General features: G+C 48.9%; 41 protein-coding genes and 1 riboswitch. Of the genes, 10 read left to right on the top strand and 31 right to left on the bottom strand.

Going from position 1 to position 41,173, the window contains the following annotated elements:
* Window positions 1-70: 70 nt before the first annotated feature.
* The 3 genes from V7Z69_RS05310 to V7Z69_RS05300 all read right to left on the bottom strand — a co-directional run bounded on the left by V7Z69_RS05310 (window position 71) and on the right by V7Z69_RS05300 (window position 4,409).
* On the bottom strand, window positions 71-631 hold the full coding sequence (locus tag V7Z69_RS05310; RefSeq protein WP_014162573.1) for a macro domain-containing protein: 561 nt from the start codon (window positions 629-631) through the stop codon (window positions 71-73).
* Window positions 632-773: 142 nt separating this feature from the next.
* Window positions 774-2,216: a proline--tRNA ligase gene (gene proS, locus V7Z69_RS05305; protein ID WP_014162572.1), complete on the bottom strand. Its 1,443-nt coding sequence runs from the start codon at window positions 2,214-2,216 to the stop codon at window positions 774-776.
* A gap of 132 nt (window positions 2,217-2,348) precedes the next feature.
* Window positions 2,349-4,409, bottom strand: coding sequence for a patatin-like phospholipase family protein (locus V7Z69_RS05300; RefSeq protein WP_334138961.1), 2,061 nt, complete (start codon window positions 4,407-4,409; stop codon window positions 2,349-2,351).
* A gap of 172 nt (window positions 4,410-4,581) precedes the next feature.
* On the opposite strand from V7Z69_RS05300, the gene cuyB reads away from it, so the two are divergent.
* Window positions 4,582-5,277, top strand: coding sequence for a cysteate racemase (gene cuyB / locus V7Z69_RS05295; protein ID WP_014162570.1), 696 nt, complete (start codon window positions 4,582-4,584; stop codon window positions 5,275-5,277).
* On the opposite strand, the gene V7Z69_RS05290 is transcribed toward cuyB, so the two are convergent.
* The 5 genes from V7Z69_RS05290 to V7Z69_RS05270 form a co-directional block, all read right to left on the bottom strand.
* Window positions 5,271-6,668 (bottom strand): chloride channel protein, encoded by a 1,398-nt coding sequence (locus V7Z69_RS05290; protein ID WP_041445717.1) that lies wholly within the window; start codon window positions 6,666-6,668, stop codon window positions 5,271-5,273. The two genes, cuyB and V7Z69_RS05290, sit on opposite strands and share 7 nt — an antisense overlap.
* 67 nt (window positions 6,669-6,735) lie before the next feature.
* Entirely contained in the window at window positions 6,736-7,071 is a 336-nt protein-coding gene (locus V7Z69_RS05285; RefSeq protein WP_014162568.1) for a hypothetical protein, read from the bottom strand.
* A gap of 51 nt (window positions 7,072-7,122) precedes the next feature.
* Window positions 7,123-7,572: a RuvC family protein gene (locus tag V7Z69_RS05280; protein WP_014162567.1), complete on the bottom strand. Its 450-nt coding sequence runs from the start codon at window positions 7,570-7,572 to the stop codon at window positions 7,123-7,125.
* Complete coding sequence (locus V7Z69_RS05275) at window positions 7,569-8,465, bottom strand: lysophospholipid acyltransferase family protein (protein WP_014162566.1); 897 nt, start codon at window positions 8,463-8,465, stop codon at window positions 7,569-7,571. The genes V7Z69_RS05280 and V7Z69_RS05275 overlap by 4 nt, the downstream gene beginning before the upstream one ends.
* 38 nt (window positions 8,466-8,503) lie before the next feature.
* Entirely contained in the window at window positions 8,504-9,784 is a 1,281-nt protein-coding gene (locus V7Z69_RS05270) for an L-cysteine desulfidase family protein (protein ID WP_014162565.1), read from the bottom strand.
* A gap of 151 nt (window positions 9,785-9,935) precedes the next feature.
* Between V7Z69_RS05270 and V7Z69_RS05265 the strand changes: the two genes are divergently transcribed.
* Both V7Z69_RS05265 and V7Z69_RS05260 read left to right on the top strand, forming a co-directional pair.
* Window positions 9,936-10,472 (top strand): ECF transporter S component, encoded by a 537-nt coding sequence (locus tag V7Z69_RS05265; protein WP_014162564.1) that lies wholly within the window; start codon window positions 9,936-9,938, stop codon window positions 10,470-10,472.
* Between the two features lies 1 nt (window position 10,473).
* Window positions 10,474-11,064, top strand: a complete 591-nt coding sequence (locus V7Z69_RS05260; protein WP_244406359.1) for a class I SAM-dependent methyltransferase — start codon at window positions 10,474-10,476, stop codon at window positions 11,062-11,064.
* Between the two features lie 65 nt (window positions 11,065-11,129).
* Here V7Z69_RS05260 and V7Z69_RS05255 read toward each other — a convergent pair whose 3' ends face one another.
* The 11 genes from V7Z69_RS05255 to V7Z69_RS05205 all read right to left on the bottom strand — a co-directional run bounded on the left by V7Z69_RS05255 (window position 11,130) and on the right by V7Z69_RS05205 (window position 21,321).
* Window positions 11,130-12,254 carry a sodium ion-translocating decarboxylase subunit beta gene (locus V7Z69_RS05255; RefSeq protein WP_014162562.1) on the bottom strand — a complete coding sequence of 375 codons (1,125 nt, stop codon included), beginning with the start codon at window positions 12,252-12,254 and terminating at the stop codon, window positions 11,130-11,132.
* A gap of 24 nt (window positions 12,255-12,278) precedes the next feature.
* On the bottom strand, window positions 12,279-12,686 hold the full coding sequence (locus V7Z69_RS05250; protein ID WP_014162561.1) for a biotin/lipoyl-containing protein: 408 nt from the start codon (window positions 12,684-12,686) through the stop codon (window positions 12,279-12,281).
* A 61-nt stretch (window positions 12,687-12,747) separates the two neighbouring features.
* Complete coding sequence (locus V7Z69_RS05245) at window positions 12,748-13,158, bottom strand: OadG family transporter subunit (RefSeq protein ID WP_014162560.1); 411 nt, start codon at window positions 13,156-13,158, stop codon at window positions 12,748-12,750.
* Window positions 13,159-13,170: 12 nt separating this feature from the next.
* Window positions 13,171-14,730 carry an acyl-CoA carboxylase subunit beta gene (locus V7Z69_RS05240; RefSeq protein WP_334138956.1) on the bottom strand — a complete coding sequence of 520 codons (1,560 nt, stop codon included), beginning with the start codon at window positions 14,728-14,730 and terminating at the stop codon, window positions 13,171-13,173.
* Between the two features lie 39 nt (window positions 14,731-14,769).
* The gene (gene mce / locus V7Z69_RS05235; protein ID WP_014162558.1) at window positions 14,770-15,174 is read right to left on the bottom strand and encodes a methylmalonyl-CoA epimerase; all 405 of its coding nucleotides are present in this window, start codon (window positions 15,172-15,174) and stop codon (window positions 14,770-14,772) included.
* A 138-nt stretch (window positions 15,175-15,312) separates the two neighbouring features.
* Window positions 15,313-15,723 (bottom strand): cobalamin B12-binding domain-containing protein, encoded by a 411-nt coding sequence (locus V7Z69_RS05230; RefSeq protein ID WP_014162557.1) that lies wholly within the window; start codon window positions 15,721-15,723, stop codon window positions 15,313-15,315.
* Window positions 15,724-15,757: 34 nt separating this feature from the next.
* Window positions 15,758-17,440: an acyl-CoA mutase large subunit family protein gene (locus tag V7Z69_RS05225; RefSeq protein WP_334138955.1), complete on the bottom strand. Its 1,683-nt coding sequence runs from the start codon at window positions 17,438-17,440 to the stop codon at window positions 15,758-15,760.
* Between the two features lie 157 nt (window positions 17,441-17,597).
* The gene (locus V7Z69_RS05220) at window positions 17,598-18,755 is read right to left on the bottom strand and encodes an aspartate-alanine antiporter-like transporter (RefSeq protein WP_334138954.1); all 1,158 of its coding nucleotides are present in this window, start codon (window positions 18,753-18,755) and stop codon (window positions 17,598-17,600) included.
* An 18-nt stretch (window positions 18,756-18,773) separates the two neighbouring features.
* A complete protein-coding gene (locus V7Z69_RS05215; protein ID WP_334138952.1) occupies window positions 18,774-19,337 on the bottom strand; it encodes a Fe-S-containing hydro-lyase in 564 nt (187 codons plus the stop codon).
* Between the two features lie 13 nt (window positions 19,338-19,350).
* Complete coding sequence (locus V7Z69_RS05210; protein ID WP_334138951.1) at window positions 19,351-20,205, bottom strand: fumarate hydratase; 855 nt, start codon at window positions 20,203-20,205, stop codon at window positions 19,351-19,353.
* Between the two features lie 33 nt (window positions 20,206-20,238).
* Window positions 20,239-21,321, bottom strand: a complete 1,083-nt coding sequence (locus tag V7Z69_RS05205; RefSeq protein ID WP_334138949.1) for a threonine synthase — start codon at window positions 21,319-21,321, stop codon at window positions 20,239-20,241.
* Window positions 21,322-21,451: 130 nt separating this feature from the next.
* A riboswitch (TPP riboswitch) is annotated at window positions 21,452-21,559 on the top strand.
* A 92-nt stretch (window positions 21,560-21,651) separates the two neighbouring features.
* Between V7Z69_RS05205 and thiT the strand changes: the two genes are divergently transcribed.
* The gene (gene thiT, locus V7Z69_RS05200; protein WP_014162551.1) at window positions 21,652-22,152 is read left to right on the top strand and encodes an energy-coupled thiamine transporter ThiT; all 501 of its coding nucleotides are present in this window, start codon (window positions 21,652-21,654) and stop codon (window positions 22,150-22,152) included.
* Window positions 22,153-22,223: 71 nt separating this feature from the next.
* Here the strand turns inward: thiT and pssA are convergent, their stop codons facing one another.
* The 4 genes from pssA to V7Z69_RS05180 form a co-directional block, all read right to left on the bottom strand.
* Window positions 22,224-22,955, bottom strand: coding sequence for a CDP-diacylglycerol--serine O-phosphatidyltransferase (gene pssA / locus V7Z69_RS05195; protein WP_334138946.1), 732 nt, complete (start codon window positions 22,953-22,955; stop codon window positions 22,224-22,226).
* Window positions 22,939-23,571, bottom strand: coding sequence for a phosphatidylserine decarboxylase (locus V7Z69_RS05190; protein WP_334138944.1), 633 nt, complete (start codon window positions 23,569-23,571; stop codon window positions 22,939-22,941). Before V7Z69_RS05190 ends, pssA begins: the two co-directional genes overlap by 17 nt.
* Window positions 23,572-23,577: 6 nt before the next feature.
* The gene (gene gyrA / locus V7Z69_RS05185; protein WP_334138942.1) at window positions 23,578-26,025 is read right to left on the bottom strand and encodes a DNA gyrase subunit A; all 2,448 of its coding nucleotides are present in this window, start codon (window positions 26,023-26,025) and stop codon (window positions 23,578-23,580) included.
* Window positions 26,026-26,120: 95 nt separating this feature from the next.
* Entirely contained in the window at window positions 26,121-26,636 is a 516-nt protein-coding gene (locus tag V7Z69_RS05180; protein WP_014162547.1) for a nitroreductase family protein, read from the bottom strand.
* A gap of 122 nt (window positions 26,637-26,758) precedes the next feature.
* Between V7Z69_RS05180 and V7Z69_RS05175 the strand changes: the two genes are divergently transcribed.
* Entirely contained in the window at window positions 26,759-27,271 is a 513-nt protein-coding gene (locus V7Z69_RS05175) for a type 1 glutamine amidotransferase domain-containing protein (protein WP_014162546.1), read from the top strand.
* On the opposite strand, the gene V7Z69_RS05170 is transcribed toward V7Z69_RS05175, so the two are convergent.
* Entirely contained in the window at window positions 27,232-28,035 is an 804-nt protein-coding gene (locus V7Z69_RS05170) for an ATP-binding protein (protein WP_052299861.1), read from the bottom strand. The two genes, V7Z69_RS05175 and V7Z69_RS05170, sit on opposite strands and share 40 nt — an antisense overlap.
* A gap of 181 nt (window positions 28,036-28,216) precedes the next feature.
* Here V7Z69_RS05170 and V7Z69_RS05165 point away from each other — a divergent pair, with 181 nt between their 5' ends.
* Entirely contained in the window at window positions 28,217-29,983 is a 1,767-nt protein-coding gene (locus tag V7Z69_RS05165) for a hypothetical protein (RefSeq protein ID WP_014162544.1), read from the top strand.
* On the opposite strand, the gene V7Z69_RS05160 is transcribed toward V7Z69_RS05165, so the two are convergent.
* Together V7Z69_RS05160 and V7Z69_RS05155 are read right to left on the bottom strand one after the other, a co-directional pair.
* Window positions 29,980-30,891, bottom strand: a complete 912-nt coding sequence (locus tag V7Z69_RS05160) for a DMT family transporter (RefSeq protein ID WP_014162543.1) — start codon at window positions 30,889-30,891, stop codon at window positions 29,980-29,982. The genes V7Z69_RS05165 and V7Z69_RS05160 overlap by 4 nt on opposite strands.
* A 1-nt stretch (window position 30,892) precedes the next feature.
* Complete coding sequence (locus V7Z69_RS05155) at window positions 30,893-31,579, bottom strand: ribose-5-phosphate isomerase A (RefSeq protein ID WP_014162542.1); 687 nt, start codon at window positions 31,577-31,579, stop codon at window positions 30,893-30,895.
* 180 nt (window positions 31,580-31,759) lie between these two features.
* Between V7Z69_RS05155 and V7Z69_RS05150 the strand changes: the two genes are divergently transcribed.
* Window positions 31,760-33,271 carry an alpha,alpha-trehalose-phosphate synthase (UDP-forming) gene (locus tag V7Z69_RS05150; RefSeq protein ID WP_334138937.1) on the top strand — a complete coding sequence of 504 codons (1,512 nt, stop codon included), beginning with the start codon at window positions 31,760-31,762 and terminating at the stop codon, window positions 33,269-33,271.
* Here V7Z69_RS05150 and V7Z69_RS05145 read toward each other — a convergent pair.
* Complete coding sequence (locus tag V7Z69_RS05145) at window positions 33,268-33,669, bottom strand: secondary thiamine-phosphate synthase enzyme YjbQ (RefSeq protein WP_014162540.1); 402 nt, start codon at window positions 33,667-33,669, stop codon at window positions 33,268-33,270. The genes V7Z69_RS05150 and V7Z69_RS05145 overlap by 4 nt on opposite strands.
* A gap of 101 nt (window positions 33,670-33,770) precedes the next feature.
* Here V7Z69_RS05145 and V7Z69_RS05140 point away from each other — a divergent pair, with 101 nt between their 5' ends.
* Entirely contained in the window at window positions 33,771-34,517 is a 747-nt protein-coding gene (locus V7Z69_RS05140; protein ID WP_014162539.1) for a Mut7-C RNAse domain-containing protein, read from the top strand.
* Between the two features lie 7 nt (window positions 34,518-34,524).
* Here the strand turns inward: V7Z69_RS05140 and V7Z69_RS05135 are convergent, their stop codons facing one another.
* Window positions 34,525-35,709, bottom strand: a complete 1,185-nt coding sequence (locus tag V7Z69_RS05135; protein WP_014162538.1) for an aminotransferase class I/II-fold pyridoxal phosphate-dependent enzyme — start codon at window positions 35,707-35,709, stop codon at window positions 34,525-34,527.
* Between the two features lie 425 nt (window positions 35,710-36,134).
* On the opposite strand from V7Z69_RS05135, the gene V7Z69_RS05130 reads away from it, so the two are divergent.
* Window positions 36,135-37,370, top strand: a complete 1,236-nt coding sequence (locus V7Z69_RS05130) for a phenylacetate--CoA ligase family protein (protein ID WP_014162537.1) — start codon at window positions 36,135-36,137, stop codon at window positions 37,368-37,370.
* A 7-nt stretch (window positions 37,371-37,377) separates the two neighbouring features.
* Here the strand turns inward: V7Z69_RS05130 and V7Z69_RS05125 are convergent, their stop codons facing one another.
* From V7Z69_RS05125 to V7Z69_RS05115, 3 genes are all read right to left on the bottom strand, one after another.
* Entirely contained in the window at window positions 37,378-38,298 is a 921-nt protein-coding gene (locus V7Z69_RS05125) for a DMT family transporter (protein WP_334138933.1), read from the bottom strand.
* Window positions 38,299-38,368: 70 nt separating this feature from the next.
* Entirely contained in the window at window positions 38,369-40,138 is a 1,770-nt protein-coding gene (locus V7Z69_RS05120; RefSeq protein ID WP_334138931.1) for a choline/carnitine O-acyltransferase, read from the bottom strand.
* A 25-nt stretch (window positions 40,139-40,163) separates the two neighbouring features.
* Complete coding sequence (locus tag V7Z69_RS05115) at window positions 40,164-40,556, bottom strand: hypothetical protein (protein WP_014162534.1); 393 nt, start codon at window positions 40,554-40,556, stop codon at window positions 40,164-40,166.
* Between the two features lie 401 nt (window positions 40,557-40,957).
* Between V7Z69_RS05115 and V7Z69_RS05110 the strand changes: the two genes are divergently transcribed.
* Window positions 40,958-41,173, top strand: a 216-nt coding sequence (locus tag V7Z69_RS05110; protein WP_334138929.1) for a PAS domain-containing protein, incomplete at its 3' end; no start/stop codon positions are given.

Here is a 41,173-nt window from a genome sequence, read left to right as displayed (position 1 = left end):
ACTCCCACCATCTCCTTCAACTAATTAAACGGAAGCAATTTGTGGCCCCTTACAGGAATTTAAAATTTCTTTATTCTCCTTCCATTCCTTGGACTACGTGAACCTTTTCAAGAGCCCTCGCGAACGCCATGTAGGTTTCCTCTCCAAAAAGGTAAAAGGCTATCTCCCTGAGGTTGGTGTCCTTTTCTTCCTCAAGATACAGCACTACTTCCTCCAGCATCGCCTTGGCACACTTATCGACGGGGAATCCCCCAATACCGGTGCCAAAGGCAGGAAACGCAACCCTCTCTATGCCGAGTTCGTCGCACTTATATAAGCTGTTCTGCGTAGCTTCCCTTATTATGGCCTCGCTCGTCTTGAGGTCCTGTCCCATCACAGCAGCATGGATTATGTAGTCCACATCCAAGTCGCCAGCCTCTGTCACTATGGCTTCTCCAACCTTAATGGGGCCCCGCTCCACTGCCTCCTTTTCTATGGACTCTCCTCCTCTCCTCTTTATAGCTCCTGCTACACCAGCTCCCATCCACAAGTGGTTGTTGGCTGCATTGACTATGGCATCACCGTCATATTGAGTTATGTCTCCCTTTACAAGCCTTATTACCGTCTTTCCGACCTTTCGCTCGGAAACCATATTCTCTCCTCCCGTGTCGTTGCGAAATTGTGCAATCCCTGAAAACCACTACACATTATTATTATAAAATAAAGTGGCCCTAAGAGCGATAGCAGGGCCACTTTATCGCATTATCAGCCTTTTTTCAGAATCTTACTCCACACTAATACGCTTTAGCGAAAATGGCTAACCTCGCTCCTTCCTTGCCGGTGTAGAAGCATTTGCCTCTTGCATGCTCTTCATCCAAGGGGAAGCAGCGAACTGTGGCCATGGTCTCCTCTTTTATAGCCCGTTCATCTTCCTTGCTTCCAGCAAAGTAGGCCTTTATAAATCCACCCTTTTCTGCAAGGACCTTCTTGAACTCATCAAAGGATTCCACAAAGTGGGTATTAGATTCTCTGAAGTCCTTGGCTCTCTTGTAAAGGTTGGCTTGGATGGCCTCCAAGGTTTCTTTGACCACCTCGGGAGCCCTATCCCAGGACACATCGAATCTCTCACCAGTGTCCCTCCTCACCAACCTAACCGACTCCTTGCTGTACTCTTTTTCGCCTAGTTCAATCCTCAAAGGCACTCCACGCTGTAGATGGTAAAAGAACCTGTCCGCTGGCCTCATGTGATAGTTGGTGTCGACTTTTACGCTTCTCTTTCCTAATATATCGTTCAATGTGGCAGCCAATTCCTGTGCTTTAGGCTCATAAAGTTCCGTAACTTTGGCCTCTTCAGCGCCTAAGGGCAGAATGACGGCCTTCACGGGAGCCACGTTAGGCGGCACAATCAAGCCATCGTTGTCAGAGTGGGTCATTATTATGGCCCCTATAAGCCTGGTAGATACTCCCCAACTGGTTGTCCAAGCATACTCCAAGGTCCCTTCTTTGCTCTGGAAGGTTATATCGAAGGCCTTGGCAAAATTTTGACCGAGAAAATGGCTAGTCCCCGCTTGAAGGGCTTTCTTGTCGGTCATCATGGCTTCGCACGTATAGGTATTGTCTGCTCCGGGAAAACGTTCACCCTCCGACTTCTCCCCAGTTATCACTGGCAGGGCCAATACCTCCTCCATTATCTTGCGGTACACCCCAAGCATCTTGAGGGTTTCCTCCATGGCCTCCTCTTTAGTGGCATGAGCGGTGTGTCCTTCCTGCCACAAGAACTCCGAGGTTCTGAGAAAAAGTCTTGACCGCTTCTCCCACCTCATTACGTTGCACCACTGATTTATGAGGATTGGAAGGTCCCTCCAAGACTGAACCCATTTGCTGTACATGTGTCCTATTACCGTTTCCGACGTTGGCCTTACCACCAAAGGTTCTTCAAGTTCCTCGCCTCCAGCATGGGTAACCACCGCGCACTCAGGAGCGAACCCCTCCACGTGATCTGCTTCTTTCTCCAAGAAAGAATTGGGTATAAGAAGGGGAAAGTAAGCGTTGACGTGCCCCGTGTCCTTGAATGCTTCATCAAAATGCTTCTGTATCATCTCCCAAAGGGAATACCCATTGGGCCTTATGACCATGCAACCTCTGACAGGAGCGTAGTCCGCCAACTCCGCGGCCTTTATGACGTCAAGGTACCATTGCGAGTAATCTTCTTCCCTCGGTGTAATATTTTTTGCCATCTTTAATCCTCCCCATCCTACTCACTTAAGAGTTTCTTGGATTCCAAAATCACAAAATTCCTCTTAACAAACTAACATGCAGATTATTTTAGTAAATATACAGTCGTTGTAAAGGAAACCTTCCAACTTGCCTCATGGATACACCAGTTCACCATAATCTCTGGGGCTACCCAAGGAGTATCCGAAACTCCAATCCCCTTCGTCATCGTACACGACGAATATCTTACCATCCAAAATCTTACCGGGCAGGGTTACAGCCAGGCCAGTCTCCCAAACCTCTCTTGCGTCTTCCCAATCCTCCGGGTAAACTCTTCCACCCGTTGCAAAAAGATCCACATAAACTCTTCCCCACCAGCTCTCCGTTAGAGCCTTACGATAGGTAAGGCCAGCCCAAGCAGCGTTTTCTCCCTTCAGCGGGTGGTAGGCTCTGGAGTACAACTCATTTTTGGCTCCCAGATATGCTGAGAACCAAGGACGTCCCTGGTCACCCAGGATCGCCCCTCCCCTGAAAATCACCTTGGAAGATTGCCCCAGAGGTAATATGGAACGTACCTCAAGCCTTCCAAGAAGCATAGAATTGTCCTCTAACCAACCAGCAACGTTAATCTCCGTTCCTTTTTCCGGGTCTATGGGATCATCCCTGTTGTCCCACGCTATGCCTATCGAAGGGCCATGGAAGCTGTGATTTTCGCCCTCGTAGCGAGCCTCACCCATTTTATAACCCAGATACCACCTAAGCTCTCCTGTCTTGATGTACTCGCCGACTGTTAAGCCATATTTTTTCCACTCATATGCACCTAACCCCTCTGGTTGGTACTCTTCCTTCAAAGCAAACAAATCCAACCCAAACCTCATGGATTCATCGTCAATTATTCCAAGGTACCCTACCTGGGCTCCCCAGTTTTCTCCAATACCTGTTTTGACGTATAGGACATCTCCTTCATAAACTACATCTCTCATAAATAGGTCCCCATAAAGCTGTCGGTTGGGGGACAAATTGGAAGCGTAACCTGACAGCACAAATTGGTACGGAGGTTCCTTTTCCACCTTTATTATCACTTTGGCCGTGGAAGAAGTCTTTCTCTGAACAACATAAGACGCCTCCTTTATTCCCTCACTCTCTCTGAGGGACCTGCACACTTCCTGAAGCCTACTTACGTCCAGAGGCTTTCCTATGCAATCCTCGCAGGACTCCAATATTTCCTTCGCTACCTCGCCTCCCATGCCCTCTATGGCTATACTCTCCACTACGGGCTTTTCTGGACGCATTCTCCCTGTCTTGGCAACACCTCCACCTCTAAACAGGGCAAGCACCTCTGGCATCTTATCAGCGGCTGCTATGTAGCCTCTTTCGATTATCTCATCCCAGCCTCTGGTGGATAATATGGAAACCTTGGAAACATCAGGAGTTATGAGGACATCAGCATATCTTGCATCTTCCTCTACGGTTCTTCTGGTCATTACGGTTATGGACTGATCTATAACGTCCATAACCGTACGGATCTCTTCCTTGCTTTTACCCTTTCCCGTCACGTCCACCGCGACTATTGGATGGTTAGGAAATATCTTTTTTGCTATCCTTACTGGTAAATTTGCAGCAAGTCCTCCATCCACCAGCATCCGTCCGTCCATCTCCCAAGGTTCGAAAAGTCCTGGAATGGACATGGATGCTCTCATGGCTGAGGCAAGGTCTCCTTGCCTTATGACTACGGCCTCACCGGACACCAAATCTGTAGCAACTGCGGCAAAGGGTACAGGTAAGTTATCGAAATTGTTCACAGGACATACACTGGTCCACCTTGCAAAACGTTCGATCAAACGTTTTCCTCGCATGGCCCCCTTGGGGCCCTCTACTCTCCAAGACTTATCCATGTCTATCCTCAGAAGGGTCTGCTGTTCCGCTAGGGCCCTTTCCCCAATGGCCATTTTTGAGGGAGCCGTCCTATCATATAAAAGTTCAGTCAAATCTATATCGCCTATGATTTTCTCGAGTTGTGGGGCGTCATATCCGCAGGAAGCAAGGGCCCCCACCAGGGATCCCATACTGGTACCAACGATCCCCACAACTGGAACGTTCCTTTCTTCCAGGGCCTTTATAACCCCTATGTGAGCCAGGCCTCTGATTCCACCTCCCGAAAGAACCAAGACCACACCCCCGTCTGCTGCAGCTGTTACCCCATTAAAAAAACACATAAAAAAGGCAACCCACACGGACAAAAAAAACAAAGCCCCTTTTTTTGGCATTCTCAACTATATGCACCCTTTCTTCGTTTATTCCAAAACCCGTTCTTTTATAATATATTATTAGGTATTCATTCAACAAAAATAATCAGTCCCACGAAATAACTTAGGAGGAGACTAAAGAATGAGTTCTTACAACAATAAAATCCTTGGGGTTTTAGGTGGCATGGGGCCTGCTGCGACAGCCGAGTTCTTGAGACTTCTTGCCACAATGGCTCCAGCCCAAAGGGATCAAGACCATCCCAAGATATATCTTTTATCCAACCCTCAGATACCTGACAGGACTCAAGCCATACTGGGAGCCGGTGAGGATCCCTTCGGCCTAATCAAGGAAGGACTCGAGACTCTAGCCAAGTGGGGAGCCCACATTCTGGCAGTCCCCTGCAACACAGCCCACTTTTTCATAGACAAGATGGGTGACTTACTACCTGCGCCTTTAGTTCACATTGTGACCTCCACCCTAGACGAAGCACTAAATAAAGACGAAAGGGGCGCTTGGCTTTTGGCAACAGAAGGAACCATCAAGACAGGACTCTACGATGCCCACGCAAGCCAAAAGGGCTTTCAACTGTATAAACCAAACCCCAACGTACAGAGAACAATAACCTCTGCCATAACAGCCGTGAAAGAAGGCCGCCCAGACAAAGCAAAGAAGGCACTAAGAAACGCCGTTGAAGAGCTTTGGAGTGAACAGGACCTACCTGTCATAGCAGCGTGCACTGAGCTTCCCATTGCATACGAGGCTGCCTCCCTTCCCAAAGAAAGGATGATCTCAAGCCTGGAGGCTTTGGCTAGGGCATGTATTAAGGAACTTTACTGAACTTCATCGTCTTTTCTCTGGTCACGCAGATGGAAAGTTTTGCGGTTCCAATAGAGTTTGAGCTGTTCTCGGAGGTAGGGGATCAGAGTTTCCCTGGTGATCACTTCGTGGCTTACTTTCTCAACAGGCTCATTTCCATTGCACCTGAAGACGGGAGACTTGGGACGAGCCAGTATTTGACTGGGATAGACGCTCCTATGTCCACTTATGACGAACGCCACTATGCATGAGGCCGCAGCATATGCCGTAACGCTCGACCCGAAAAGCTCCACAGCCATTATGGTCGCAGCAATAGGAGTGTTAGCCGCACCAGCAAGAACCGCCACGAAACCTATGCAAGCAAAGAGCATGGGGTCCAGACCAAAGATCTTGGCAAAGGTCACCCCAGACGTGGCACCCACGAAGAATGTGGGAGTCAGTATTCCACCGCTTCCACCTACTGATAATGTGATGCTCGTAAAAATAGGTTTGAGGAAAAAGGCAAGAAGGGGCACATCTTTCCCCGATAATGCCTGCTCTATGGTCTCAGTTCCCAAACCGAAATATCTCGTTCCAAAGAGCAATCCGAGCACCAGGAGTAAACAACCTCCATAAAAGGCTTTCTTGTAGGGCCCTATTGAGGTTTTGCCCGAAAGTCCTTCAACAGCTTTGATTATTTCTATATGAAGCAAAGCCACAAGGCCGAAGAAGACCCCTGATGCTATGGCCAAAACAAATCCGCTTTCAGAAAACGTTGCGTGAAGCTCTACAGGAAACTTGAAGTACTCTACGCCCAAAAGGGACGCCGTCTGGAAGGCCACCATTCCGCTGATGAAGGACGGCAAAAGGACGTCGTACAAAACCTGCCCGATGAAGAGTACCTCAAGGCCAAATATGGCCCCAGCTATGGGAGTACCAAAGATGGAAGCAAAACCTGCAGATATACCACATACCACTAGCTTCTTACGGTCAATGTCGTTAAACCTGAACAAACTAGCCATGGAAGAGGTAATACCAGCTCCTATCTGGGCACATGGCCCCTCTTTGCCTGCGGATCCCCCCACCGAGAGGGTTATAACCGTAGCCAAAAGCTTTACGGGAACCACAACAATGGGTATTCTGCCTGAACGCATGTGAATTGCCTCTATGACCTTCTCGGTCCCATGACCAGCAGCATCTGGTGCAAAGGTTTTAACGAGATATGTACTCACCACCAACCCTGCCGGCAAAAGGACAAAGCTCCAAGGGGAATACTTCAGGACGAAATCTATACTCTCATGCAGAATCAGCAAGAACAAAGAAGCCGCCGCTCCAACTACCACACCAGCTAATATAGCCAAAAATATCCACTTGAAAAGAGAATAAAAAAGTATTCCAATCTCGGCGGTTATAGACAACAGCGACTTTCGCATAAAGTTCACTTTCCCCTCCCTTGAATTTAGGATTAAAGTTTACACCAACTGTGGTTATTTATTGGTACTACTGTAAAGCTTGATCTATGGCCTTCTTTATGGTGTCCCAGTCGGGAACACCTCTAAAAATGACCTTGCGGTTCAACACCCACGTCACTTCCGTGGATTTGATACCCAGAAGTAAAACGTCCTTCAAAGCTACGATGTTCCTCGGATCGACCAGATCCAATTCCAATCTGTCCTTATAATTCTCCTTGATCTTAACCAAGAGCTCCCCCACCTGATGGCGAACACCTGCCATGGGAAAGGACTTCATCTCCTCTTCTCCATACTCTAACTCGACACACCCCACACCAAAACCTGGTTGCTCCATGTAAACCTTCAATCTAGGAAGTTTTTTCATATTTCCACCTCTTGTATAATGTATAATCTTTTTCTCTTCTGTGCAAGGTTTCTAACGGTTCCTGCTTTCTTCAACCCATCGCTCCAAGAGAACTAACGCTGAAAGATCGTCCAAGTCCCGTGGAGGGACTCTAAGAGACCTGGGAATCAATCTCATAATCCCCCTGGGTGGATGGAGTCTCCAATACAGGTTCCTGGCCTTTAGGGTGGAGAAAGCTTCATCAACTAATACGTATTGAACTCCTTTTGCTTCCAGAACCTTGCGAAAAAGGCCACTTCCCGTTCCCTTTCCCAAAAGGACCATCTCTGGCCTCTCCAATGTGAAGGGCTTATCACCTTCAGTAGCCCAACTTTCCAAAAGAGCTCCTTCTTCCCTAAGGACGGCATCTATAAAATCCTCCATCCTGTCTGTAGGGGTTATGCCGCATAAAAGAAGCTCTCCTTTTGAGGTACCAAAAGCCCAACCGAACTTTCCTCGGCCAGGGTCCATGGCCAGTATCATCGTTTTCTCTCCCTGGTGGAGGCCCACCGGTCATAGAGCCACATCCACTGTCCGGGAAACCTCAAGATCCACTGGCTTATGACGTCATTGCACATCGCAGCGGACTCCTCCAAGGAATCCTCAAACTTTGATCCTTTAGGCTGCAATGGCTCCAAAAAGTACAGGTCATGCCTTATGCCGTCTTCTCTTCTTATTATGAAAAGAGGTACAATCAAGGCTCCGAGCTTGTCCGCCATCTTCAATGGTCCGTATGGTGTGCTCGCATCAACGCCCAAAAATGGCACCACCACACCTTTGTCCCTGAAGTCCTGATCCAGCAAGACTCCCAAAAGCTCCCCTCTTTTAAGACAGGCTAGGGCGCTTTTCAGATCAAACCCCTTACCTATGGTCTTTACTCCGCAGCTTGCCCTAAGGTCCTCTATTAAATTGGTTATCCTTTCATCCCTCTGCTCCGCTCCTATTGCGTTCATTGGATAACCAGAAAGCCCCAAATAAGCAGCTGCAAACTCCCAATTGCCTATATGGGCTGTAAGCAAAATCACTCCTTTGCCTTGCGAAAAGGCGCTTTTGAGGTTTTCCTCTCCATGAACAGTGACATATTCAAAAAGGCCCTCCCTCAACTTGGGAAGAAGCACAAACTCCGAGAAGCCCCTTCCAAGGTTTACATAGGAGTCCCTTACTATCTTTCGTGCCTTGGTCACTCCTACCCCTAACACTTCCACACATCGTTTCTCCGCTTCGTCAACTTTCTTTTTGGAAAGTGCCCAAACACATAGCCCCAAAAACCCCCCAAGACGCACTGCAACCTTATGAGGCAAAATACTGGTCAAGTGCATAAAAAATTTAATAGCACCCCATATGAAGTTGTTTCGTCTGTCCTTGTTCTCTGCCATATTGTGCTTGTCCTTTCCCGAAAAAGTTTTCTTAAAACCTACAGTCCATTAAGCTCTGAAAGTCTTTTAAGCATAACCAAGTCAGTGGTGACCATGCCTTCCCTGCTCAACAAGCCTATGGACCTGGCGGTTTCCACAAAATCCTCAGATATTAACCCCTGGGCAACAGGAAAGCTTCTGTCCTTTAGGGCCAGCAAAGCACTGGTGTAGGCTTCCCCTGCCGCTGTAGATACCTTGAGCGCACATGCTTCTTTCGCTCCATCGCATATCATGCCAAGCAAAGAAGCCGCCAAGAAACCTACTGCCTGCTGGGCCTGCTGATAAGTTCCACCACAAAGCCTCACAATGGCTGCAGCCGCCCCTGACCCGGCTGCTACGGCACAACCACATATGGGCGTCAGGCGGCCAGTGTGAGCTTTTATGGCACTGGTAACCATGTGGCTAAGGGCCAAAGCTTCTGCGAGGGACCTTTTGTCCTTCTTTAGCCTTTTCGCCACTATGGTAGGCGGTAGAATGGCTGTTATTCCGTGGTTTCCACTCCCCGCACTACTCATCACCGGGTATGATCCTCCTGCCATTCTAACATCCGCTGCAGCACCGCAAACAGCCTTAATCCCCATCAGGATATCCTCTCTTGAAAAATCTTGCATGTTGATCGTATACCCCACACCTATACCCCACGGCTCCTTCAGGCCTGCCTCAGCTACTTTCAAATTCATCTCCGCTCCCGAGACCAAAAACTCCTCGTCTTCTTGGGTTATCTGATCTGCAAGTTTCCACAGCTCCTTCATGCCCATGTTCATCAGCTCGTCTACATGTCTGGGTCTAGTCTGAGATGTCGAATCCACCTCCAGCAACCTTCTTGTTATGTTCCCGTCCTTCCTTACCTCAACGACCCTGTCATGCTTTCCTGAAACAACACACGACGCACTGTGGCCACCACCATAAACATCTGCCTCCACGTAGACGGATGGCACGTCCTGCACCACTTCCTGCGTCACCCCTCCGCTTTGGAGCATCCTCAAAGCTTTTTGTTGGGTTTCTTCTCCGATCCCCTCTAAAACCATCAGGCCTTTATCGGGATTACCTCCTAATGCCCCTAAAGCCGCTGCCAAGAGGTTACCTCTTTTGCTCTTAAGGCCAGGTATCCCCACACTTAGTCCGTTTTTGAAGATGTTGGCAGAAAGCTTAAGATGTATACGCTCCACATCTGATGCAAGTTCTTTAGCCGCTACAGAGGCAGCTAGGGCCACAGCCCCAGGCTCAGTACATCCCAGGGCAGGTTTCACTTCCTCTCTGATAAACGTAGATATGTTCATCTAACATTCCCCCCAGGCTTATTGACTCACCAACACCTCATTATATTAACCTCTAGGACATATTTACGGTAGGCTGATTTATCCTTTTGTCTTGACTATTCCCTTCATGAGTGTTACTAATTAACAAAAAAGTATGAAAGGAGCACCTACAATGGCTACCCGCAAGCTGACTGGCTGTTCCCTTTTTGTAGCGTTGGGGATTTTGTTGCCCATGCTCTTCCACCTGTTCGGTCTTGGGAAAATATTCCTGCCCATGCACATCCCGGTTTTCTTGGCTGGATTGCTTCTGGGCTCCCGTGAGGGATTGCTAGTTGGAACACTCACTCCATTGCTATCCTCCTTGCTCACAGGAATGCCTCCCATGGTGCCCCCAATAGCACAACTTATGATTTTTGAACTTGGGACATACGGATACGTCTCCGGCAAAACCAGAGAAAAGGGCATGAACATATACATCTCCATGGTGCTAGCCATGACGGCAGGCAGAACTGTTACTGGGATCGTAGGTTGGGGGCTTTTGCCCCTCTTCGGACTACCTAGATTCCCGCTTTTGTTCCCCTTCACTACCTCTTTAGTGGCTGGATTGCCTGGCGTTATAATGCAAATTTTAGTTTTGCCGCCTTTGACCTTCGCTCTGGAACGCGCAACCATCTACATCCAAGGAAGGGAGCACGAAAAAGTTGGATAATGTGGTTAGTTACTTTGATGCTATAGCCCCAAGCTGGGACAAGAAAATACAAGTTGACTACAGGTTGATTAAAAACATCCTACAGGAAGTCCAAAGCCCCACAGGCCCTTTCAAATCCATCCTGGACATCGGTTGTGGTACAGGAACTTTATTTCCCCTGCTCTTGGAGCGCCTGCAAGAGAATGGTACCCTCTGGGGCCTGGATCCATCAGCCAAGATGCTTGAAGTGGCTTCTGCCAAGTTCAATGATCCCAGGATAAAGCTAATTAAGGCCTTCAGCGAAAACATACCTATTGAAGACGAAAGCATTGACTTGATAACTGTATTTTCCTGTTTTCCCCACTTGGAAGACAAACGAGCATGCTTAAAAGAGTGGTTTCGGGTCCTTGTCCCAAAAGGGATGGCCTTCGTGTTTCACTCTCAGAGCAGAGAAAAAATCAATTCAATTCATAAAGCTCTTCCATCTCCAATAAACAATCACCTTCTGGACTGTGCTGAGACCGTAGCCCAGTGGGCTTCTGAAGAAATGTTTTCCGTATTGAAGACCCAAGACGACGACACCATGTATCTTTTGATTCTTCAAAAACCCTGAATAAAATAAAGCAGGCGATGGGATATTCCTCGCCTGCTTTATTTTCTTAATCGCAAGGACGCTATCTAGTTGCTCAAGAGCGTGAGCATAGCACCTGCTGCAACTGCCGTTCCTATAACTCCTGCCACATTTGGGCCCATGGCGTGCATCAGCAGGAAGTTCGAAGGATTTTCCTGAGCGCTTACGCGCTGAACGACCCTTGCCGCCATGGGAACAGCAGAAACCCCTGCAGCACCTATCATCGGGTTGATCTTGCCTCCAGAAAGGATCTTCATAAGCTGGCCGAAGAGAACACCTCCGGCAGTTGAGAAGATGAAGGCCACAAGCCCAAGGAATATGATCTTTATAGTGCCTATGGTAAGGAACGAGTCAGCCTGCATTGTAGCACCCACCGTAAGTCCCAGGAATATAGTCGTTGCGTTCAGTATCTCGTTCTGGGCTGCATGGCTGAGCCTTTCTGTTACCCCGCACTCTCTAAGCAAGTTACCGAACATGAGAACACCTATCAGGGGTACCGAAGCTGGAAGGATAAGCCCTGCAGCGATGGTACAAATAATTGGGAAAAGGACTCTCTCCCTCTTGCTCACTGGGCGAAGGCTGTCCATCCTTATAGCCCTGTCCTTCTTAGTAGTAAGAAGCTTTATTACAGGAGGCTGAATTAGAGGAACCAACGACATGTAGCTGTAAGCTGCAACTGCCACAGCTCCTAGAATCTGGGGGGCCAGCTTCATCGTAAGGTATATGGAGGTCGGACCATCAGCACCGCCTATGATGGCTATAGATGCTGCCTCCTGCACGGTAAATCCGAGCATCAAAGCTCCGAAAAGAGCTATGAAAACTCCCAACTGGGCAGCAGCCCCCAGCAAAAAGGTTATGGGATTCGCCAAGAGGGGCGAAAAGTCCGTCAATGCACCAATACCCATGAATATTATGACCGGGTATATTTCGTGCTCTGTACCAAAGAAGACGTATCTCAAAAATCCGCCTTCATCCATTATTCCCGATAACGGCAAATTGACGAGCAGACAGCCGGTAGCAATAGGGACCAGAAGAAGGGGCTCAAATCCCTTTGCTATGGCAAGGTAAAGCAGCACGAAAGCCACTATCAGCATTATTATGTTACCTAAGGTCAACCCTGCAAATCCTGACTGGGTCAGGATAGTCGACAAGGCCTTAAAATACAGTTCCATGGCCTCTCACCCTTTCAAGCTGGACTAGCCCAAAACTACGAGCACGTCACCGGTATTGACTGAATCGCCGTCTTTTACTCGCACCTCTTTGACAGTGCCGGATACTGGCGCCTGGATTTCGTTTTCCATTTTCATGGCTTCCAAAATAAGGAGAACATCCCCGCTGTTCACCTGAGCCCCAACGCTCACTGCCACCTTTAGGACTTTACCGGGCATGGGAGCCTCAACAACCTCACCGCCTGCTGGTGCGGATGCTGGAGCGGCCGCAGGCGCCGGAGCTGGCGTTGGCGCGGGAGCTGGAGCTGGTGCTGGCGCAGCAGGTTTGCTCGCCGCAGGAGCGGCAGCAGGCGCTGGCGCAGCTGCTGCTTGAAGTTCCTCCACTTCCACCTCGTAACTTGTACCATTAACCGTGATCCTGTATTTGCGTGCCATTGTTTCTCCTCCTTATCGACTTTTAAAAAATTTTCTAGTAATTACTTCTGTCAATTTTGGGTTATTCCAGGCCTTCGGAAAGTTCCATCCTTGCTGCAAGCTTCCAAGCCTTGGCAGCTTTCATGCGCCCCGTACTAACGGGAGCGGCCCTGCGTATGGAGGTAACCACGCCGCCACATGAGGCCGCTATAGCCGCTGCTATCACGGCCGCTATCTCTTCATCCTTGGCGGCAACCTGGGCTACCTTTGGGGCCACCGGAGCAGAAGGAGCAGAGGTGGCCGTCTTTACAGCCCCTCCTCCCTTGCCAGCGGGCTGTTCTTTCTTGTTCCCTGCCGCTATGAACCTAACTGCATATATGACCAGGGTCAATCCCATGAGTACAAGAAAGACCACTGAGAACGCAATCATAGCCAGGGCAACTGCACCGCTTGTTCCTTGAGAAAATCTCTCAGCAAAAGTTGTCATCCCCATATTGAAACCTCCCTAATGAGGCATTACGCCGTGCTTCCTACGAGGTCTCAGAGCCCGCTTGCCTTCCGTCTGGACGAGTGCATTGTAAATCTCCAACCTCGTCTCCTCAGGCAGAATCACGCGATCCACGAAACCTCTCTTGGCAGCCTGATATGGCGTGGCGAAAGCAGCCCTGTATTCCTCTATCTTCTTGGCCCTCTCGGCCTGAGGATCTTCAGCAGATTCTATCTCTTTGCGGAAGATGATGTTGGCTGCGCCCTCTGCACCCATAACTGCTATCTCGGCCTGGGGCCATGCCAATACCACGTCCGCCCCAAGGTCCTTGCTGCACATGCCAAGGTAGGCGCCACCGTACGCCTTTCTCAGAACCAGGGTAATAAGAGGCACCGTGGCCTCACTGTAAGCATAAAGGAGCTTTGCACCGTGTCTTATGATTCCACCAAGCTCCTGGGCCTTTCCTGGGAGATATCCAGGCACGTCAACAAAGGTTACGATAGGAATGTTAAAGGCATCGCAGTAGCGGATGAACCTGCTGGCCTTATCGGAGGCATCTATATCCAAGCATCCAGCCATCACTGCGGCCTGGTTTGCGATGATGCCTATCACATAGCCGCCTACACGAGCAAAGCCAGTTACGATGTTCCTTGCCCACATGGGCTGAACTTCGAAAAACTCACCGTTGTCAACGATCTTCTCTATGACGTCCTGCACCTTGTATCCCTTGTTGGGGTTGGTGGGAACTATGTCACGAAGGGCCATTTCGGTCCTATCTACAGGGTCATCGGTCTCAACGAATGGAGGCTCTTCCATGTTGTTGCTGGGAAGGTAGGAAAGAAGTTTGCGTATCTGCGCGAAGCACTCTTCCTCATTGGCAGCGAAGAAATGGGCGTTACCAGAAATCTGGTTGTGGGCTCTGGCTCCACCTATCTGCTCGCTCGTTACGTCCTCGCCGGTAACAGCCTTGATAACGGCGGGGCCAGTTATGTGCATTATCCCTATCTTGTCCACCATGAATATGAAGTCTGTCAGAGCCGGGCTGTATACCGCACCACCGGCCGCCGGTCCCAGTATGGCTGAAAGCTGAGGAACGACACCGCTGGCAAGGGTGTTACGGAAGAAAATGTTGCCGTAACCTGACAAGCTATCCACAGCCTCCTGTATGCGTGCACCGCCAGAATCATTCAAGCCTATTACTGGAGCACCATTGGTCACCGCAAGGTCCATAACCTTGCATATCTTTTTGGCGTGCATTTCTCCCAAAGAACCACCCATGACGGTGAAGTCCTGGCTGAAAACGTAAACCAAGCGGCCATCGATGGTTCCGTACCCTGTGACAACACCATCGCCGGGATAGACCTTCTTTTCCATCCCGAAGTTTGTGCACCTGTGCTCCACGAACTCATCGATCTCCACGAAGCTTCCTGGATCCAGCAGCTTGTCGATCCTCTCGCGAGCCGTAAGCTTGCCCTTTTGATGCTGCTTTTCGATAGCCTTGGCACCACCACCACTTCGGGCTTCTTCCCTGCGTCTCAGAAGTTCTTCACACAACTCTCCGATGTTACGCTCACTCATTTTGCTTCCCCCTTAACTTTATGCCGATAATTCCTTGCCTCAGTTTCTTTCACTGAGTTCAAGGAGAACGCCGCCAGTCGACTTGGGGTGAACAAAGGCTATACGAGCCCCTCCAGCCCCGTACCTAGGCTTTTCGTCTATGAGGCGTACGCCTTTCTGCTTCAGTTCTTCCAGCGCCTCCTCAAGATTTTCCACTCTTATGGCTATATGATGGATACCCTCGCCCTTTTTCTCTATGAACTTGGCTACGGGGCTATCCTCGTCAGTGGCCTCCAAGAGCTCAACTTCCGTGTCCTTTATGGGCAAGAAAGCCGTTTTTACCTTTTGCTCCTGCACTTCCTCTACACCTTCACACTTGATGCCCAAGGTAGCTTCCCAAAACTTCAAAGCCTCCTCGATGCTCTTTACCGCTATGCCGATATGGTCCACCACAACAGGTTTCATACTGCTTAACCTCCTTAAAATGCAGGTCATACATCTTACCTTAATGCATGACCTGCGTTCAAAATTCTGATGGAAATTTTAAAAGGTTCTATGGCACCAGTTGACAAACTCAACAACTGTTTACGTGTTTTCTGATATTTATTTTTTCCGCTTCTCGGCGACCGCCTTTTCCAGCCACTCTATGCAAGTCTTGGTTGGAGTTCCAGGTCCGAAAATAGCTCCAACCCCCATCTCAAGAAGAGCGGGAACATCGTCTTCGGGTATAACTCCTCCGCCAAAGACTATTATGTCTTCTGCATTTTTTTCTTTAAGGAGCTTTATTATTTCCCTGAAGTAGTGCTCATGAGCACCGCTCAAGATGCTGACCCCTATGGCGTCTGCGTCCTCCTGAATGGCCGTTTCCACTATACTTTCTGGAGTTTGCCTGAGGCCTGTGTATATTACCTCCATGCCCGCATCCCGAAGTGCCCGGGCCACAACTTTGGCTCCCCTGTCATGGCCATCGAGACCAGGCTTTGCGACTACCACTCTGATTTTTCGTTCCGACATCACCGTCGCACCTCCCGTATCACTTCTTGTAATCCTACAGAACTATATTTTCCTGATACTCGCCAAACTCCTCGCGGAGAACGCCACAGATCTCACCCTCGGTGGCGTAAACCTTTACAGCCTCAATGATAGCGGGCATGAGGTTTCGGCTTTCATCGCGGGCAGTCTCCCTGACCACTTCAAGAGCACGCCTTACGGCCTCTCCGTCTCTTCTGCTCTTCATTTCCTGCAGGGCCTTTACCTGGTTCTCTCCAACCTTGGGGTCTACTTTCAAAAGTTCTCTCTTTTCGCCCTGTTCGTCCACGGTAAAGCGGTTGACTCCAACGACTACAGCCTCTCCGCTTTCAACGGCCTTCTGGTAGTTGTAGGCTGCATCCTGGATCTGCTGCTGGACGTAACCATTTTCTATGGCCCTCAGCATGCCACCCATTTCGTCGATCTTGTTTATGTACTCCAGCGCCTGTCTTTCTATCTCGTTGGTCAGGCTCTCTATGGCATAGCTCCCCGCCAACGGATCCACCGTGTTGGCTACGCCAGACTCGTAGGCGATTATCTGCTGGGTTCTCAAGGCTATACTTACGCTCTTTTCAGTGGGTAGGGCCAACGCCTCGTCGAAACTGTTGGTATGCAAGGACTGAGTTCCTCCCAAGACTGCAGCCAAGGCCTGAATGGCCACGCGCACTATGTTGTTCTCTGGCTGCTGAGCTGTCAGCGTGCTGCCAGCAGTCTGGGTGTGGAAACGGAGCATAAGGGCCTTTGGATCGGTTACTCCAAACCTTTCCTTCATTAGTTTGGCCCAAAGCCTTCTAGCTGCCCTGAACTTGGCTATTTCCTCGATGAAGTCGTTGTGAGCGTTGAAGAAGAACGAAAGCCTTCTACCGAATACGTTGGGGTCAAGCCCCTTGGATACGGCAGCCTCAACATATGCAAGACCGTCAGCCAACGTAAAGGCCACTTCCTGAACGGCAGTCGCACCGGCCTCTCTTATGTGATAGCCAGAAATAGATATGGTGTTCCATTTGGGAACGTGGGTGCTGCAGAATTCGAATATGTCGGTTATCAACCTCATGGAAGGTTTAGGTGGGAAAATGTAAGTACCCCTAGCAATGTACTCTTTCAAAATGTCGTTCTGGATGGTACCAGAAAGCTTATCTGCCGATACTCCCTGCTTCTCTCCAACAGCTATGTACATGGAAAGAAGCACTGATGCCGGAGCATTGATGGTCATGGACGTGGAAACCTTGTCCAGAGGGATCCCGTCGAAGAGCACTTCCATGTCAGCCAAGCTGTCTATGGCGACCCCAACCTTACCTACCTCACCCTGGGCCATGGGATGATCCGAGTCATACCCTATCTGGGTAGGCAGGTCGAAAGCTACGGAAAGACCCGTCTGGCCCTGCTCCAGAAGATATCTGTAACGGGCATTGGATTCTGCAGCGGTAGCAAAACCAGCGTACTGGCGCATCGTCCAGAATCTGCCGCGGTACATGGTGGGCTGCACACCCCTGGTATAAGGATACTCACCAGGGAATCCAAGATCCTCAACATAGCTTCGGCCCTCCAAGTGAGCTGGCGTGTATAGCCTCTCCAGGGGAAGGCCTCCTCCGGTCTTGAACTCTTCCTTTCGCTCAGAGAACTTCTGAAGGCTCTTTTGAACCTTCTCGTCGTACTTTTTGGTACCTTCCTTGATCTTTTCAAGTTCTTCCTTATCAAACACTTCAGGACGCCCCTTTCCTTCTTAAGCGTTCTGTCTCCTTCATACATATAGTGAAGGGATATTCAATCTCGAAACATTATTTATCATAAGGCCAAATAATGCAAGCATTTTCTTAGAATTGCAAGACAAAAGACTACAAATTATACAATCGACAATCTCAGTTCACTGTCTTAACAATCATAGTGGTGAAAATTACCATACAAAACAACGCGACTGGGTAAGCTGCACCATAGCCTGCAGCGCAGTCTTCACTATCTGTAGCGCTAATAGCTGCTCCCAAACCTGGAGTGCTTGTCATTGCGCCACATATAGCTCCGGCTAAAATAATCCAATTAATCTTCCACAATTTCCGCCCCAAAAGATAACCGATCAATATAGAAAGAAGCGCCGTTATCGTGCTTATACCCACTAGCATAAAGCCTCTTTCCAAAAAAATCTCTATTATTGCAGGTCCAGCCATCAATCCAGCGGAAGTCAAAAAAAATGCGAGGGACATATCCCTCAATATGGCCAAAATTTTTCTATCCATGCGCATATCCAAAGGACCTATCCTCTGAAAAGCTCCAAAGATCAGAGATACGAGTAAAGCGCCACCTGTGGTGCCCAAGCTCACCTTTCCTATCCACGGAACAGGAATAAAAATGCTTCCAACGAACATCCCCACCACGATACATATCAAGAAAGATGCGATACTGAACACATTCGAATATACTTTCGAACAGTCATTGGCTCTTTTGTCATTCAACGAATTTACCATTTTTTCCAGATCTGCTCTCTCTTTTTCGATATCAATCTTCAACAAAATAGGCGCCAATTGCACAAACAGCACAACAGCTAGTACCCCAAATGGATATGCTATAGTGTAGCCTGCTACCACTCCTGGATTTCCTGCAGACGATTCCAGTGCCGCCCCAAGATCTGGAGAACTAGTTAAAGCTCCGACATATGTGCCCGCTGCAACGTATGGGTCAACAAAACCTCCAGCAAAATGGGTAAAAACCCATGTGCTGGCTGCTCCAACACCGGTCACTGCCACAGAAAGGGCTGCAAACTTCAACCCATAGCTTTTCATAAAGACGATTACATCCTTTGCTGCCAATAGCCCTACGCTCACAACAAAAATTATCAAATTCCAATAAAAAAATGTTTTCCCCACTTGTAATCCCAAAGCTCCGAATATCAAACCAGAGAAAAGGCATCCAGAAAGTCCCAAGGAAACCTTACCCACAGCAACTTTACCTAACAAAACCCCTATGGCGGTCGTCACAACCAGGACAAATATTTCGTTGCTTAAAAGATTCGCAAACACGTGCATTTTTGTATCCCTCGTTTTTTATTCTTTACTACACGCCCACCTAACTGGTTCCGTTTCGTACAGGTCATTCCCGTAGGCATCAATTACAACGATCGCAGGAAAATTCCTGACAGTAAACTTCATCACCGCCTCAGGGCCCAAATCCTCGTAGGCTACCTTCTCCACGCGAACGACGCTCTTGGCCAACAGCGCTGCCGCCCCTCCGACAGCTCCAAAATAAACGGCCTTATACTTTTTCATGGCTTTTTTAACCTCTGGGGACCTTCTGCCCTTCCCTATCATCCCCTTGAGTCCCAACTTAAGCAGCATAGGAGTGTAAGGATCCATCCTGCCGCTGGTGGTCGGCCCCGCAGATCCCACAACCCATCCTGGAGGGGCAGGAGCAGGACCAACGTAATAGATGACCTGACCCTTAAGGTCGAAAGGCAAGGGCTCTTTGTCCTCTATGGCCTTGATCATGCGCTTATGAGCTGCATCCCGCGCCGTATAAATGTCTCCGCTGATAAGGACCCGGTCGCCGGATTTGAGGCGCATCACGAGCTCATCGTCCATTGGCGTTTTAATCTCTATGGTCTCTATCACGAAAATCTCCCCCCTAAATGGTCACTTCTGCGTGTCTGCAGGCATGGCAGCAAATATTTACCGCAACAGGAATTCCAGCAATATGTCCCGGAACAAACTCTATGTGAACCGCAAGACAAGAGGTCGTTCCTCCCAGTCCACCAGGTCCTATGCCTAGATCGTTTATCTCTTTCAATATCTCTTCTTCAAGTCGAGAATAGCGGGGATCTTCATTACGTGATCCTACTGGCCTGGCTGTGGCTCTCTTGGCTATCAATGCCGCCTGCTCCATGGTACCTCCTATCCCTACTCCTATAACGGTTGGTGGACAGGGATTAGGCCCAGCCTCCATTACCGTTTGGACCACGAACTTTTTCACCCCTTCAACGCCTGCAGCGGGAGTGAGCATCTTGAGGGCACTCATGTTCTCACTACCGAACCCCTTCGGCATGGCAAGAATTTTCACTCTGTCTCCTTTCACTATCCTGGTATGTATGACTGCTGGGGTATTGGTGCCGGTGTTCTTCCTGTCAAAGAGGGGGTCGGATACCACAGACTTTCTGAAATAACCCTCCTCGTACGCTCCCTTAACTCCCTTATTAACGGCCTCCTCCAAGGCACCTCCTACAAAGTGAACGTCTTGCCCCACATCCAAAAAGACCACTGCCATCCCCGTGTCTTGACACATGGCTATCCCTTTGTCCCTTGCTATGTCGTGGTTTTTCAGAATTTGGTCCAATATGTCCTTGCCCAAAGGAGACCTCTCATGTTTGTCCTTCATGTCCATAAGGGCATTGTATACATCTTGGCCAATAGACGTATTGGCCTTCAAAAAAAGAGATTTGACCGCCTCCTCTATCATACCCACATGTATCTCCCTGACGTTCACAGGCTCACTCTCCTTCCTGATTATCCAAACCTCTTATACTGGAGGTTTTTTCATGCCAGAACCGGTAAGAGGAATAACTACCAAGTCACTGGGGTTTATAAGGCCCATCTCCCTCAGGATGCCCTCTGCCGCTGGTGCTACAGCCGAGGTAGGCTCCACCAATAATCCTTCTTCCTTGGCTAACCTAACCTGTTCAGCTGCTATCTTTTCTTCAGAGACCACCACTACCCTTCCGCCAGTAGTACGCACAGCGCTAAGCATCTCGTTAAGCCTAGGCGGGTCTGAGACGGCTATACCCTCCGCAATAGTCTTGCCTATTCTCTTCCTCTGTCTGGTGAAGGCATTGTAAAGAGGACTACACTGCTCTGCTTGCACAGCAAATATCTTAGGCATTCTTTTCGTTAAGCATCTTTTCATAAGCTCCCTGAAACCTTTATAGAGCCCCAAGAGCATGGTTCCATTGCCAGCTGGAGACAAAACTGCATCGGGCGCCACCCCTCCAAGCTGCTCCCAGATTTCAAAGGCCAGTGTCTTGGTTCCTTCTAAGAAAAGGGGGTTCCATACATGGCTGGCGTAAAACATCTTTTCGGCCATCTCCAACCCCTTCTTTGCCGCTTCAGACCTTCCTCCAGGCACCTCTACAACACAAGCTCCAAAGGCAGCAATCTGCTTCTTCTTCACCTCAGACGTTCCTTTAGGAACCACCACATGAGCCTTTATACCGGCCCTGGAAGCGTATGCTGCAACTGAGGCTCCTGCGTTGCCAGAGGAATCTATGACTAAACTATCGCAACCAGCTTCGACGGCATCCGCCACTACCATGACCGCCCCTCTATCCTTGAAAGAGCCCGTGGGGCACAGAAAATCCAGCTTCAAGAACAAATTCTCTCTCCCCAAGGCAGGAATCAAGGGGGTCCCACCCTCGCCCATGGAAAGATCTTCATTCACTAGGGGCAGCGCTGATGAGTAGCGGAATATACCCCTCTTTGAGGAATCCATATCCAGGGTCTGCCAATCAGTAGTCGAAGAAAGAGGCTTACCACACAAACATCTCGGAGGTCTTAAATGAGGTTCATAACTTTTGCCGCACTCGGGGCAATATATCCTAAGTCCCATATTTTAAACCACCATCTCTGAAGTAGATTTTCTATATAAAGGCTACGGGGATAAATATACCACAGCAAATCACTATACACCTCAGCTTAACTTAGCCATTTGACATTATTTATTTTTAGGATTATAAATTGCTTTGCAATGGGGGAGCCTGCCATATGCGGGCTGAGAGGAGATGTATTCTCGACCCCTTGAACCTGATCCGGGTCATGCCGGCGTAGGAAATTGCATCGCTTTTCACCGACCTTATCTTCCTAACCCCTTCAAGCATGATTTGGATGGTTCCCCCCTAGACAAGGCCATAAGGCCCTTATGAGAAAGGAGGGATTCCCCGTGAAAGACGAAAGGATAAAGCTCATAATAGAGGGAGCCCTTGCCGCTTCCTTCGCCCTGGCCCTTTCGTATCTGAGGCTGTGGCACATGCCCCAAGGAGGCTCAGTGACTTTGGAAAACGTGCCCATACTCCTTTTTGCACTGCGCAGGGGGCTGAAGGCTGGAGTGGGCGCTGGAGCCATCGCAGGAATACTACAGCTGATCCTGAGTGGCTACGTGGTACATCCAGTGCAAGCCCTCTTGGATTACCCCTTGGCCTTCGGCGCATTAGGGGCTGCAGCCCTCATCAAAAAACCTCTCTGGGGAGGGCTGGCCTTAGGATCAGGGTTACGGTTTTTGTGTCATCTCCTTTCTGGAGTAGTCTTCTTCGGAAGCTACGCCCCGGAGGGAACCAACGTCTGGGTTTATTCCGCAGTATACAACGGAAGCTACATGATCCCAAACTTGGTACTGGCCGTAATTTTAACCTACCTGATATGGCCACGGCTCAAAAATCTGTAAAGAGAAAGGGGGAGGCAAATCTTGCCTCCCCCTTTCTTGCCATCACCTTCGTAGAGAACTAAAACTCCCATTCAATCATTATTCTTTCTCGTATAAGCCTCATCTTCCTGGCAACTCAGCCACTTACTCCAATCTATGCCAACGAAACCGCTTGCGATATAAATACCTATACCAGCTAGCGGGGCCTTTTCCCTCAGCACAAATATAAGAGAAAAAGCTAAAACCCAAAGAAAAGCGGCCTTTTGTTTATTCAGAAAACCTTTCTTTATCCCTTTCAAGTTGCCAAAGGGCACAGAGGATATCATAAGCAGGCCAGTGCCCACAGCTATAAGCGCCATAACAGCAGGATGCACTTCAACACCCGCAAAGACAAAGGAAGCCAGAAAATGTCCTCCAGCAGGTATTGGGAGTCCCTTGAACGGCCCTGGGGCATGCTCCACATTGAAGCGAGCAAGCCTCAAAGCCCCACAGAGAGCGAAAAAAGCAACCGCAAGGGCGCCCATCGCTCCGCCGAAGCCTCTCAAATAATAGGCATATATCAACATAGCAGGTGCAACACCGAAGCTTACCACATCCGCCAAGCTGTCCAGCTCGCCACCAAAGGCGCTGCTACCACCCATTAGTCTTGCGACCTTACCATCCATGAAATCAAAAACCACGGCCATGTATATGAGAATCACCGAGGGAACATAATGGCCGTGCAAGGTCAAAACCAAGGACAACATGCCGCACAGCATGTTGCCGCTGGTTATCATGTTCGGTACCAACTTCCTGAAGGGTATCTTCTCACGCCTCTTCCTCAAAGCTATCCTCTCCTATTATCGATATTCCTGCTTTGACTTTATCTCCGACTTTGACCACCGGGTTGACGCCATCGGGCAGGTAAAGGTCCACTTTAGAACCTAATTTTATCATACCTATCCTGTCACCACGCTTAAGTCTTTCGCCCATATTTACCGTTGAACTTATTCGTCTGGCCAAAAAGCCCGCGATTTGAACCACCATGGCCCTGCCTCGCTTAGTATCAAGGCCCACGTAAAATCTTTCGTTCAGCTCAGAGGCCTTGGGCTCAAAGGCCATCCATTTCTTGCCGGGAGCGTATTCCAGAAAGGCAACATCTCCATCGTAAGGACACCGGTTCACGTGGACATCAAGAGGAGACATGAAGATACCCACCTTGCACGCTTCCCCCGTGAAGGGGTGATAAGCCCTTTCGATCTCCACAACCTTACCATCGGCTGGGCTGACCCAAGCGCCCTCAATGTTGGGAGCTTCTCTTTCAGGGTCCCTGTAAAACCAGAGCAAAAAAAGACCTACAACACCGAAAAGTGCAGCCAAATATATGTTTAAAAACGAAAAACCAAGACAGAGGGCCAGCGCAACAAGGATGCTGGCCCTGCCCTCTGAAGCAATCTTCATGGCGAACTATTCTCCTTCATCTTCGTTGCCGTGTATCACGCTGACATCCGCTACCTCGTCGCCCTCTTCGAGCTTTACGACCCTGTAGCCTGTAGCCACCCTGCTCAAGATGGAGATATCTTTTGCGTCCAGCCTTATAACTCTTCCCATGCTCGTCATGAGCATAACCTCGTCCTCGGGAGCAAGGCTCCACGAGCCCACCAAAAGGCCGGTCTTATCAGATATGGACATTGCCTTTACCCCACCGCTTCCTCTATGGTGGCAGGTAAACTCACTGTACTCGGTCCTCTTGCCTACTCCTTTTGCACTGACCAGGAAGGTCTGCTTGCCCTCCTTTATAACATCGCAACCCACTACTATGTCACCGGAAGCCAGACGTATTCCTCTTACTCCCTTAGCCTGTCTCCCCATGGGACGGAACTCATCTTCCTTCACCCTCAATGCTTTCCCATGAGCTGTCACGAAGAGCAATTCATCCTCTCCTGATGTAAACCGCACGCGGGCTATCTTATCCCCTTCTCCAAGGGAAAGCACTATCCTTCCTGCTCTTGTGAGGTTCACTAGTTCCTCTGCGGGCAAACGTTTGGCTGTCCCCTTTTCCGTTATGAAAAATACATACTTTGCCCCCTTGAGCTTACTGTCCGCAACGGCGACTATGCTTTCGTTTGCATCAAGGTTTATGTAATTGCTCACCAGCCTTCCTTTGCCAACTTTCGGCTCTGGGAGGACATGCCCTTTTATGGCGTAGACCCTGCCCCGGGAGGCGAACAGGAATATATCCCTGTGGGTCGAGGAAACGGTGATGATCGCGGCTTCATCACCGCTTTTGGGCGTTGCACCCTTGACGCCCTTGCCACCCCTACCCTGACAGCGGTAGGTCTGAAGGGGCATTCTCTTGATATAGCCATCCCGTGAAAGTATCACCACTATCTCTTCTTCAGGAATCAGATCCTCGAACTCCACGTCCTCTTCAGCGCTCATGATCTCCGTTCGCCGCTTATCGGCAAACTTGGTTTTCACCTCCAGGAGTTCCTCCTTGACCACCTCATCAAGCACAGCTGCGCTGGAGAGGATGCTCTCGTATCTTGATATGTCTGCCAAAAGTCCAGCTAGCTCCTCCTCCAGGCGATACTTCTCCAAACCTGTCAACCTTTGAAGGCGCATATCCAAAATGGCCTGTGCCTGGGCTTCGGTAAAACCAAACTGCTCTATCAGGCCCGCTCTGGCTTCTGCGGTATCCTTTGATCCTTTTATGAGGGCTATAACCTCATCTATCATGTCTATGGCCTTAAGAAGCCCTTCGACTATATGAGCCCTCTCCTTAGCTTTGCGCAGCCGGTAGGCCGTCCTCCTTCTAACCACGCTACGCCGGTAATCCAGGAAAAGGCTTAGCATCTGGGTTATGGACAGAACCTTAGGTTCCCCGTCCACAAGAGCCAAATTGATGATGCCAAAGGTCGTCTGAAGCTGAGTTCTTCTGTAAAGTTGCCTCAGGGTCAAGTTGGGATCTGCATCCCTGGACAACTCCAATACTATTCTTATACCCCTCTTGTCCGACTCGTCCCTAAGGTCAGTTATACCGTCAAGGACCTTGTTCTGAACTCCCTTTGCTATGTTCTCAAGTAGGCTAGTCTTGTTGACCATGTACGGAATCTCGGTTATCACTATGGCGCTTTTCCCTCTCTTGCCCTCTTCAACGTGAGTCTTGCCCCTTACAGTTATCTTGCCTCTTCCCGTCTGGTACGCCTCGACTATCCCGTCCCTGCCCAGGATTATTCCCCCTGTAGGGAAATCTGGTCCAGGCATCCTCCTCAATATCTCGTCTAGTTCCGGCTGAGGTTCCTCCAAAAGATAACACAAAGCATCAATTACCTCTCCTAGGTTATGAGGGGGGATGTTCGTGGCCATACCCACAGCTATTCCTGTGCTTCCATTTATCAATAAGTTGGGGAGCCTGGTGGGAAGGGTCAATGGTTCCTGGAGAGAATCATCGAAGTTGGGCCCCCAGTCCACAGTCTCTTCGTCTATGTCCGAAAGCATCATCTCGCCCATAAAGGAAAGGCGAGCCTCTGTGTACCTCATGGCCGCTGGCGGGTCCCCATCTACGGAGCCAAAGTTACCCTGTCCGTCAACCAAGGGATACCTCATGGTGAAATCCTGGGCCATTCGGGTCATAGTGTCGTAGATTGCCGAGTCTCCATGGGGATGGTACTTACCCATGGTCTCACCGACGACCCTGGCCGATTTCTTGAAGGGCTGAGTGTGCCTCAATCCCAATTCCAGCATGGCATAAAGTACCCGCCTTTGGACGGGTTTAAGCCCATCGCGGACGTCAGGAAGCGCTCTCCCCACTATTACGCTCATAGCGTAATCCAGATAACTATGTTTTATCTCTTCCTCCAAGGGCAAAGGAACCACTTTGCCAAAAGGAAGAGTTCCTGAATTCCTTTCCATAATCTACCTCTCCTTCTTAATAGCAACGATCAATCTATGGGCACGATTTTTTATTGTACCCCCAGATTTATGAATTTGCTACATTTTTTCCGGGATCACCACTTATTTAAGTGGACCTTGCCGTCCAATATCCCCTCGTGTGGGTCCTTTTTTTCTGCCGGATATCCTATTGCAGCTATTCCCAAGACCTTTATATGAGACGGTACGCTTAGGATCTCCTTCACTGCAAATTCCACTTGGGGATTGTGCTGTACTCCCAGCCACACAGAACCCAATCCCAAAGCTTGGGACGCCAAGAGAATGTTTTCCATGGCAGCAGAGCAATCCTCTTCCCAATAGAGGGACGCGAGGTCACTCTGCGTCGGATCTCCGCACACCACTATCGCCAATGGGCAAGCTTTGAGCATCTTGCCGAAGGGATGAGCCTCTCCCAAGGAGCGGAGCACTTTCTTGTCCTCCACTATAATAAAATGAGCCGGCCTGCTGTTGCCAGCACTTGGAGCAGCAAAGGCACATTCCACTATCAGTTTAACCTTTTCTCTCTCCACTTGTTTTTCTTGAAATCGTCTTATACTTCTTCTGGCAAGTATGTTTTGTATCGTTTCGTTCATAGTACTCAAACCTCCACATAAACCTTTCGTCTGGTTTATTATAAACCATACAAACAGACACAAGCGTGGTGCTATAATATCCAGGTAAACAACTAAACAAATTACTAGAAGGAGGTAATAACATGCAAAACAAGATAGGTATTCTTGTAGAAAATGATTTTCACGATATAGAGTTTTGGTACCCTTACTACCGACTCCAAGAGGCAGGCTTTGAACCCCTGATTGTTGCTCCGGTTGCTCCCATGCTCTACCGAGGAAAGTACGGAACCACCATTGAGGCAACATACGATCCCCAACGCCTGAAGGGCAAGATGCTCAGGGGCATAATAATCCCCGGCGGATGGGCGCCCGACAAGCTTAGGTTATCCAAGGAGATCCTTGAGCTCGTCAACCAAGTTTACGACAGCGGAGGGGTTGTAGCTGGAATATGCCATGCAGGAAGCGTTCTAGCGTCGGCAAAAATAGTCCAAGGCAGGAAGGTCACCAGCTATCCGAGCATAAAAGATGACCTGGAGAACGCAGGAGCTCAGTGGGTGGACGAGGTCGTTGTAAACTCTCAAAATATAATAACAAGCCGTAAACCTTCGGATCTGCCCTACTTCATGCAAGAAGTGATAAAAGCGCTCTCAAGCTGAGAACCAAAGGCCAAGGCAGAAGCCAGGCTTTCTATGTTTCTTATTACCTCTTTCTGAAGGGGCAAGGGGTTCCCCCTTAGGGCTGCTTCCTCGAAGAGTGATATATAGGGAACAACCCCTTGGGGCTTCAAGCCCCTTTCCTCCAAGGCTTTTGCCATGAAAGTCAAATTACTGTCCTTTACCTTATTTAAAACCCAATATATCTTTTTGTTCAGCCTCTCAGCGAATTCCTTCATTTTGACGGCTAGTTCTAGAGACTCCCACGTCCCGTCGATAACCATCAAAAAGGCATCACACACATCGTACAGCGACCTGCCAATGTGCTCCATGGAGGAGCCTGTATCTATCAAATACGTCCAGCTTCCTGCATAAAGCATTGAGATGAACTGTTTGGCAAGATCAGTCATGACGCAAGAGCAGCCTTCTCCCATCTCCTTTATCTTTCCTATGGAGACAAGATATAAATTATCCCTGCAGCTTGTACAACTGCAGGGCAAATCTTTTACGTGCAGCTTTTGGGGAAAGTTAGTCTCGTCAAAGCACACAGAGGAGCAGTTTTTGACTATCGCTGGCCTGCCACCGAGCTCCTCAGCCAAAGTCCGTCCGGGATGAGGCAGATCAACCATCCTATAAAGACAGGTATTGCTTTCATCTGCATCAATCACACATACGGACCGTCCACTTACAACCAAATAACGAGCAAGCAGAGCAGTAACGGTGCTCTTGCCGCTACCTCCCTTGCCACATACTATGACCTTTCCCAACCGAAGCACCTCACACAGAAAGGAAAATGCCGGGTAGAACTCTAGCCCCGAAGGATAATAGCACACGAAGAGTAAAAACAAAAGCCCCTCATGCCTTTGTCTTGCTGAAGTGATATAATACTAGAGAGATTGAAATCAATTGCATAAACTGTGTCATTCGAACGATAAGGAGGGTTGAGCAATGAAGTCAAATCACCCAAGAACAAAATACATGATACCTGTTTTGCTGTTGTTAGTAGCGCTCCTTGCCGCTCCTCTTCCCGCTTTTGGGGCGATGGGAGAAATAGAGAGCCTCCGTTTCTCGGACATGTCAAGTGACCTTATTTCCCTTGACGGGACCAAATCTCCAGACGGAACCCCGGAGGCTCACTTCGTGGTATCTATCAAGGGGATAGGTGCCCTGTCCAATGTAGAGATAAGAGCGCTAGGTACAGGCCAAACGTGGGGAAGATCAAGCAACAAAATGCTTATTCAGGACTCAAAGGGAGAGATTCTGATGGAGCCGGGAGGGAGCGTGCCCCTTCTGCCCTTTTTGGGCTTTTTAACCCTGCACATTTACATTGCAGATAACGGAGAAGCCTTCTCTGTAAGCCAACAATACGAAGTGACCGTGACGTTTCTTGATGGAAGCACTGCCAAAGGCAGGGTAGCCGTTGAGGAACAAGGCACATCTCCCCCAGGAGAGACCTTCCCAATGGAAGTGGTAAACCTTGGCATAGGCAATCAGGACCTAACACGGCGGAGCGAAGTAATCCAACCTGACGGTTTCAGGGATGCTCATTTCAGAGTGCGGTTCAATGCAATATCCGTCGTAACAGAAATCGTGGTCAGAAATTTGGACGGAACATCGTCCGCATGGGATACCGTTCCTGGGAACGGCATCTGGGGCATATGTGTGGTAAAGGATGGAGACATAAAAAACAGGAGCGATGGCAGCGTCCTTTTCACCGTCGAAGGCGATACAACCTTGGATCTTTGGTTTTCCGACAATGGATCGGTCAACGGAGGCGATACCAGCTATGAAGTAATTGTAAAGTTAAACGACGGGACCACCCTAAGAGGTTCAACCCCACCCTACTCTCAGCCTTCGTCAACTCCAGGCAGCGAAACCATAGTTTCTGCCTGGCTTTACACTCCTTCAGAGGTGGATATAACCAATAAAGGGGAGACCCTGGGAGGGGATGGAGAACCTGATTGGCTTATCAAAGCCGAGCTAAAAGGGAAAAATAGGATCATAAGCTTCATAGTGAGGGGAGACGACGAAACCTCTGAGTGGGACACCCTTCCGCAAAACGGAAAGTGGTTGATAGGCGTAACAGACAGTCAAGGGAACATAATCAACAACGAGAGAGGCGCTGTATCCATTCCTTTCGACGGAACGCTCAAAGTCAATCTATGGATATCCGATAATGGTTCCCTTAGCCAAGGGAACACCTCCTACAAGCTAATAGCCGTTGCGGAGGACGGAAGGATCTACGAGCGAAAGATTATCAGGACAATTACACTGGAAGAGCCTTTGCCGCCCAAAATTACGGCGACCAAGGAAGCAAAGGCTCGTTTCCTCGGCAAAGGACCTAAAAATTATTTACGAAAAGGAGAGGTCTCATCACTGCTTGAACCCCCAGATGCCAACGTGGACGCTCACGTGGAACTTGCACTATCCAACGTAAACGGAACAATAAAGAGCATCACCATACAGAAAATGGGCGGAGGGGGGCTAAAATGGGACACCATACCTGGCAACGGCAACTGGAACATAGTCGTGACCAAGACTGCCTCAGGAGGGATTTTATCTAACGCAGATGGTTCCATAAGTTTGACCGTTTCGGGAAACACTACATTACATCTCTGGCTGGCGGACGACGGAGTCTTTGGTTCCAAGCCAGACCTGTTCGAAGTCATAATAACCATGGCCGACGGGAGAAAGATCAGAACACCTATCCACTAATTGCTACCGTGGCGGGGAAGGCCTCTTCTCCGCCACTTATCCTCCAAAATGATTGCAACTACTGCTCCCATTATCAAAGTTCCTCCTAGCACAGCTCCAAGGGTGGGCTTTTCTCCCAACAAAAGATAAGCAAAACATCCTGCAAAAACGATCTCCGTCATGGACGTAAGAGAAGCCACCACGCTGGGGATGTACCTAAGGGCCATGCTGATCAAGGCATAGGAAAGGACCGTTGGGAACAAGGCCAAATGGGCAACAGCAAGCAATCCCTTCGGCGGAACACTTCCAAGATCAGGAATCTCCCCACGCACTGCCATGATAGCTGCCATGATCACAGTACCCCAGATGAACATCTGCACGAAGGTCTTAAGTGGGGCTTTCTGTCCCGTGCCATATCGGGTGTTCACCATGTAGAGAGAGTATCCCACACCTGACGCCACAGCAAAAAACGCTCCTGAAAGCTTGAAATCTCCGCTAAAAGGGCTCCCGACGGCCAGCCACACACCCAAAAAACCCACGATTATTACCACGACCCTGAAAGCAGTTATTTTTTCCTTTCCCAGGAACGCAGCTATCATTATCGTCCAGAAAGGATTCGTATAAAAGAGAAGAACCGTCAAGCTAACGGGAATCGTCACAAAAGCGATGTTGGAAAAATAAAGTACGAAAACTACGCCGAAAAGGCCCGTCAGGGCAAACGTGAAAAATTCTTTAACACTTATCTTGAGAGCATGAGGGGCCTTGAAAGCTGAATATAGGACTCCAGCTAGAGCGGTTACACCTGCTCTAACGAAAGACACTCCTGCTGGAGTGACGCCGTTTTCCAGCGCCACGCGCTCAGCAGGGCCGAGGGTCCCGAAAAAGACCGTCGCCGTCAGCATCATCAATATGCCCTTAAGGAAATTCATTTCACACCTTTCGCCCACGGCATAGCACCTTTACCTTTTCTTCGCAAGAGATGTAGACCCTATGAGGCAGACCTCCCAAGAAGCCGGTCTCCACTACACCTGGAATGGTTATCAATTTTTCATTGATTGTCGCCATATTCACAGGCAGCCTTTCGAAGTATACATCTACCATAAAATTGCCCCTTTCGGTCACCAACGGGCCGTTCAAAAGGGGGTCCCTCCTCAAAACTGGTTCACCAACCATCTCATATATCCTCTTCAACGTGGCCATGAAACCAAAGGGGATTATCTCCACTGCAAGAGGTCCCTTATAGTAAGCCAAGTTCTCTACAGGGCCCTCCGTAGCGATCACCACAACCTCGTTTGCAGAGCTCGCCGCCACCTTTCCGTCAACAAAATCTCCACTGTTTTTTAGCGCCATAAGCTCCACATCCACCATATCTACCTGCTCCACAAAGATATCTAGCCCCCTGTCGTCAAGGTCGGTAGATGGTACTCCACATTCCTTAGCCCAAAGCTCCATTTTTTTTGAGCAGGGTACAGTCCAGATGTCCACGAGCTCCCCACCCACGAGCCGGCGTCCCATCTCTTTGACCAAACATTCTACAGCCGGTCCCGTTCCAATACCCACAAACATTCCACTTTTTATCTCCTTTATTACTTCCTCTACGACATAAAACTTTACCATCACAGAGTGTCCCCCAGTTAAACAGCTCTATTCTTCGAACTTTTTTGATAATATATTAAAATACGGTATAATGAAACTGTCATTCCTAGGAACCTTCAAAACATGCTGGATTCTGCTAAAGACTTTACCTCGCACCAAGTCCTCTTAGTATATTCTATCCCAATTAGGAGGTAATGGTTCTTGACGGATAGGAAAAGCAAAGACCGCTTCATAATAGTTTCAAATCGCCTACCCATAAAAATGGAAAAAGAAGGAACATCTTGGAAGGTTAGCTCTTCAGCAGGCGGGCTGGTGTCGGCCTTGAGCCCCATACTGAAAGACCGAGGCGGCATATGGATAGGCTGGACCGGCGCTACGGAGCCTGTGGGGCTTAGAACCTGTCGAGAAATACTGGACAAAATGTCCAAGGAGATAGGGTACCGCATATTCCCCGTCATTCTCAATCAAGAAGAAGTATCCCTGTATTACTATGGACTTTCTAATGAAATAATATGGCCCCTTTTCCACGACCTGCCCGGTTTGGCTAACTTCGAACCTCACTACTGGAAGGCCTACAGGAACGTGAACGGAAAGTTTGCCCGAGTGGTGGCAAGGCACAGCAAGAAAGACGACCTAGTTTGGGTACATGACTACCAGCTGATACCCTTAGCTCGGAAGCTAAAGGAGCTAGGCGTCGAAAGAAAATGCGTCTTTTTCCTGCACATACCCTTTCCTTCGCCCGACATCTTCATGAAACTCCCCTGGCGGTATGAACTCCTTGCAGATTTAATGGAATACGAGCTCGTGGCCTTTCAGACCGCTCAGGACCGGAAAAACTTTTTGAGTTGTTTAAACAGCTTTTCCAAAAAATTCAAGACCTATGGAAGAGGACCAGTCGTCGAAGTAACGGACGGAAACAGAACCTTTAAGGCCGCTTACATTCCTATAAGCATCGATTTCAAAGGCTTTACGACCATGGCCGGTGCTGAGAAAGTTCACTCCATACTCAAACAATATAAAAGCAGACTGCACAGAAAAACGGTAATCTTAGGCGTAGACCGCCTGGACTACACCAAGGGCATCCCTTTGCGCCTCAGGGCCTTTCAGATGGCCCTAGAAAAGTATCCTGAACTTCATGAAAACGTAACCCTAGTACAGATAGTCGTTCCAAGCAGGGAGGAGGTTCCTGCCTACTCCGAGCTGAAGGATAAGATTGAAAAGTTGGTGAGCAGCATAAATGGAACATTCACCACTCCAGGGTGGGTTCCCGTCCACTACATGTACCATTCCGTGCCAAAGGACGAGCTTATAGCTCTTTACAGGCTCGCTGATATAGCCTTGGTCACCCCCCTCAGAGACGGAATGAACTTGGTAGCCAAAGAATACTGTGCATGCAAGCTGGACAACGACGGAGTCCTGATACTAAGCGAGTTTGCCGGAGCCGCTGCCCAAATGTACCGCCACGCCCTGATCGTCAACCCCTACGACATAGAGGGAGTTGCAGAAGCCATACTGAAAGGCGTTTCTATGCCCCAAAGGGAGAAAAAAGCACGAATGAGAAGCTTGCGCAAAAACATAAGAGAGCAGGACGTTTTCTGGTGGGTAAACAACTTCCTGCGCGTAGCAGCAGGCAAGGCTTTAGTGGACTTCCCCGAGAAGGAGCTAGCTCCCATTCTCTATGGGATAAAATCCAAAAGAGATGAGGCTTTCTAGCAGCCTCTCTCTATTTTCAATATAACTTCCCTGTTCCTAGGACCGTCGAACTCACAGAAGAATATTCCTTGCCACCTTCCCAATAGTGGCTTACCTTCCTCTACTATCAGCCTTTCGGATATCCCCACGAGTGAAGACTTTATGTGAGCGGCTGAGTTCCCCTCCATGTGTCTGTAGTCGTCATCAAAGGGCACTATTTTATCTATCTCCTTCATGAAGTCCCTGGAAACATCGGGATCTGCGGCCTCGTTTATGGTTACAGCTGCCGTGGTATGGGGCACGAATATGGTGCAAAAACCGCTATCTATGCCGCTTCGTTCGATCTCTTTCTTTACTTGCGCTGTTATATCTATCATTTGGGTTCTCTGAGTGGACTTGATGTTCAGCCTAATCAACACAAAAATCCCTCCCTCTATAATACGATCCCCAATCGAAGCCTCACAGGGGTACAATAAATGTATCTCAAATGGGCAAATAAATTCAAACACGAGGAGAAAATATGAGCATAACCTTGGTTTTCCATGGAGATTTACTGTATTTTCTAAGAAATGCCCCCGAAAGTACAGAAAGAAGAGTTGCCAAAGTCTTTGAGAGGATTGCATCGGTCAAGGACCTTATTGAATCCCAAGGTGTCCCCCATACAGAAGTAGGGAGAATAGAACTTGGGGGAGAGGGAAAAATTTTTGGCTACATCCCCAACCATGGAGAAACAATTCATGTTTATCCCCTGACGCCCCCAGTGAACGCAACGAAACCGTCCTTGCTCAGACCAAACCCTGTGGCGGAAGTATCTTTCGTGGCCGACGTAAACGTCGGTAGGCTAGCAAAACTCCTTAGGCTCTTAGGTTTTGACACCCTCTATGATCCAAGCTGGCAAGACAAGGAGTTGGCGAATCTAGCCAGCAAGTACAACAAAATCCTTTTGACCAAGGACAGAGAACTTCTGATGCGAAAGTCAATAAACTGGGGGAAATTGATAAGATCAATCTCCCCCTGGGATCAACTTGCCGAAGTAATTCTCTTTTATGGGCTTTCGGATCAAATAAAGCTTTTCACCAGGTGTACCAACTGCAACCAAGTTCTTGAGCCTGTTTCCAAAGAGGAGGTTCTGGATCGGCTAGAGCCCCTAACTCGTCTGATGTACAATCAATTCACTCAGTGTCCTGCATGCGGCAAGGTCTTTTGGAGAGGCTCTCACCACAAACACATAGAGGAAAAACTGCGCAGGATAGCGGGTTGCTCATGACCCAAGATCACGCCCTTGAACAGGCCCACCTCTCTAGAGCTTCGGCTATCCTGGTAGCGGCCTCCGCCAGGGTTTCTGTTTCCCTCACCAATGCTATACGAACGTATCCTCGTCCTTTTTCCCCAAAGGCTCTGCCGGGAGTCACGACTACACCGGCCTCTTTTATACAAAACTCAACGAACGCCATATCATCGTCACATTCCGGCACCTTTGCCCATATGAACATGCTTCCCATAGGAGGTGTAACCTTCCAACCCTTTTGAGCAGCAGCCTCTATGAAAGCATCTCGTCTTTCTTGATACATCTGTCTTGTAACCGCAATGATCCCGTCTCGCTCCGGATGAGTCAAAGCCCTTATGGCTGCCTTCTGCACGGGCATGAAAAGGCCATAGTCTATATTGCCTTTGAGTCGACCGAGAGCCTTTATGAACCTTTCATTCCCCACCACAAATCCTATTCGCATGCCCGCCATGTTGAAGGTCTTGGAAAAGGAATTGACCTCAACCGCTACATCCATAGCCCCCTCCACCTCCAAGACACTTGGGGGCCTGAAACCGTCAAAGGCTAGCTCGCAATAGGCGTTGTCGTATATTAGCCATATATCATGCTTCTTGCAGAACTTAACGGCCTCCTCCAAGGTCTCCAGTGTGGCCCCTACGCCAAGGGGATTATTGGGGTAGTTCAGGACCATGAAACGGGCCCTTTGCGCCACATCCTCTGGCACCAAAGAAAAGTCAGGCATAAAGCCCCGTTTCTCTTCCAGGGGCAGGTGCCATGAGCAGCCATCTACCATGTTGGGCATGTAATGATAGATGGGATAACCCGGATCTGGAAGGATACATAGATCACCTCGCTCCATGGCCACAAGAGGGAAATGGGCAAAACCTTCTTGGGAACCCCAAAGAGGCAATACCTGGTTTTTAGGTTCAAGAGAAACCCCAAACCTATCCTTGTACCACCCTGCAATAGCCTCAGGAAGTTGGGGATCAATAAATGGGTATTCGTAAGATTTATCCTCCGTGGCAGTCTCCAAAAGCTCCCGCAGTATAGGGTCCGCCGGGCGCCTGTTGGGACTTCCCACGCCCAGGTTTATTATTTCTTTACCGTCTTTCCTGGCCTGGGTCATCCAATCCTGCAAAAGGCAAAATACCCCTTCCTCGCCTGCGTTTACTCGATTCGCAATATACGGCATTGGTCAACCTCCCCTATTTAAAATCAGCCATATCGCACTTTGATACTTTATCAAAATATGCACCTGTTTAAAAGGCTATCCTGCGCCAGCTATAGCTTCTGGAACAAAGGAATATCTATCCCTTGACGAAAAACACCAAAAATAAAGACCTGACCCAAAAAAGGGATTGACAAGATAGCAAGAAGAGTGGTATAAACCCTCCAACGACATAAAACATACAACATTTGGAGGAAGGTATAATGCATACTCCGGAAGTAAACATAAATATAAGCAGCGCTTGCAGCTTCTTTTTCTTTTTTACCGGCGCGGGTCCCGTTCGCAGGACCGGTGCCAGTTAGGCGCTGGACACAGGCGAACTGAGGGCCCCCACAGAAAGGTGGGGGCCTTTTTTTATACTTGCAAATGACCTTGAGGAGGAGATAAATATGAAAGAAGGCAGAAAGACCAAGGAACTCAAAGAGCTGATAAGGAGAGTATGGGAAAGGGTCCCCCACTACAGGGCAAAAATGGAGGACGTGGGCGTAACCCCAGAAGACATATCCTCCCTGGATGACCTTAGGAAATTGCCGTTCACGACGAAAGAGGACCTGAGAGACACTTATCCTATGGGCCTTATTGCGTGCGATAGAAAGAAGATCGTGAGATTTCATGCATCCTCTGGGACCACCGGGAAACCTACGGTAGTAGCATACACCCGAAAGGACATAAAAACCTGGACCAGCGCCATGGCATCATGTCTTTCCAGGGCGGGCGTCAGAAGTGAAGACGTAGTACAAGTAGCTTACGGATACGGGCTTTTCACTGGCGGGTTGGGGCTGCATTATGGGGCAGAAGAGCTTGGCTGCGCTGTAATACCAGCTTCGGGGGGATTTTCAGAAAGGCAGCTCATGCTCATGGAAGACCTGGGAACCACGGTTTTGGCGTGCACCCCTTCCTATGCCCTGAAACTTTCCGAGATGTTAAGTCAGAAAAAACGGAACCTAAAGCTTCGCCTCGGTATATTCGGTGCGGAGCCATGGTCTGAAACGATGAGGCACACCCTCGAGGAGGGCCTTGGAATTACTGCCCTTGACGTGTATGGGCTTTCGGAAATAATGGGCCCCGGCGTCGCCATGGAATGTCCTGCAAAAGAGGGTCTTCACCTGGCCCAGGACTTTTTCATCGCGGAGATAATAGACCCCGACACCGGAAGACCTGTTGAGGAAGGAAAAGAAGGAGAGCTGGTTATAACCACCCTGACAAAAGAGGCCCTGCCTATAATACGCTACAGGACAAGAGATATAACAAGGATCCTCCCTGGAAAGTGCAGCTGTGGCGACTCAGGAGCCAGAATAGCCCGAATAAGAGGCAGATCAGACCAAATGTTGATAATAAGGGGAGTGAACGTCTTCCCGACACAAGTGGAAACGGCCCTGGGCAGGACACCGGGACTTTCCTGCCATTACTACCTTGAAGTAGTTGGCAAGGAAGGACATAAGGACCTTCACGTCTACTCTGAGATGTTAGAACACCTTTCCCCTGAGGCTGAAGAAAGACTTAAAGCCAAGGCCTTGTCCAACCTTCACAATATATTGGGCATAAGAGTGGAGCTTCACCTTCTTCCCCCTGGAACCATAGAAAGAAGCGAGGGGAAGTCACAACGGATAAGAAGCGCCATCTGAGGGGGACTCATTCTGCGGGAGAGGAACCCCTCTCCCCCTTTTTTTCCAAAGAGCTTCTCCTCGGCTTACGCTCAAGAGACATCAACGCCACCCCTGAAAGCACTATGGCACCACCTACAACTGCTGAAGTTTCAGGCACTTCAGATAAAATAAAGAAGGCCCACATCATGGAGAAGGGAACTTCGCTCATGGTTGCTATGGAAGCAGCATTGCCAGATATGAACCTCAAGGACAGAATGAAAAGGCCATAAGGAATGAGTGTACAAAACACCGCAAGATAAAAGAGCACCAGCCAAGCCCTCAGAGGAAGACCAAGCAAAACTCCCAAATTGCCAGAACAAATGGCCAAGACCGTCATTATGGCCGTGGCCACAAAGAAGGTCCTGGCATACATGCCCAATCTATCGTTCCTACCTGGTCCAAAGTGCCCGTTCAAGACATAGGTAGCATACCCCATGGCCGCCAACAAAGCAGCTGCCACTCCCACAAGGTCCAACGTGCCTTGAGCTTGGGCCCCACCTAAGGCCTTCCAAATACCAAGCAAAGCCATGACGAAAGCGACAACCTGAACCACCGTGACCTTATGGCGCCAAAAAAGCCAGCTTCCCAACATCACCCAACAAGGAGCACTGTAATATATGACCATGGAAAGCCCTATAGATATCCTCATGAAGGCCACGTTGAGCCCTAAACTGCTCAAGAGCATACCAGAAGAACCGAGGATGAAAAGAGGACTTTTCCAATCCCATGACTTTGTGTTTCCTTTTTTGACGAAAAACAACAGCGCCAAAGAGCATACGGCATACCTTACGAAGTTGACCGTTATGACGTCCAATCCCCACTGACCAGCTATCCGGAAAAAGGGCCCTGTGGTCCCCCAAAGGGCAGAGGCAAAAACAGCAAGCAGAAGCCCTAAGATATACAACATTTCACCCCCCCTGGCCTCTTCATTGTACACCATCACTGGTTTTACGCCAGAGGGGAGAAAAACTAAACTGCTATAAGTTTGCAATTCTGTACGTCATGATTATGGCCTCCATAAGGCTCTTCGAAAGAACTTCCAGCGTCTCGGCCTGTTCTTTTCGAGCACTCAAACAGAAAAAGACCTTATCATCGAAGACTAAATACCTTCCACCGAATCCATCCTCCACCACTGGACCATAGCATACCAATTCCAAGCCGTCGGGACTGCTTGTGCTTGTAGCGATAGTTGAGTGATTCAAGATCTTCCACGACCTGGATTCAAACAAAGACGGAGGACTCTTTAGTGTCACCCCGAACATGCCGCCGTGGTCATAAATGCTTTTTAATCCGAAAAGGTGCCTTTCCACTCCTTTTGCAGACTTGCACAGGGCGATACGCATCTTGTGCTTCTTTTGAGCCCTTATGTAGGCTTCCCATTTTTTATTGGGCGAGGAGAGCTTATCCAGCATGGTCCTCACAAACTCCTTGGATTCGAATGTAACGGCCCTTAGGGCCTCCGTCCTGCCGTGGTGGTAGTGGCGCATCATTATGGTCTCATAGGAGTTGACGAACTTGCCCATTGCTTTGTACTGAGCCAACTGTAAGGTCATCTGGCAAAAGGCATCGGGAGTTATTCCTTTGAGGCGCAGGGAAGTCCTCCCTATATCCTCTTGCTCCACTACTCGAAAAAAGCTCTTTGCCTTGGCTGATTCAAGCCATTTTTCGGCCTCGGCCAGCTTTCCCTCCAACTCCTCGTCTCCAAGTAACACACCTTTCTCCCAAGGCAAACAATCTTCCGCACCGAAGTAACCAACCTGTTCCTTCTTGACGTTGGAGACCAAATAGGAACAGAGCCTTACCACAACAGATCCATCAAGATAGGTGTGTTCCATGGTCAAACCCACCTGACCATCCTCGAATACGATAATATCCAAGGATTTGTCACACCACCTGTTTCTACCTGAGCCCACAAGTCCCTTGATGGTGAAATCCTCCAACGTTCGTGGTGAAGCATCATCAAAGGACAAAACAAACAGGGAAGACTTTAGCTTATTTAACGTATGTCGGTTCAGATCTTCCTTTTCAAGGATCTCCCATATAGAAGCCCACTCTTCTCTGGGAAGGGCAGTGAAAACCCCCGCCCCAATTATGCCCTCCCTATGGTTTATGTTTTTCAGGATATGCATTAAGCCGCTGGCAAGTCTTTCCACGGGAAAAACTTCGCCATTTTCGTCCAATATATCCACAAAGGCCATACACCCTTCGCGTATGACCGTTACATGTCTAGATACAGCGCTTCCTTCTCCATCGCAGATACTAACTATCTCATCAATGGACTTTCGGGGTATCCTGGTGGTGCCGAAAAGCTTCTTGTACTGAGACATGCACAACCTTTGGCCATGGTCCCATTCAGGCTCCAGCTCATCTTGCATTACGAGGTTGTAAAATCTTCCTGCCCAGTGACATAAGCTAGCCGCTCGCCATATTTTTTCTTTCTCGTTCGAAGTTGGAGGCAGGGCTAGCTTATAGAACACGTTGTTGCTGTAAAGAGGGAGGGAACGTCTCTCAGAAAGGTACGCCTCTATCCAGAAGGGTTCGAGCCAATTGGCCACGTCTTCCCTTTGCGAAAAATCCTCCAATTTACGCTGAAGGAATATCCCTGCTCCGTTTTCCGACAGAAGCTCCTCCACACATTCTTCTGCTTCCTTCAGAACGCTCGAATCCACAAAAGGTGCAATCCACGACAAGTACCTCCTTGCCGTCTCTTCCAGAGGCGGTACCGGCAACTTTGGTATATTTTGCATCTTCTCTGCACCCTCCTATGTAGATTTATACAAGGTCTATGTATTCATCTGGAGTAACAGAGGCTTCTATAGTTTCATCAGGATGGACATAAACACAGGCCGAGGACGAGAAAATTATACAACACCGGAGACCAGATTTTTTCACGTAGTCCATAACTTCGACTATGACCGAGGCGTAACCCTCGTAGGTTATGTTCTCCCCTTCGTATGGGCGGGAGCACGCCACAAAGAAACCGTTCTCCACCGGATCGGGAGTGCTTGACATGAAATCTACGAACTTCACCAGCCTCAATAGAGGCCTTTTACCTTCTATGATTACGTAAGGGTACTTCATCCTACTTACGAGCTCGAAATCTCCCTTTGCAGAGTTTCTGGCTACCACGTAGGACCTTCCCCCTGTGGTCATCCTGCTTGCCATCAAGCTCACCTCCCTAAGTAGGTCGAGCAAAGTACAACCAAAACCCCTCCTTCAAAAAACGTTCCTGTTGCCATTTATTACTTTACCCAAATAGCGTACTTCCTGTCGGGTTTTCTGTCAATATCCCATACAATACAAGCACTAAAGGATTGCAAGATCTTTATACTTTTGATAGTATTCTGCGGACGCTATAACAGCAAATGTTTTAAAAAGTGTACCTTTCTATCTGTCTTTAAACTCTAAATTGGCGGTGGACTTTAATTGATTTTAGAGGCATTCAAACTAGTTAGAGAAACAGCCACGGTCTTCCTGGAATCATGTACCTCCGACTACATCAACGACCGCATATTATGCGTGGATGGCGGCTGGTTAGCTAGATAAAGGGCGGATGACGATCAACAATGAGAGACATGAACCAAAAAAGTTTATTATTTGACAAAATATTTGAGACCTCCACGGACGCCATAATAGTCTTTGATGAGGATCTACGGATAATAAAGACATCTCAAAGCATTCATAAAATCCTAGGCTACACAGAAGAAGAAATGTTGGGTAACAACGTAAAAAGCTTAATCTACGTCAAGGATACTGCCATTTTAGAAAAAGAGGCCAAAAAA

The organism is Thermovirga lienii (assembly GCF_036847465.1).
Taxonomy (GTDB): domain Bacteria; phylum Synergistota; class Synergistia; order Synergistales; family Thermovirgaceae; genus Thermovirga; species Thermovirga lienii.
The sequence above is the reverse complement of the archived record's forward strand: the minus strand, read 5'-3'. Positions and strand labels throughout refer to the sequence as shown.

Coding starts and splice junctions, on each gene's coding strand:
- V7Z69_RS05310 (WP_014162573.1), bottom strand. CDS start 631: ATGGTTTCCGAGCGAAAGGTCGGAAAGACGGTAATAAGGCTTGTAAAG.
- proS (WP_014162572.1), bottom strand. CDS start 2,216: ATGGCAAAAAATATTACACCGAGGGAAGAAGATTACTCGCAATGGTAC.
- V7Z69_RS05300 (WP_334138961.1), bottom strand. CDS start 4,409: ATGTGTTTTTTTAATGGGGTAACAGCTGCAGCAGACGGGGGTGTGGTC.
- cuyB (WP_014162570.1), top strand. CDS start 4,582: ATGAGTTCTTACAACAATAAAATCCTTGGGGTTTTAGGTGGCATGGGG.
- V7Z69_RS05290 (WP_041445717.1), bottom strand. CDS start 6,668: ATGCGAAAGTCGCTGTTGTCTATAACCGCCGAGATTGGAATACTTTTT.
- V7Z69_RS05285 (WP_014162568.1), bottom strand. CDS start 7,071: ATGAAAAAACTTCCTAGATTGAAGGTTTACATGGAGCAACCAGGTTTT.
- V7Z69_RS05280 (WP_014162567.1), bottom strand. CDS start 7,572: ATGATACTGGCCATGGACCCTGGCCGAGGAAAGTTCGGTTGGGCTTTT.
- V7Z69_RS05275 (WP_014162566.1), bottom strand. CDS start 8,465: ATGGCAGAGAACAAGGACAGACGAAACAACTTCATATGGGGTGCTATT.
- V7Z69_RS05270 (WP_014162565.1), bottom strand. CDS start 9,784: ATGAACATATCTACGTTTATCAGAGAGGAAGTGAAACCTGCCCTGGGA.
- V7Z69_RS05265 (WP_014162564.1), top strand. CDS start 9,936: ATGGCTACCCGCAAGCTGACTGGCTGTTCCCTTTTTGTAGCGTTGGGG.
- V7Z69_RS05255 (WP_014162562.1), bottom strand. CDS start 12,254: ATGGAACTGTATTTTAAGGCCTTGTCGACTATCCTGACCCAGTCAGGA.
- V7Z69_RS05250 (WP_014162561.1), bottom strand. CDS start 12,686: ATGGCACGCAAATACAGGATCACGGTTAATGGTACAAGTTACGAGGTG.
- V7Z69_RS05245 (WP_014162560.1), bottom strand. CDS start 13,158: ATGGGGATGACAACTTTTGCTGAGAGATTTTCTCAAGGAACAAGCGGT.
- V7Z69_RS05240 (WP_334138956.1), bottom strand. CDS start 14,730: ATGAGTGAGCGTAACATCGGAGAGTTGTGTGAAGAACTTCTGAGACGC.
- mce (WP_014162558.1), bottom strand. CDS start 15,174: ATGAAACCTGTTGTGGTGGACCATATCGGCATAGCGGTAAAGAGCATC.
- V7Z69_RS05230 (WP_014162557.1), bottom strand. CDS start 15,723: ATGTCGGAACGAAAAATCAGAGTGGTAGTCGCAAAGCCTGGTCTCGAT.
- V7Z69_RS05220 (WP_334138954.1), bottom strand. CDS start 18,755: ATGCACGTGTTTGCGAATCTTTTAAGCAACGAAATATTTGTCCTGGTT.
- V7Z69_RS05205 (WP_334138949.1), bottom strand. CDS start 21,321: ATGGGACTTAGGATATATTGCCCCGAGTGCGGCAAAAGTTATGAACCT.
- V7Z69_RS05190 (WP_334138944.1), bottom strand. CDS start 23,571: ATGAAGATTGCTTCAGAGGGCAGGGCCAGCATCCTTGTTGCGCTGGCC.
- gyrA (WP_334138942.1), bottom strand. CDS start 26,025: ATGGAAAGGAATTCAGGAACTCTTCCTTTTGGCAAAGTGGTTCCTTTG.
- V7Z69_RS05180 (WP_014162547.1), bottom strand. CDS start 26,636: ATGAACGAAACGATACAAAACATACTTGCCAGAAGAAGTATAAGACGA.
- V7Z69_RS05175 (WP_014162546.1), top strand. CDS start 26,759: ATGCAAAACAAGATAGGTATTCTTGTAGAAAATGATTTTCACGATATA.
- V7Z69_RS05165 (WP_014162544.1), top strand. CDS start 28,217: ATGAAGTCAAATCACCCAAGAACAAAATACATGATACCTGTTTTGCTG.
- V7Z69_RS05160 (WP_014162543.1), bottom strand. CDS start 30,891: ATGAATTTCCTTAAGGGCATATTGATGATGCTGACGGCGACGGTCTTT.
- V7Z69_RS05155 (WP_014162542.1), bottom strand. CDS start 31,579: ATGGTAAAGTTTTATGTCGTAGAGGAAGTAATAAAGGAGATAAAAAGT.
- V7Z69_RS05140 (WP_014162539.1), top strand. CDS start 33,771: ATGAGCATAACCTTGGTTTTCCATGGAGATTTACTGTATTTTCTAAGA.
- V7Z69_RS05135 (WP_014162538.1), bottom strand. CDS start 35,709: ATGCCGTATATTGCGAATCGAGTAAACGCAGGCGAGGAAGGGGTATTT.
- V7Z69_RS05130 (WP_014162537.1), top strand. CDS start 36,135: ATGAAAGAAGGCAGAAAGACCAAGGAACTCAAAGAGCTGATAAGGAGA.
- V7Z69_RS05125 (WP_334138933.1), bottom strand. CDS start 38,298: ATGTTGTATATCTTAGGGCTTCTGCTTGCTGTTTTTGCCTCTGCCCTT.
- V7Z69_RS05120 (WP_334138931.1), bottom strand. CDS start 40,138: ATGCAAAATATACCAAAGTTGCCGGTACCGCCTCTGGAAGAGACGGCA.
- V7Z69_RS05115 (WP_014162534.1), bottom strand. CDS start 40,556: ATGGCAAGCAGGATGACCACAGGGGGAAGGTCCTACGTGGTAGCCAGA.